This is a genomic window from Brevibacillus sp. FW301-21C12A, from assembly GCF_058788915.1.
Genome location: NZ_JBYTBG010000039.1, coordinates 1 through 46,830 on the forward strand (window position 1 = coordinate 1; position 46,830 = coordinate 46,830).

At 51.4% G+C, this 46,830-nt stretch carries 48 protein-coding genes, 1 tRNA gene, 1 other RNA gene and 1 pseudogene; 25 read left to right on the plus strand and 26 right to left on the minus strand.

Annotated elements, in window-relative coordinates; translation table 11 throughout:
* Window positions 1–90: 90 nt before the first annotated feature.
* Complete coding sequence (locus tag AC3WQH_RS19890) at window positions 91–1,293, minus strand: ankyrin repeat domain-containing protein (protein ID WP_238503880.1); 1,203 nt, start codon at window positions 1,291–1,293, stop codon at window positions 91–93.
* A gap of 399 nt (window positions 1,294–1,692) precedes the next feature.
* Between AC3WQH_RS19890 and AC3WQH_RS19895 the strand changes: the two genes are divergently transcribed.
* The 11 genes and pseudogenes from AC3WQH_RS19895 (at window position 1,693) to AC3WQH_RS19945 (ending at window position 9,682) form a co-directional block, all read left to right on the plus strand.
* Entirely contained in the window at window positions 1,693–2,055 is a 363-nt protein-coding gene (locus AC3WQH_RS19895) for a helix-turn-helix domain-containing protein (protein ID WP_005831678.1), read from the plus strand.
* Between the two features lie 304 nt (window positions 2,056–2,359).
* Window positions 2,360–2,808: pseudogene (locus tag AC3WQH_RS19900) on the plus strand (antirestriction protein ArdA).
* 181 nt (window positions 2,809–2,989) lie between these two features.
* Complete coding sequence (locus AC3WQH_RS19905; RefSeq protein ID WP_238503879.1) at window positions 2,990–3,232, plus strand: hypothetical protein; 243 nt, start codon at window positions 2,990–2,992, stop codon at window positions 3,230–3,232.
* Entirely contained in the window at window positions 3,201–3,428 is a 228-nt protein-coding gene (locus AC3WQH_RS19910) for a hypothetical protein (protein ID WP_238503877.1), read from the plus strand. Before AC3WQH_RS19905 ends, AC3WQH_RS19910 begins: the two co-directional genes overlap by 32 nt.
* Window positions 3,429–3,484: 56 nt before the next feature.
* On the plus strand, window positions 3,485–3,664 hold the full coding sequence (locus AC3WQH_RS19915) for a hypothetical protein (protein WP_238503876.1): 180 nt from the start codon (window positions 3,485–3,487) through the stop codon (window positions 3,662–3,664).
* Between the two features lie 115 nt (window positions 3,665–3,779).
* A complete protein-coding gene (gene radC / locus AC3WQH_RS19920) occupies window positions 3,780–4,394 on the plus strand; it encodes a RadC family protein (RefSeq protein ID WP_238503875.1) in 615 nt (204 codons plus the stop codon).
* Window positions 4,395–4,413: 19 nt separating this feature from the next.
* A complete protein-coding gene (locus AC3WQH_RS19925; protein ID WP_238503873.1) occupies window positions 4,414–5,022 on the plus strand; it encodes a JAB domain-containing protein in 609 nt (202 codons plus the stop codon).
* 141 nt (window positions 5,023–5,163) lie between these two features.
* A complete protein-coding gene (locus AC3WQH_RS19930; protein ID WP_024984597.1) occupies window positions 5,164–6,081 on the plus strand; it encodes a hypothetical protein in 918 nt (305 codons plus the stop codon).
* Window positions 6,078–6,932 carry a hypothetical protein gene (locus AC3WQH_RS19935; RefSeq protein ID WP_024984598.1) on the plus strand — a complete coding sequence of 285 codons (855 nt, stop codon included), beginning with the start codon at window positions 6,078–6,080 and terminating at the stop codon, window positions 6,930–6,932. Before AC3WQH_RS19930 ends, AC3WQH_RS19935 begins: the two co-directional genes overlap by 4 nt.
* Before the next feature lie 187 nt (window positions 6,933–7,119).
* Complete coding sequence (locus AC3WQH_RS19940) at window positions 7,120–7,971, plus strand: recombinase family protein (protein WP_238503867.1); 852 nt, start codon at window positions 7,120–7,122, stop codon at window positions 7,969–7,971.
* Between the two features lie 103 nt (window positions 7,972–8,074).
* The gene (locus tag AC3WQH_RS19945; RefSeq protein ID WP_238503865.1) at window positions 8,075–9,682 is read left to right on the plus strand and encodes a recombinase family protein; all 1,608 of its coding nucleotides are present in this window, start codon (window positions 8,075–8,077) and stop codon (window positions 9,680–9,682) included.
* Window positions 9,683–9,845: 163 nt separating this feature from the next.
* Here the strand turns inward: AC3WQH_RS19945 and ssrA are convergent.
* From ssrA to secG, 4 genes are all read right to left on the minus strand, one after another.
* Window positions 9,846–10,202, minus strand: a transfer-messenger RNA (tmRNA) gene (gene ssrA, locus AC3WQH_RS19950).
* A 168-nt stretch (window positions 10,203–10,370) separates the two neighbouring features.
* A complete protein-coding gene (smpB, locus tag AC3WQH_RS19955; protein WP_005826964.1) occupies window positions 10,371–10,844 on the minus strand; it encodes an SsrA-binding protein SmpB in 474 nt (157 codons plus the stop codon).
* A 205-nt stretch (window positions 10,845–11,049) separates the two neighbouring features.
* Window positions 11,050–13,554: a ribonuclease R gene (rnr, locus tag AC3WQH_RS19960; protein ID WP_025849014.1), complete on the minus strand. Its 2,505-nt coding sequence runs from the start codon at window positions 13,552–13,554 to the stop codon at window positions 11,050–11,052.
* Between the two features lie 143 nt (window positions 13,555–13,697).
* Complete coding sequence (secG, locus tag AC3WQH_RS19965; RefSeq protein ID WP_003843341.1) at window positions 13,698–13,940, minus strand: preprotein translocase subunit SecG; 243 nt, start codon at window positions 13,938–13,940, stop codon at window positions 13,698–13,700.
* A gap of 298 nt (window positions 13,941–14,238) precedes the next feature.
* On the opposite strand from secG, the gene AC3WQH_RS19970 reads away from it, so the two are divergent.
* The 5 genes from AC3WQH_RS19970 to AC3WQH_RS19990 all read left to right on the plus strand — a co-directional run bounded on the left by AC3WQH_RS19970 (window position 14,239) and on the right by AC3WQH_RS19990 (window position 18,100).
* Window positions 14,239–14,634: a YqzM family protein gene (locus AC3WQH_RS19970; RefSeq protein ID WP_005826958.1), complete on the plus strand. Its 396-nt coding sequence runs from the start codon at window positions 14,239–14,241 to the stop codon at window positions 14,632–14,634.
* A gap of 79 nt (window positions 14,635–14,713) precedes the next feature.
* Window positions 14,714–15,469 (plus strand): ABC transporter ATP-binding protein, encoded by a 756-nt coding sequence (locus AC3WQH_RS19975; protein ID WP_005826956.1) that lies wholly within the window; start codon window positions 14,714–14,716, stop codon window positions 15,467–15,469.
* Window positions 15,466–16,212 (plus strand): ABC transporter permease, encoded by a 747-nt coding sequence (locus tag AC3WQH_RS19980; protein WP_005826954.1) that lies wholly within the window; start codon window positions 15,466–15,468, stop codon window positions 16,210–16,212. The genes AC3WQH_RS19975 and AC3WQH_RS19980 overlap by 4 nt, the downstream gene beginning before the upstream one ends.
* A gap of 120 nt (window positions 16,213–16,332) precedes the next feature.
* Window positions 16,333–16,857: an RNA polymerase sigma factor gene (locus AC3WQH_RS19985; RefSeq protein ID WP_327944794.1), complete on the plus strand. Its 525-nt coding sequence runs from the start codon at window positions 16,333–16,335 to the stop codon at window positions 16,855–16,857.
* Window positions 16,847–18,100, plus strand: a complete 1,254-nt coding sequence (locus AC3WQH_RS19990; protein WP_327944795.1) for a YjgB family protein — start codon at window positions 16,847–16,849, stop codon at window positions 18,098–18,100. The genes AC3WQH_RS19985 and AC3WQH_RS19990 overlap by 11 nt, the downstream gene beginning before the upstream one ends.
* 77 nt (window positions 18,101–18,177) lie before the next feature.
* Here the strand turns inward: AC3WQH_RS19990 and AC3WQH_RS19995 are convergent, their stop codons facing one another.
* Window positions 18,178–19,191: an ABC transporter substrate-binding protein gene (locus tag AC3WQH_RS19995; protein WP_026558090.1), complete on the minus strand. Its 1,014-nt coding sequence runs from the start codon at window positions 19,189–19,191 to the stop codon at window positions 18,178–18,180.
* Window positions 19,192–19,400: 209 nt separating this feature from the next.
* Here AC3WQH_RS19995 and AC3WQH_RS20000 point away from each other — a divergent pair, with 209 nt between their 5' ends.
* The 4 genes from AC3WQH_RS20000 to AC3WQH_RS20015 all read left to right on the plus strand — a co-directional run bounded on the left by AC3WQH_RS20000 (window position 19,401) and on the right by AC3WQH_RS20015 (window position 23,088).
* Entirely contained in the window at window positions 19,401–20,411 is a 1,011-nt protein-coding gene (locus AC3WQH_RS20000; protein ID WP_492332226.1) for a FecCD family ABC transporter permease, read from the plus strand.
* A complete protein-coding gene (locus AC3WQH_RS20005; protein WP_025849001.1) occupies window positions 20,408–21,442 on the plus strand; it encodes a FecCD family ABC transporter permease in 1,035 nt (344 codons plus the stop codon). Before AC3WQH_RS20000 ends, AC3WQH_RS20005 begins: the two co-directional genes overlap by 4 nt.
* A 20-nt stretch (window positions 21,443–21,462) precedes the next feature.
* The gene (locus AC3WQH_RS20010) at window positions 21,463–22,296 is read left to right on the plus strand and encodes an ABC transporter ATP-binding protein (RefSeq protein WP_007782211.1); all 834 of its coding nucleotides are present in this window, start codon (window positions 21,463–21,465) and stop codon (window positions 22,294–22,296) included.
* A 150-nt stretch (window positions 22,297–22,446) separates the two neighbouring features.
* Entirely contained in the window at window positions 22,447–23,088 is a 642-nt protein-coding gene (locus AC3WQH_RS20015; RefSeq protein WP_155808715.1) for a hypothetical protein, read from the plus strand.
* Between the two features lie 152 nt (window positions 23,089–23,240).
* Here the strand turns inward: AC3WQH_RS20015 and eno are convergent, their stop codons facing one another.
* The 9 genes from eno to rpoN form a co-directional block, all read right to left on the minus strand.
* On the minus strand, window positions 23,241–24,527 hold the full coding sequence (eno, locus tag AC3WQH_RS20020) for a phosphopyruvate hydratase (RefSeq protein ID WP_492332227.1): 1,287 nt from the start codon (window positions 24,525–24,527) through the stop codon (window positions 23,241–23,243).
* A gap of 86 nt (window positions 24,528–24,613) precedes the next feature.
* Window positions 24,614–26,155, minus strand: a complete 1,542-nt coding sequence (gpmI, locus tag AC3WQH_RS20025; RefSeq protein ID WP_197187492.1) for a 2,3-bisphosphoglycerate-independent phosphoglycerate mutase — start codon at window positions 26,153–26,155, stop codon at window positions 24,614–24,616.
* 15 nt (window positions 26,156–26,170) lie between these two features.
* Complete coding sequence (tpiA, locus tag AC3WQH_RS20030) at window positions 26,171–26,929, minus strand: triose-phosphate isomerase (protein WP_005826937.1); 759 nt, start codon at window positions 26,927–26,929, stop codon at window positions 26,171–26,173.
* Window positions 26,930–26,950: 21 nt separating this feature from the next.
* Window positions 26,951–28,135 carry a phosphoglycerate kinase gene (locus tag AC3WQH_RS20035; RefSeq protein WP_005826935.1) on the minus strand — a complete coding sequence of 395 codons (1,185 nt, stop codon included), beginning with the start codon at window positions 28,133–28,135 and terminating at the stop codon, window positions 26,951–26,953.
* Between the two features lie 96 nt (window positions 28,136–28,231).
* Window positions 28,232–29,236, minus strand: coding sequence for a type I glyceraldehyde-3-phosphate dehydrogenase (gene gap, locus AC3WQH_RS20040; protein ID WP_005826932.1), 1,005 nt, complete (start codon window positions 29,234–29,236; stop codon window positions 28,232–28,234).
* Between the two features lie 20 nt (window positions 29,237–29,256).
* A complete protein-coding gene (locus AC3WQH_RS20045) occupies window positions 29,257–30,621 on the minus strand; it encodes a Na+/H+ antiporter NhaC family protein (protein WP_026558093.1) in 1,365 nt (454 codons plus the stop codon).
* Window positions 30,622–30,639: 18 nt separating this feature from the next.
* Window positions 30,640–31,665, minus strand: coding sequence for a sugar-binding transcriptional regulator (locus AC3WQH_RS20050; RefSeq protein WP_005826928.1), 1,026 nt, complete (start codon window positions 31,663–31,665; stop codon window positions 30,640–30,642).
* Between the two features lie 176 nt (window positions 31,666–31,841).
* Window positions 31,842–32,114: a glutaredoxin family protein gene (locus AC3WQH_RS20055; protein WP_005826926.1), complete on the minus strand. Its 273-nt coding sequence runs from the start codon at window positions 32,112–32,114 to the stop codon at window positions 31,842–31,844.
* 6 nt (window positions 32,115–32,120) lie between these two features.
* Window positions 32,121–33,494, minus strand: a complete 1,374-nt coding sequence (gene rpoN / locus AC3WQH_RS20060; RefSeq protein WP_007782190.1) for an RNA polymerase factor sigma-54 — start codon at window positions 33,492–33,494, stop codon at window positions 32,121–32,123.
* Between the two features lie 222 nt (window positions 33,495–33,716).
* Between rpoN and AC3WQH_RS20065 the strand changes: the two genes are divergently transcribed.
* A tRNA-Arg gene (locus AC3WQH_RS20065) sits at window positions 33,717–33,791 on the plus strand.
* A gap of 110 nt (window positions 33,792–33,901) precedes the next feature.
* Here AC3WQH_RS20065 and AC3WQH_RS20070 read toward each other — a convergent pair.
* A complete protein-coding gene (locus tag AC3WQH_RS20070) occupies window positions 33,902–34,054 on the minus strand; it encodes a hypothetical protein (RefSeq protein ID WP_005826922.1) in 153 nt (50 codons plus the stop codon).
* Between the two features lie 199 nt (window positions 34,055–34,253).
* On the opposite strand from AC3WQH_RS20070, the gene AC3WQH_RS20075 reads away from it, so the two are divergent.
* Together AC3WQH_RS20075 and AC3WQH_RS20080 are read left to right on the plus strand one after the other, a co-directional pair.
* Complete coding sequence (locus AC3WQH_RS20075; RefSeq protein WP_005826920.1) at window positions 34,254–36,128, plus strand: PAS domain-containing sensor histidine kinase; 1,875 nt, start codon at window positions 34,254–34,256, stop codon at window positions 36,126–36,128.
* A gap of 41 nt (window positions 36,129–36,169) precedes the next feature.
* Window positions 36,170–36,307 carry a DUF4023 domain-containing protein gene (locus AC3WQH_RS20080; protein WP_005826919.1) on the plus strand — a complete coding sequence of 46 codons (138 nt, stop codon included), beginning with the start codon at window positions 36,170–36,172 and terminating at the stop codon, window positions 36,305–36,307.
* A gap of 251 nt (window positions 36,308–36,558) precedes the next feature.
* Here the strand turns inward: AC3WQH_RS20080 and AC3WQH_RS20085 are convergent, their stop codons facing one another.
* Together AC3WQH_RS20085 and AC3WQH_RS20090 are read right to left on the minus strand one after the other, a co-directional pair.
* Window positions 36,559–37,773 carry a branched-chain amino acid ABC transporter substrate-binding protein gene (locus tag AC3WQH_RS20085; protein ID WP_007782179.1) on the minus strand — a complete coding sequence of 405 codons (1,215 nt, stop codon included), beginning with the start codon at window positions 37,771–37,773 and terminating at the stop codon, window positions 36,559–36,561.
* 393 nt (window positions 37,774–38,166) lie between these two features.
* Window positions 38,167–38,631, minus strand: coding sequence for a copper amine oxidase N-terminal domain-containing protein (locus tag AC3WQH_RS20090; protein ID WP_005826915.1), 465 nt, complete (start codon window positions 38,629–38,631; stop codon window positions 38,167–38,169).
* A gap of 220 nt (window positions 38,632–38,851) precedes the next feature.
* On the opposite strand from AC3WQH_RS20090, the gene AC3WQH_RS20095 reads away from it, so the two are divergent.
* Window positions 38,852–39,073 (plus strand): hypothetical protein, encoded by a 222-nt coding sequence (locus AC3WQH_RS20095; protein WP_005826913.1) that lies wholly within the window; start codon window positions 38,852–38,854, stop codon window positions 39,071–39,073.
* Between the two features lie 98 nt (window positions 39,074–39,171).
* Complete coding sequence (gene clpP, locus AC3WQH_RS20100; protein ID WP_255320479.1) at window positions 39,172–39,807, plus strand: ATP-dependent Clp endopeptidase proteolytic subunit ClpP; 636 nt, start codon at window positions 39,172–39,174, stop codon at window positions 39,805–39,807.
* 191 nt (window positions 39,808–39,998) lie between these two features.
* Here clpP and AC3WQH_RS20105 read toward each other — a convergent pair whose 3' ends face one another.
* The 8 genes from AC3WQH_RS20105 to AC3WQH_RS20140 all read right to left on the minus strand — a co-directional run bounded on the left by AC3WQH_RS20105 (window position 39,999) and on the right by AC3WQH_RS20140 (window position 46,657).
* Window positions 39,999–40,178, minus strand: a complete 180-nt coding sequence (locus tag AC3WQH_RS20105) for an H-type small acid-soluble spore protein (RefSeq protein ID WP_005826910.1) — start codon at window positions 40,176–40,178, stop codon at window positions 39,999–40,001.
* Window positions 40,179–40,191: 13 nt separating this feature from the next.
* Complete coding sequence (locus AC3WQH_RS20110; RefSeq protein WP_005826908.1) at window positions 40,192–40,386, minus strand: hypothetical protein; 195 nt, start codon at window positions 40,384–40,386, stop codon at window positions 40,192–40,194.
* A gap of 122 nt (window positions 40,387–40,508) precedes the next feature.
* Entirely contained in the window at window positions 40,509–40,766 is a 258-nt protein-coding gene (locus AC3WQH_RS20115) for an HPr family phosphocarrier protein (protein WP_005826907.1), read from the minus strand.
* Between the two features lie 50 nt (window positions 40,767–40,816).
* Window positions 40,817–41,764 carry a DNA-binding protein WhiA gene (gene whiA / locus AC3WQH_RS20120; protein ID WP_005826906.1) on the minus strand — a complete coding sequence of 316 codons (948 nt, stop codon included), beginning with the start codon at window positions 41,762–41,764 and terminating at the stop codon, window positions 40,817–40,819.
* A 9-nt stretch (window positions 41,765–41,773) separates the two neighbouring features.
* A complete protein-coding gene (locus tag AC3WQH_RS20125; protein WP_025848983.1) occupies window positions 41,774–42,784 on the minus strand; it encodes a gluconeogenesis factor YvcK family protein in 1,011 nt (336 codons plus the stop codon).
* A gap of 85 nt (window positions 42,785–42,869) precedes the next feature.
* Window positions 42,870–43,751, minus strand: coding sequence for an RNase adapter RapZ (gene rapZ / locus AC3WQH_RS20130; protein ID WP_007782163.1), 882 nt, complete (start codon window positions 43,749–43,751; stop codon window positions 42,870–42,872).
* Window positions 43,752–43,988: 237 nt separating this feature from the next.
* The gene (trxB, locus tag AC3WQH_RS20135) at window positions 43,989–44,972 is read right to left on the minus strand and encodes a thioredoxin-disulfide reductase (RefSeq protein ID WP_255344297.1); all 984 of its coding nucleotides are present in this window, start codon (window positions 44,970–44,972) and stop codon (window positions 43,989–43,991) included.
* Window positions 44,973–45,007: 35 nt separating this feature from the next.
* A complete protein-coding gene (locus tag AC3WQH_RS20140) occupies window positions 45,008–46,657 on the minus strand; it encodes a tetratricopeptide repeat protein (RefSeq protein ID WP_005826902.1) in 1,650 nt (549 codons plus the stop codon).
* Between the last annotated feature and the right edge of the window lie 173 nt (window positions 46,658–46,830).

Below are 46,830 nucleotides of genomic sequence, written 5' to 3' on the forward strand. Positions count from 1 at the left end.
CAAATCATTCCTAGCGTTTGTATATGTCGCGTCCATCTTTAAACTAACTCAATAATGAGTTTTCAGACACATCCTAGGTACTTTCATAATTTATTTTTTCAGAAGTAACTGTATGATCTCAGAATATCCGTGTTCTTCAGCATAATTAAGAGGCGTCTTGCCACTACTATCCTTAACATTTGGGTTTGCCCCATGTTCTAAAAGTACTTTAACAATCTCTGTATAGCCTGCATTAGACGCAAGACTGATAGGAGTATTATTGTAATCATCTGTTATATTAGGATCGGCCCCTGCTTCCAAGAGCATTTTCACAACATCTGAATAACCATTGTTTGATGCATCGATCAGTACAGTAGAACCTACATGCACACCGTTCACAACATGGTTTACATTTGCTCCTGCACTAATGAGAGACTTCACTATTTCGTTTATAGCAGTTACATCTTTGTTTAACTGAGGTTCATTATGGACAGCACTATCTAACGCCGTACTGCCGTATTCATCCTTAATATTGGGATTTGCCCCGTGTTGTAAAAGATATTTCACAACTTCAACATGTCCAAACAGGGACGCTTGGATAAGTGGAGTTATACCCGAATCTTCATCTTGAGAATTTGGATCACTCCTTTTCTCGACTAGTTCTTTTACCTTGTCTAAATCCCCCTCTTCTGCCGCTTCTATCATCTGATGTGAATTTGCTAACTTGGACTGGGGCTTTGCAGAATTTCCTGATGAAGATTGGTTTGCCGGTACTTGAACTTGAGCAACTTCTCCGCTGTTAATTACCGAGATAATTTGAGGTTCATGGTAAAACTGTGCAATCTGAATAAGCTGATCTTTGTTTGCCCCAGCATTCAAAAGTATCCTTATCACCTCTGTATTTCTGTTTTCAACTGCACGAACCAGAGTAAAATAATCATTTGGGTTAGCTCCTGCCTGTAACAGTGTGTTTAAGAATTCTAAATTATTTGATTGGTATGTAATGGCATCCTCAAGCGGCGCAAAATTAGCTTTGTCAATTACATCACCGATGGTTCCCTTTAGATTCGGATTCGCACCAGCCTGTATTAACCTTTTAACAATCTCAATATGGCCTTCTCTTACGGCGTAATTAAGAGGTGTTAGCTCACCATCGGAACCATTTGGATTAGCGCCAAGCCAGAGCATCAGGTTCACCTTGCTTAAATCACCACCGCGAACCGCAGATAAAAGAATTGTATTCTTTGGCAATATATAAAGTACTATGCTTATTAAAAAGAACGTCCCCAGAAGTATAGGAATTATTCTATTCATGATTATCACTCTACCTCGATTGATTAGATTATCTTTACATTCTGAGAATCTGATCCTGTAACCAACCACAAATGATGCTGACAATGGCGCTAACAACCAATAATATAAGACCACGCTTTCGCTTACCTTTGAAAAATAACATTATTAAGGATGACAAAAATACTAGTCCTGATATCCCCCCTACTACCTTGAGCACCAAGATTGTTCTAGCCAATGTTGCATAACCATCAGACATAATCAATACCACCCTATCTCTTCGAATTCTGTAGAACTTTAGAAAATATTGTCATATCATCAATGCTATTTGATCTATACATAAAATTCAACGAAAAATTTCTAATATACACTAGTGATAACCGTTATGTATCCTCTTCTACGCTAGTATTTGAGGTGGTAACGATGTCTGACTTTCTCAAGTTAATTGGTGAACGAATCAGGACAATTAGAAAAGAAAAAGGTTTAACACAAGAAGCCTTAGCCGATAAGTCAGGCATACACTACTCCTATATCGGAGGAATCGAGCATGGTGATAGAAACATTTCGCTTTCGACTTTGGAAAAAGTCATAGAAGCATTAGAAATTATGCCTGCTGAGCTTTTTCAGTTCTACAAATCAGATATCGAAAACGAGCTTTCGGACAAGCGTATGCTGATTGAGGCTCATAGAAGCTTGCTCATCGATCTGACAACGGATGAGGTTAAATTGATTCACCGAATCGCAAAGGACATTGCACTTTCTATCGGCTCTCAAAGAAAGTTATGACAAAGTCCTATAAAGAGTAAAAAATTGCATATATTTTTGGGGCGTTCATCGTTTGTAAATACAAGGGGATACCAGCCGTTTCATGCCCCACCCGGTTACACTTGGACTGAGATCTACTGTTCGTCAGTAGGTTGCAGTCCTTTTTTGTTTGGTCGTCTGATGAGCATGACAGCGAACAGGGAAGGTGAGAGGCTTCCAACATTGAAAGGAGGTGGTTCATTTGATCGACTATCCCAAATACAGAGTGCCAGTTGACATGACTTATCGTAGAAAAACAAAATCTTGCAAAATGGAGGGAACATGTATGAACGTAAAGCTCTATGTGGCCAAACTGGCAAAGTACAATGAAGGGAAACTGGTTGGTGAATGGCTAACACTGCCGATGAGTCCCGAAAAACTGGCGGAACAGCTACGATGCATTTTGGGGTGGATGAAGAATACGCGATCCACGATTACGAAGCACCTTTTTGCATTGGCGAGTATGATAACGTATACCAAATCAATAATATTGCCGCTGTGTTGTCCAAATATGACAGCAGGGTTGTCGTTGCGCTTTCTGAATGTCTGGACAACGTGGATGAGGTTGTGAGGCAGTTGGAAAACGGCGACTTCAGCGTGTATTTCGACGTGAACAGTTTATGCGATGTCGCGGCGAATATGGTAGATGAATGTTACTTTGGCCCGATTCCCCCATCCCTAGCCAGCTACATCGATTATGAACAAATTGCGAGAGATTTGAAGATGGACGGATAGTATATGCACCATGAACTAAGGATTGCAATTCGTCCTCACTCATAATCTCCTGAAGAAGAAGCTTTTCTCTTCTCCAATTAAATCTGATATATCGTGCCTGCTTGCGTCAAAGCGGGTTATTTGTGTTGCCATTAAACCGCTAAAGGGCGTATGCCAGCAATGGAAGGAGGTGAAGTCACTTATGAGAGAGTTGCTAATAAATCTGGAATTGAAACTTGCCGATCTGCTCATTCAGGAGAAGATGCTACGCAACTGTGACACCAATCATCCAATCAATGCTCGTAATCTTGAGCAGATACGTAGTCGCATCAAGTCTCTGAAGATCCAGATTGATATGATTGACGTTTTGCGGTCGGTCGAACACGAAGTTAGCAAGAAAGGAGTTGAGAGGCATGGAACAGAGCAAACAGAGCTTATCAGATGAGTTGGTAGTGCTTCTAAATCGTTTGGCCCTGAACGGTGACATTCACATTGCCGGGCACGTCCTGTACGCTTACGTCAGCCGCTTCTGGAGGCTTGAGAGGGATGTTGCCAAACAATACGTCATTCAGTATTTTCAGGAGAACCATCCCAAGCAGTTACAGTGGTATTTGAAAAACAGGAAGAAAATCAGATCATAGGCTCTTTTGCAGAACGATGCAGAAGGGCCATTTTTTATGCCCGAAAGGAGGTGAGGATGATGGAGAAGCATGTTGATTTGTGTGAGAAGAGAAAGTGGTTGCTGGCGGCGTTGAAGCGTTTGCGAAATATCAAGCAAATGCGTCCCGCTTGGGGGCGACTTTATGCCCGTACTCTCGTCAAGCTGGTGCTCGTCGAGATGCAGTTGGAACAGTTAGAAAAACAAAAAAGGATGTGAACCAAGATAGGAATCACACCCAATTAACTTTGCTGATTGTATTGTACAGGATATCGCTTTACCAGCACAAGGAGGGTTTACCGCCCTCCTTATTTTCATTTCACGGAGGTAATGTATGACAGATAAATGCACCGCTCAAACAACTCTGGCGACCGTTCTGGCACATCTCATTGACGAGAAGCCGGAAGGAAGAGTCATCCATAACTTGCTTGCCTGCTTCCCTACCCTGCAAGACCTGCTGAACGCAACAGAAGAAGAACTGACAGCCATTTCGGGCATAGGGCCAGTCAAGGCCTACAAACTCATATCATCTCTGGATTTGGCACGTACCATATGCTCAATAACGTCGCGTCCATCTGTTGTCCGGTCTGCAAGAGATGTTTTTAATCATCTCAAGGTAGAGATGCAGTATTTACCCAAGGAGTATTTTGTCGTGATCGGCTTGGATCACAAGATGCGCATTTTGTTTTCAGAAGTGGTCGCAGTCGGATCGCTGGATGCGGCCATCATCCATCCACGCGAGGCATTCCGCCCGGTATTGAAGAGAAATGCGGAAGCAGTGATCTTTGTCCACAATCATCCATCTGGCGATTCCTTTCCATCCCGAGAGGATATTGAAATAACCAAAAGACTGCAACAATCTGGAGAGATTCTAGGTATTCGGGTCGTCGACCACATAATTATAGGATTCGAGAGATATTTCTCCTTGGCCGAACAAGGCTATCTATAACGCACAGGGGGTAGACAATATGAGAAAGCATCCATTAACGAGAAAGGCGCTCCATCAACATATCCTCAAAGAAGCTCAGCTTGTTGATGCCTTGGATACACTGATGACGCAGGTTTCCCGTTCCCAACAGCTTACTACGCTTGCCGACGAGGATATCCAACGTATCGCAGGCAGTAACGCTACTGCGACGAAACAATTGCGGGCTACCCTGCAACTGGCTCATCTGCTTGCTGTTCCACAAAGACGACAGCATTTTACTGTTCGCCTCCCCAGAGATGTTGTCCAGTATTGCCGGGACAGCATTAGGAGTTATGGCGAGAGAAACACGTTTTTGATCGGGTTAAATACCAAGAACATGATCACGACAACAAAGTGTATTCCCGAAGAGACGATGCAGAGCCTTACCACCTATCAACGGGCCGTATTCCGTCATCTGATCATCCATAAGTGTGCATCGGGTATTTTGGTTCACAAACAAAGCGCCGGCAATGTCAATCCATCGCAGGAACAAATAAGATTATCCACGCAGATTACCGAAGCAGGAAACATAGTTGGGATATCCATATTAGACGTAATCGAAGTGACCGAAACAGATTATTTAAGCTACAAGGAACGCGGATTGCTTTAGAACCATCATATTATGGGAGTCAGCACTTCAATTGCTGGCTCCTTTCTTTTTAAGTCAGATTTCGAGAATCTTGTTATATCCAATAAACCGCTCTTGAATTAACATAGTCTTAGACAATTTTTTTCGTCATCTGGAGGCCCTATGAAATATACCAGAAAACTATCGAATCTGAATAAAACTATCGTACAGATGAACCTCACGCCAGGTAAGAACCACTTTGAGCTTTCAGCGCAAAACTTCTTTTTCCCGAGGAAAGTCATAAGCGATATTTACCCTGATTTCCCCGACCATCCCCAACTTGCGAACACTACATTCAAGGTCTATCTATACCTATGCATGTACTGCGATGGTCTTTCTGGAAAAGTATATTTTTCCAGCAAACAAAAGATCGCCGAGACATTAAAACTGCCTCCATACTCATCATATATCGAATGGTCTCTTGATTGGTTAGAAACTCATCACTTTATCCGAGATATTAGAGAAGATGATAAATTACGTTTCCAGGCACAGGTATTGTCTGCACCAGACTATCTGCCAGAGCTTGATACATTCTACAGCTGTAAAGAAATTAAACGAAATCCCGCTTCCTTGAAACAGCACAACTATGGCTATATCATGGTTCCTACATCGGCTATAACAGAGAAGATGTTAGATCAATCTGTAACAAGAACAGGATGGGATGAGAGAAAACTAAGAATCTTTCTTCTCATGCATCAATATAACTGGCTTCGGTATTATGGCGGCATCGATCCAGACATTATGCATATCACACAGAACGGGGAGTTAGAGCTTGATACACGTTTCTGCTACGACGTAAAAAGCACACCCTACAATACATTCCAGACAATTCAATCGTTCATCAATGCTGACCTATTCAGACCTGTAAGATGTATCTTTCAACAAAAAGATGGAGAGAAAGTCTTTCTTAGAGACGCTTTAGGCGGGGGTTCACTACAGAAAAATGAGTATGAAATCATTGTCCTCCGCCCTCATGTTCTAATTAAGCGTCACGTTGATGAGCTTGTTAAATTACTCGGCAAAGGAAGCGTCATCTTATGAAAATGCATGGTAGTCTCTATACGGACAAAGCAAAAGTGGTTAACGCTTTTCGGAAAGATGAGAAGGTACTCTTGTCCTTTGATTCAAGTTCTTACTTTTGCGTCCATGAGGAGCCGAGAGAGCTATCTCATGACACATATTATGAGCTTGATGATGGCACTAAAATTGAACGACAACAAAGCGTTGTTATGATGGCCTTTCAGGAAAAAGTGTCGATGCTACTTAGAGCCAAGTCAAAATCAGTAGGAATCCCTCTTCCATTGCCCAAAGGAGAATACCGAGTAGACATCACCGTTACTACCCAACGGCAAGCAGATGATGTACCTCCCTTACTCGTAATGAAGTCGGTGCTGGATGGCATCAACAAGGAGATCGTTGAGAACGACCGACAAATCTATGAATGTAACATCAGATACCATTACAAGAAACGGTATGCAAACGCCTCCCAATACAGATCAAATGAATCGTTGAAGATTGCACTCTTTGACTTGGGATCATCCGGGGGGCCGATTATTGAAGTGAGCGGCGACATTTATATCGTTCCAAAGCAATCACCGATTCTGAGGGATGGCGGCGACAGGCTCTTAACCGATGATGCCGACCGCCATCGTTATCTCGCGCGGCCCCTCAAACGTAAGATGAAGATAGCACCATGTAAGAGCTACTCAATCGAGATGTGCTTTACAGGCGATACCGACGACAAGGATATCGACAACATGGCCCTTATCTACTACCCGATACTCGGACACCTTGGTATCAATGAAGCACAGGTTCATTATCTGCATCTTGAAAAACGCAAGAGCACAACTTCTCCGAGTATAGAGACACAGATAAAATGCAAGACTCCGTAATCGCGCAATACCTTGGTATATCACTGTTTATACCGCTTATACGTGTTACAAGAAGCTAACATAATAGAGAGACCGTTCTATCAAGGGTTCATAGACTCTTAGTTTATCTTCGCTAATGCTAGAATCATCATCCACCGTACTGATATTCTTCGCAGTACGGTTATTTTTATTGAAAGGAGCATCCACAATGAATGTCGTCGCCTATCTGCGCGTATCATCCAAACAGCAAACCGAGCGTGAGCTATCCATCCCCGCTCAAAGAGAAGCCATCCAACGATACGCAGATCAGAAAGGATGGAGCATCGTCGAAGAGTTCGTCGATGAAAGCAAATCTGCAAAGACAGCAGATCGCCCCGCTTTCCAGCGTATGATCGCCAAAGCAAAGCAACCACAGAAGAACTTCCAAGCCATATTGGTTCATAAGTTCGACCGCTTTAGCCGCAGTCGTGAAGATCATATCATCTACAAAGCCCTGCTCAAAAAGCAGGGTATTTTTGTGTACTCAGTAACAGAACAAACAGAACCAGACACCCCGCACGGCGTTTTGCTGGAAGGGATGCTGGAGGTTATATCTGAATTTTACAACCTGAATCTGAGGAACGAGACATTGAAGGGAATGAAAGAAAACGCATCCCGGGGATTTCACTGCGGAGGACGCATTCCATACGGCTATCGCACCATCGTCGTCGATGGACATGTAACGCTAGTCCCCGGCGAACAACATGAAGTGGAAGCTGTGCAACTCATCTTCAAGTTGGCGGCGGAAGGAATGGGCGGCAAAAAAATTGCACGGATACTCAATGAATACAATCTGCAACATGCAATTGATCGTCGCTGGAGTCCATCGACCGTCCTCTCCATCCTCGACAATCAGGTGTATCTGGGACATCGCATCTGGAACAAGCGCACGAAAAGCGTGACGCAGTTCAAGGATGCAGATGAATGGATCGTCGTACCCAACAGCCATCCTCCCATCGTCAGCCAACAACAATGGGACGCCGCGCATACAGAATTGCAACAGCGCAAGAAAAATAAATAGACCATCATCAAATCGTTTTCAAGAGGCAGGTATCGCTCATCGGGCGTACCTGCCTTTTTCATTTTTCAAGTCATACACCATACCACAAAGGAGATGTATCCACATGAAAGTTGTCATCTACGCTCGCGTATCCTCAGATCATCAAGCGGAAAAAGAGTTGTCCATCCCCGCTCAAGTGAAGGCGATCCACAAGTTCTGCCAGGAGAAAGGATGGATGGTCGTCGGCGAATACCTCGAAAAAGGCAAATCAGCGAAGACAGATGAGCGCCCTGAGTTCCAGAAGATGATTGCGATGGCCAAACGTCCTAATCGTCATTTCGATGCCATCGTCGTCCACAAGTTTGATCGATTCTCGCGCAAACGCGAAGATCACATTATCTACAAAGCATTACTGCAAAAGCACGGCGTAAAGGTCATATCCGCAACAGAACAGACCGATCCAGAGACACCACACGGCATGTTGCTTGAAGGGATGTTAGAAGTCATCTCAGAGTTCTACAACGTCAATCTCGCCGCTGAAGTGAAAAAAGGCATGTCCCTGAACGCCAAGCAAGGCTACAGCAACGGTGGCAATGCCCCCTATGGCTATCGTACTGAACACATCGCACTCGGAGCCAACAAAACAAAATCTGTATGGGTACTAGGTCCTCGCGAGGAAGTAGATACCGTCAGATGGATTTTCAATCAGTACGCTCAGGAGGGACTGGGTTACAAGGCAATTGCCACCCTGCTCAACCAAAAAGGAGTGCCAACGCTGAAAGGCGGCAAATGGTCTGCAAGTACAATCCGCGCAATCATCTTCAATGAATCCTACATCGGACGCAGAGTATGGAACAAGCAGGACTACCAGACAAAGGGCAAAAAGTGGAAGGATCGCTCCGAATGGATTATCACTGAGAATGCCCATCCGTCGATCATCACCAAAGAACTGTTCGACAGATGCCAAGAGTTAGCGAAGAAACGCCACAATGGCGGCGGGCAGGCGCAAAATCCATTCAAAATCAAACCCCACTCCCCTTTCTGGTTGCGCGGCATCATGTACTGCGACAGATGCGGAAGCAAGATGGTCGGTAACTCCAATTCTTCACGACAAAAAGGAGGTGGACAACGATACTACACATGCGGAGGTTATCAACGGCACGGGAAGGAGTATTGCAGTTATGTCGGATGGAGAAAAGAGCGTGTCGAGGAGATTGTATCAGCCAAGCTGAGAAATGCTCTCCTCCGCCTGTCGCTTGAAGACAATCATCTGGAGGAGGAAATCAGACGATACCACGAAGATCAACACAAACATGTCTACATGCAGATATCCTCACTCGAAACAGAGATCAGCTTTTTGCAGAAGCGTATCGAGACGATGGAACAGGATATCCAATCTGGAAGAGGCAAGCCATACTACGCTGACATGATCAGTGAGATGAAACAGGAGCTAGCAGACAAACAGAATGAGTACACCGCTCTTTCCGGTTCTGTGCAGTCCTTCGCTCTCCCAGAGCAATACATCGACTCCGTAAAATACGATGTACAGACGCTGATCGCTCTGTTGGACAGCGAAGTATCCAATCCTGAGAGCATCCATCAACTGGTCGCGAAATACGTCAGCAGGGTTTTCATCCAGCGAGAAACCAAGGTGATTCACATCGTGATGCAGTTCAAATCAGGGGATGCCATACTGTATGAAAAGACCGTCGTAGCTGAATACACGTCGTAATCATCGCGGTAACCGACTCGAATAGAACACGAGGTTCCTCGCTATACATTGGCATGCCACTCATAAACACAGTCATATCAACGATGTTGAAACCGTCTTGTATAGCGAGGATACCTAAAATACAAAAAAACCACCCTCATCAGGTGGTATCCTCGCATATGTATGGTGGAGGCGGGGGGATTCGAACCCCCGTCCGAAAACAGCGATACATGAGCATCTCCGAGCGCAGTCACTCGTTTAGAGTTTCGGTGACAGATTCGCGGAGTGACGCGCTGACCTGGCACCTAGCCTGATTGGTCTTCTTCCTTTGGCTCCAGGCGGAAGCCTCCGGCGTAGCCCGTTAAAGTTGAGCCCTATCCACGGCACACGGGCCGATGCAGTGGGAGAGCCTCACTGGTTATTAAGCAGCGAGAGAAAGTTGTTTGTTGCCAGTTAATGGCGTTTGCGTTGGTGACGAGGTCCGCAACCCCCCGGCTCGCTTCTCATGCTCTACCATCCCCGTCGAATCCAGAACGCCCCCATGGTATAAGGTGAGAAAAAGCCTAGGTGAAGAGCCATTGATCCGCACCTAGACTGTTGTGTACAAAATGGTGTATTGCTTGCTGCCTATTTAATATAGCACAAGCGGCAGGCAAAACTCAACGTCGATTGCTGCCAGGCCTGCCAAAGCAAACCAGTTAGGCAGCGCTCAGGCCTTTTGGCGTTCGCGCAGGGCGCGCTCGACTTCGCGGGCAGCGTCCTTTTTCTTGAGGTCTTCGCGCTTGTCGTAGTTCTTTTTCCCTTTGACGAGTGCGAGCTCGACTTTGGCCCAGCCGCCTTTCAAATAAATGCTCAGCGGGACCAGCGAGTAGCCTCTTTCGCGAATCAGGCCGTTCAGCTTGAGGATTTCCAGCCGTCTCATCAACAGCTTGCGGGTACGCTCCGGCTCGTGGTTGAAACGGTTGCCCTGCTCGTACGGGCTGATGTGCACGTTGTACAGAAGCAGCTCGCCGTTTTGTACGCGAGCGAAGCTGTCCTTAAGCTGGACACGCGCGGCACGCACCGACTTGATCTCCGTACCGGTCAGGGCAATCCCTGCTTCGAATACTTGCTCGATGTGGTAATCGTGGCGCGCTTTTCGGTTTTGGGCGACTGTCTTGGTTCCGGCTTTATCTTTTGACATGGAGATCACCTCGCTTGTACGTACTGCGTTTCGTAACAGTTAGTCTAGCAAATTTTGCCCGCTGTGGCAAGACATTTGCCGGGTAACTGCCGTGTTTGCCGCGTCCCCCCGATCGCAAACAGGAAGTCTCCTCCCTGTTCAAGCTCGTCTCTGCCTGCTTGCCAGGGCCTCCCCTGTACGAAAAGCCCCTTACACAACCGTTTAATTAACGCCGCTTCCGTTTCGCCTGGCTGACTACATTCTTGCGGCTTTTCTTTTTGGAGCGGACAAAATCTTCCCAGAAGCCCTTCTGCTGCTCCCCTTGGGCCTCTTCTCCACCCTGCCCAATCGGCAGGACGTCTTTGTTTCCAGTTGCTGGACCGGAAGCTGGGCCGCGCGAAGCTTTGTTCCCTTCGCCTTTGCGGCGATCCTTGTACTTCTGGCGGATTTCCGCCGGGTGCTTTTTGGCCTTTTGGCGATCTGGCCGCTCGGGACGGCCACCGCGGGAGCGATCCTGCTTGCCGCGAGTCGGCTTGCGACCTGTGCCCCGGCCGTCGATGACGCGCGGCGTGCGCTCGCGGCTGCCGCGGAATCCGGCTGCCTTGGTCATGCCGACGATCTCGAAGTCGATGGTGCGCTCATCCACGTTGACGTTCGCCACGCGGACCTGCACTACATCCCCGATGCGGTACTGCTTGCCCGTCCGCTCGCCTACCAGCGCGTACATTTTTTCGTGGTAATGATAGTAGTCGTCGGTCAGGAAGCTGATGTGCACCAGGCCCTCGATCGTGTTGGGCAGCTCCACAAACAGCCCGAACGAGGTCACACTGGAAATGACGCCCTCGAACTCCTCTCCGACGCGCTCCTTCATGAACTCGGCTTTTTTCAGGTCGTCTGTCTCGCGCTCGGCATCTACCGCCAGCCGCTCGCGCTGGGAGGCGTGCTCGGCGATAATCGGCATCTGCTCGGCCCAGTACGCCAGGCGCTTTTCCGACAGGTTGTTGCCCTGCTCGATCCACTCGCGAATGCGGCGGTGGACGATGAGGTCGGGGTAGCGGCGAATCGGCGACGTAAAGTGCGTGTAAAACTCGGTGGACAAGCCGTAGTGACCCAGACTTTCCGCGTCGTAGCGCGCTTGCTTCATGGAACGTAGCATGACCGTGCTGATGATAATCTCTTCCGGCGTGCCTTTTACCTCTTCCAAAAGCTGCTGCAGGGCGCGCGGGTGGACGGAGTTGCCCTTGCCGCGGATCGAGTAGCCGAAGTTGGTGATGAACTCCATGAAGGCCATCAGCTTTTCGGCGTTCGGGTCTTCGTGAATCCGGTACATAAACGGCTGCTTCATCCAGTGGAAATGCTCGGCCACTGTTTCGTTGGCCGCCAGCATAAATTCCTCAATGATCTGCTCCGCGATGGAGCGCGTGCGGAACCCGATGTCTGTCGGGGTGCCCTCATCGTTGACGTAAATTTTCGCTTCGCGGAAATCGAAGTCGATTGCGCCGCGCTGCATCCGTTTGGAACGCAACTTCAACGCCAGCTTCTCCATCTCCTGGAACATCGGGACGAGCTCGCTGTACTTCTCGATCAAGGCTTCGTCCTTGTCTTCCAGGATGCTGCGCACATCGGCATACGTCATGCGTTCGTTCGTGCGAATCACGCTGAGAAAAATATCGTACTTCACGAGTTGCGCGTTTTGGTCCATCTCCATGTCGCAGGAGATCGTCAGTCGGTCTACCTTTGGATTCAGACTGCATATCCCGTTGGACAAACGGTGCGGCAGCATCGGGATGACGCGGTCGACCAGATAGACGCTCGTGCCCCGGCGATACGCTTCGTTATCCAGAGCCGATTTTTCGCGGACGTAATAGCTGACGTCGGCAATATGCACACCGAGCCTGACATTGCCGTTTTCCAGCACTTCGAGCGAAACGGCGTCGTCCAGGTCCTTGGCGTCTGCTCCGTCGATGGTGACCATCATCCGGTCGCGCAGGTCGCGGCGTCCCTTGATCTCCTCTTCCGAAATCTCGTCCGGCGCCGCTTCTGCCTCGGCCAGCACATCCTCCGGAAATGCTTCCGGCAGGTTGAACTTGCGGATAATGGACAAAATGTCCACACCCGGATCGTTTTTATGCCCCAGAATTTCTACGATCTCTCCCTCGGGATTGACCCGTCCTTCCGGGTAGCGGACGATGTTGGCGACGACCTTGTGGCCGTCTACCGCTCCGTTATATGCGTTTTTCGGGATAAAAATATCTTTGCCGATCCGTTTCTCATCCGGAATCACAAACGCGTAGTACGTCTCATCCTTGAACGTCCCCACAACCTGGGTCATGCCCCGTTCGACGACGCGAATAATTCGCCCTTCCAGGCGATTGCCGCCCGCTTCCTTCTCGACACGCACGAGCACGGTGTCGCCGTGAATCGCTCCATTCATGTCGTTGGCGTGGACGTATATATCTTCCATGTCAGGCGTTTCCGGAATAATAAATCCGAAGCCTTTTGGATGGCTTTGCAGACGCCCGCGCACCAGGTTCATTTTTTCCGGCACGCCGTATCGGTTCGCACGCGTGCGAATTACCTCGCCGCTCGCTTCCAGTGCGTTCAGCGTTTTCACCAGCTCCTTGAAGGAAGCCGAGTCCTTGAGCTCAAACGCTTCCTCCAGCTCCTTCACCGTCATAGGGTGATAAGCTTGCTCCCGCATGAACGCGAGTATCTTTTCTTGATCTGTCATTCACAAACCTCCTTTTTTCGCGTGGCTCTACCGCGCTCCTCCATTTATCCATTACTATGTAGTATTCACCGTTCATCTACATCGCAATCGGAATAGCGAAAAAGACAGCAAGTCGCACTCGCTGTCTTTCGGCTATTCGTCTATTACGCTCCTGTTTTCAAGAAATATCCGAGCAAAATCGCAAAAATCATGAAAGCAACCGCAAACACAACGGTCAGTTTCCCTAAAAGTGCGTCAATCCCACGGGCTTTTTGCTTGCCCATCAGTTGCTCTGCACCGCCACCAATCGCTCCCGAAAGGCCGGCACTTTTTCCAGATTGCAGCAACACGACGATAATTAAGCCAATACTTGCGATCACAAGTAAAATTTTCGCAGCCAATGCCATCTTCATTCACCTCAAAACGGATTTCCAAGGCGGTAAAAAACCAATATAAACACTTTATCATACTTGTCAGGTAACAGCAACCCGCTATCCCTTCCATTATATATAAACCAAACTACCATGAAATAATATTTGCCTGTTTTACGCACAATATAAGCGACAATACTAGAAAAGATTGTTTACACAAAATTGGCAAATTGTGTACTTTCTTTGTCTGTTTGGCCGTCGCCTTGCAACTGTCAAGATTTTGCCGTAAAATTGCAGTTGAACCTTTATTATTTGCTTCGGGAGGTCTTTGTCAATGGCTGGGTCCAACAAAAAAGACATGAATCAAAACGACGTAATTGATTCCGCGAAGGCCTTTTTCACTTCGTTTGGTATCTTGTTTCTAGTTTTTCTCATTGCACTCGTAGGATCGATTATTTTCCCACCAAAACATGGAGAAGAAGCGCAAGGTGGCGGTGCACCTACTGCCAACATTGATGCTGAAGCTATTTTCAAGCAAAACTGTGCTTCCTGTCATGGACAAAATCTGGAGGGGATCGCTGGTCCGAACCTGACTAAAGTCGGGGCAACTCTCAGCGCTGAAGACATCGCCAAAATTATCAAAGAAGGTAAAGGCGGCATGCCTCCAGGAATGCTGAAAAAACAACCGGAAATTCAAGCGGTTGCACAATGGCTGTCGGAGCATAAATAAGTACATAGATAGCCTGTATTGGAGAAACACCGGAGACTCGTCCTCTTCGGTGTTTTCCCGTTGATGGGAGGATTTTTGCATGAGTACCGTCATGGAGATTGAAGCTTTGGGCAAAAAAGTCCTCTCGCCCTCCGGCCACTGGCTTTTCCACGACCTGAACGCGATCATCCCGGAACCTGCCATTATCGGAATCCTTGGAAAATCGGGGCAGGGAAAAAGCACGCTGCTGCGCATTCTCGGTCGTCTTTTGCCGCCAGACAGCGGTACGGTCCGGCTCGCGCAAAAAGAAATGACCCAGTGGGAGAGCGGCGCCTGGCGCATGAAAGTGAGCTACGTCGCTCAGCAGGCGATCATGCTGCCGGGCACAGTGGAAGACAATTTGCGTACCGTAAGCGTGCTGCATCAGCGCTCATTCGATGAAAAGCTCGCTCGCGCCCTGTGCGAGCAGCTTCATTTGGAGCAGGTCGACTGGTCAAAGCCGGCCGACCAGCTTTCTGGCGGAGAAAAGCAACGGCTTGCCCTTATCCGCACCTTGCTACTGCAGCCGGACGTCCTTTTGCTGGACGAAGTGACGGCCTCGCTCGATACGGCCAGCAAACAGGCCACGGAGCAGTTGCTCGTCGATTTGCATGAGCAGTCAGGCACGACCATTCTCTGGGTCACGCATGATCTGGAGGAGGCCCGCAGCCGTTGTCAGCGCATCTGGTTTCTGGCGGAGCACCAACTACAGGCTGACCTGCCCAGCCACTCCTTTTTCCACGCGCCGCCCACGATACAAGCCCGCGACTTTTTGCAAAGCGCGCATGCGCACACAGCGAGAGAGGTGCACTCATGACCTATACATCCATCTGGATCGCCTTTGCCTTCGTATTGATCGCCCTCCTCCTCTCTCTATGGCAAAGGCTTGGGCTGGAAAAAGAAATCGCCATCGGCACGGTCCGTTCCACCTTGCAGTTGCTGGTCATCGGCTACGTGCTGCAGTTTGTTTTCCACGCGGACAGCCTGCTGTTCATCCTCTTGATTATCGCCATGATGATTGCGGTCGCCTCCTGGAACGCCGCCAGCAAAGGGAAAAAGCTGCGCGGCATTTTTTGGCGGATCGCGATTTCGCTTTCGATCACGGAGCTGGTCACCATGGGACTGCTGGTAACACTCGGACTGGTCACGCCTACGCCCCAGTACCTCATTCCCATGAGCGGCATGATTATCGGTAGCTCCATGATCGTTTGCAGCTTGTTCCTCTCCCATATGAACCGTGAAGTGGAAACTTCCCGTGGCGAGATCGAGACGCTGCTCTGCCTGGGTGCGACTCCCCGCCAGGCCGTTCAAGCGGTATTGAAGCGCGCCGTCAAAGCGAGCATGATCCCTACGTTTGACACGATGAAAACAATCGGGCTCGTTCAGCTTCCCGGAATGATGACCGGCATGATTATCGCTGGCGCAAGCCCGGTCGAAGCCGTCCGCTACCAAATTCTCATCATGCTCAGCTTCAGCTCCTCTGCCGCTGTCTCTGCTGTCCTCATCAGCATGCTGAGCTATCGGCTCTGGTTTACCCGCGACGCCATGCTTCACCACTAACTAAAAAAACGAATTTCCAGAAACTGTCGGTCATAATTCCGGCAGTTTTTTTCGTCTTTTGTAATGAAAGCGCACCTTGGTCGTCAAATTACAAGTAGAAAGCAAAAAGGTGGTTCAGCTATGGACAAAAACAACATCATTGAGCAATGGTTTCTGCGCTATAGCGACGACATCTACAAGTTTCTCGTCTACTATACCGGAAACAAAGACGTGGAAGATCTCGTCCAGGATGTATTCCTCAAGGCGCTGCGGTCACTGGATACGTTTGAAGGCAGATCGCAACCGAAGACATGGCTGCTCACCATCGCCAGGCATACGGCAATCGACTTCGCCAGAAAACAACGATTTCGCAACTGGCTGCCGGACAAATGGCTCGCCAAAGTTCAATCCGAAGAAAAGACGCCAGAGGAGATTTTGCATTTGCACGACGAACAGCAAGCGCTGTACCATGCGCTGCGGCAAATGAAGCCCACCTATCGCGAGGTACTGATCCTTCGCGGGATCAAGGGACTATCCTCCAAGGAAACCGCTGAAATATTGGATTGGTCGGAAAGCAAGGTCAACGTCACCATGCATCGGGCCATGAAGGCGGTAAAAGAGCAGCTTTTGCAGGAAAGAAAGGGGATGGTAGGCGATGCGATTTAAAACAGATGAACAACTTTTAGAAGAAATGAAAGGACTGCCTGACATGAAAATGACCGAAGGAAAAAAACAAGCGATTTTGTCTACGATTCGTTCCACCGACGCGCATTCGCGCACTCAATCCGAACCGGTTGTATCTGCCCGCCGCTTTTCCGGGCTGGGAAAAGGCTTGGCGATCTGCTCCGTGCTTGCCGCGACGATCTGGATGGGAGCAACCCTCATCAGCAACAATCAGCAGAGCGCACTGCCAGATCCGACCAACCAGACGCCCGGCTCGACATCTGCTTCGCCAGGGCCTGAAGCCGGCAAAGGAAATGCCGTAAACCCTGCACCTGTCACGCCACAATCCGAGCAGTTGCTGCCGCTGATCCGCACGGAAGCGGAAAAAGGCAAAGGGTTTACCGCACCGTACACCGTGGAAAACACCGTCTTCGACCAAGTCGAAAAAGACTGGGGCAAGCCAGACTATACCGATCAAGCCAACGGACTCACCTACTCCACCTATACGAAGCGCGGCGTCGTGTTCGGCTACAACAAAGGCATGCAGCTTGTCGACATCCGCACGACCGATCCCCGCTTGCATCAAATCCATTTGTCCGAAGTGGAAAAAGCGTGGGGCAAACCAAACCGCGTCAGCGAATTTGGCAATCAGACCATTTACACCTACGACGTGACGAGCAAATACCAGGTGAAGTTCATCTTCCAGGGCTTGAAGAGCGCAGGTGACACGAACCTCGTTCTCGTGAGATACAACGTCTACTACCCGCAAGGCAACAAAAACCTGATGCTGTACGGAAGCAACATCGACATGCTGCAAGACTTGCGCGAGCTGGCCAAAAACGGGCAGACGCTCGGCAGCGAGTATCGGGTAGAAAAAGACGTCTTTGACGAAATCGAAAAACAAATCGGCAAGCCTGATGTCGTCTCCTACGTCAACGGACTCACATACAATACGTACCAGAATCGCGGACTGGTCTTCGCCTTTAACAAAGGCATGCAAGTCGTCGATATTCGTTCCTACGACCCTCGCCTGCAAGCGATCACGCAAGCAGAGGTTTTGCAAGCATTGGGCAAGCCAAACAGCACCGCGACCGCAGCCGGGCAAACCATTTACACGTACAAGGTCACGCCGGACTACGAGTTGAAAATCGTCTTTTCCGGAACTGCGGGCAAACCGGAGAGTTTCTACATCGATCACGTGAACATTTACTACCCGCGCGGCACCGTCAACAACATGGCAGGGTAACCTCACAGACCGCAGCAGCGCATGCAAACAGGCAAAAAGACAGGAGCAACTCGCCCCTGTCTTTTTTGTCTCTGCGCTTATTTGCCGATGATGTAGCCTTCCAGCTCATCCAGCACTTTGTTTGCCGCGATGACACCGCCGGAAGTGTTCCAGATCGTGTCATCCACTTTGAACGCTTTGCCTGCTTTTACTACGTTCAGGTTTTTCCACAATGGATCGTTCGTCCATTCTTGCTCGATCTTGGACGCTTCGCCTTTTCCTGTCTCATACGTGAAGTAGAACATGATGTCGCCGTCCATCTCTGGAATGCGCTCTTTGGTTACTTCTGCTGCAAACTCTTCTTTGTCTTGGGAAGCTGGACGAGCCAGACCCAGGTCTTTGAAGATCGCGCCAGTGAAGGTGTCTTTATAGTAGATGCGAACTTTACCAGGCATGAAACGCACGACGGATACTTGCGTTTTCAGTTTGTCGCCCGCTTTTTCCTTGAACTCGGCTACGCGCTTGTTCCAGTCAGCGATGATTTTCTCGCCTTCCGCCTTTTTGTTGACAGCTTCTGCGTACAGGCTGAAGTTTGCTTTCCAGTCGCCGCGTGGCTCTTCTACGAACACGGTCGGAGCGATTGCGGACAGTTGTTGATAAATTTTTTCATGACGGAATTTCATACCGAGAATCAGATCAGGCTTCAGGGCAGCGATTGCTTCCAGGTTTGGCTGACCTTCTGTACCAACAGACTTGGTGCCTTCCAGGAAGGACTTGGTGAAATCGTAGAATTGAGTCGGATCATGAGCGGCACCAACAGCACCTACTGGCTTCACGCCAAGTGCCATCAAGGTTTCTGTCCCTTGGTTGGTCAGCATGACAACGCGCTGTGGTGTACCTTTAATGATGGTTTCGCCCATCGCGTGTTTGACTGTATAAGATTGCTCGGAACCTGCGGAATTGCCTGTAGCTTGTTCAGCAGGTTGTTGTTGTTCTGCAGGTTTTTGCTCAGTCGCCTGTTGATTGCCGCAACCAGTGACAATCAGCAAAAGCGCCATCAGCACGGCGAAGAACACTTTACCGCCTGCCGTACGGTATGTACGAGAAAACATGGTGCAAGGACCCCCTTACCTATTTGGCTAATTGAGAATGTAAATCAATAACACTGACTATCCTACCTTCATGCGAGGGTGATCGTCAAGTATAAATTGATAATGACTCTCAAAATCATTGACACATAGTCAGGCTGGCTCTACACTTACTATAGGGCAGGGTACGAAATGCCTACAGAACAACATGCATAGATAAGGATGTAGCCCTCATGAATGCTTTACTAGCAAGCCGTTTTCGCAAAATTCTAGGAGTGGCTATCGCCATTCTGCTGCTGGTTTACCTCAGCTATGCCAGTCTTGTGTTTGGCGTGATTGATACGAGCTGGCAAACAGCCATTGACGCCTATACCCATTTTAACGGAACAAACGAACATATTGTCATTAAAGAAGTTCGGGTGCCGCGCGTGCTGAATGCGCTGACGGTCGGCTTTTGTCTCGGCCTTGCAGGTACCCTGCTGCAATCGCTGACGAGAAACCCTGTTGCAGATGTTGAGCTGTTTGGACTGAACGCAGGCGCTTCTCTCTTTGTCGTTTTTGCCGTTACGTTTGTCGGGATCAACTCGCTCACGGAGTTTACGTGGATCTCCTTTTTCGGAGCTGCCGTTGCCGGGTTCATCGTCTACCTGCTCGGCTCGTTCGGCAGGGATGGCCTCACTCCCGTCAAGCTGGTGCTTGCCGGTGCGGCGATTACCGCCTTGGCCGCTTCCATCCGCCACGCCATGATGGTGCTCAACGAAAAAGCGGCTGACGAGGTGCTTTTCTGGCTCGCTGGCTCTGTCGGCGGAAGAAAGCTGGAGTATTTGGCTACCGTCTTTCCTTATATGGCCTTCGCCTGGATCGCCGCTTTCCTGCTCGCCCGCCCTATTCAGACGCTGCTCATGGGCGACGATGTGGCAAAAGGGCTCGGCCAGCGCACTTTGCTCGTCAAGCTCTCTACCGGTGTCGTGATTGTCCTGCTCTCCGGCTGCGCCGTAGCTGTCGCTGGCCCAATCGGCTTCGTCGGACTGGTCACGCCGCACCTCGCCCGCTATCTGGTCGGAATCGAAACGCATTGGGTGCTTTTGTACAGCGGACTGCTCGGCTCGATCCTCCTGCTTGTGGCCGATATCGGCGCCCGATTCATCGCCATGCCTGCGGAAGTGCCTATTGGTGTGATGACCGCCCTGATTGGTGTTCCGTTCTTCATCTATGTCGCACGAAAGGGGCTGGAAAAGGAATGAAGCCACACCTGCCTCTGCGCTTTGGCAAACGTTTTTCTTTTCAGCTACACAAAAAGACGCTGCTGTATTCGACCATCGCTCTGCTGATTGCCCTGGCTGTGACTGTCGTCAGTCTGGGGATGGGCGAAATGAAAATTGCGCCGCTGGATGTCGTCAAAGTCTTTCTCGGTACCGGTTCTGAAGGAGATGCGTTGATCGTTCAGCAATTCCGCCTTCCGCGCATTCTGATTGCCATTCTCGTGGGAGCAGCCTTGGCTGCGGCGGGCGCCATCATGCAAGGAATTATTCGCAATCCGCTCGCTTCGCCGGATGTCCTCGGGGTAGCCGGAGGCGCTTCCGTTGCGGCCGTTGGCTTTTTGCTCGTATTTGAAACAGCCAGCATCAAATGGTTGCCTCCTACTGCTTTTTTGGGAGCGATGCTGACGACGTTTCTGCTTTATGCCCTGTCGTGGAAAAAAGGCGTCACGCCGCTGCGGCTCGTCATGATCGGTGTCGGAATCAAGATCGCGGCGGGTGCGCTCGTCACCATTCTGATTATGTTCAGCCCGTTTTTGCTGCAAAACAAAGCTCTGCTCTGGCTGACGGGCAGCATTTACGGCGTCGACTGGAACGATGTGTTCATGATTTTGCCGTGGGTTGTCATCCTGATCGCAGTCGCTGCCGTACTCGCCCGCAGAGTCAACATCCAGCAGCTCGGTGACGACGTGGCGACGAGCCTGGGAAGCGCACTGCAATGGGATCGTTTCCTGCTGCTCATGATCTGCGCCGCTTTGACCGGAACAGCCGTGTCCGTCGGGGGAGACATCAGCTTCGTCGCCTTGCTCGCCCCGCATATCGCCAAACAGCTAATCGGCCCGTCCTTTGGCGGTGCGCTCCCGCTGTCGGCGTTTCTCGGCGCCATCATCGTGCTTGCTGCCGACTTGATCGCGCGAACGGCCTTTTCTCCAATCGAAGTGCCCGTCGGGGTGTTCACCTCTGCGATTGGCGCTCCGTTTTTCATCTATTTGCTGTACAAAAACCGAAATCGCTAGCGAAAGGAGTTTCTGCCCTCATGCAAGCTTTGGAAACCCGCAACCTCACCTTGTCCTACGGGGAACGCAACATCATCGAAGCACTCAACCTGAATATCCCGCGTGGAAAAATCACGGTTTTCATCGGCAGCAACGGCAGCGGCAAATCGACACTGCTGCGCTCGCTGGCTCGCCTGCTGAAGCCGAAGGAAGGAGCCATTTTGCTAGAGGGTGAATCAATCGCCAAGCGGTCTACGAAGGAAGTAGCAAAACGTCTGGCTATCCTCCCGCAAGGCCCGACCGCCCCGGAAGGCTTGACGATTCAGCAACTGGTCAAGCAGGGACGCTACCCTTATCAAAACTGGCTGCAGCAATGGTCAGAGGAAGACGAGCAAATGGTCGCAAAAGCACTGGCCGCTACCCAGCTTACCGAGCTGGCCAACCGCTCTGTCGACAGCCTCTCCGGAGGTCAGCGCCAGCGGGCCTGGATCGCCATGACACTGGCGCAAGGGACCGAAACGATTCTGCTCGACGAACCGACGACGTATCTGGACATGTCGCACCAGATTGAAATATTGGACCTGTTGTATGAGCTGAATGAAATGGAACAACGCACCATCGTCATGGTCCTCCACGACTTGAATCTCGCTTGCCGCTACGCGCACCATATCGTCGCCGTGCACAACCAGACAGTCGTGGCCGAGGGCGCGCCGGAAGAAATCCTGACGACCGACCTCGTGCGCACCGTGTTTGATATGGACTGCCAGATCACCCTGGACCCGCTGTACGGCACGCCGATGTGCATTCCTTACAGCAAGTGCCGGATTGGCTCTGGCAGCGTGAAGACAAAAGAAAAAGCAGTCGCGATGTCGTAAAGCGGCAGCCGCTCCACAAGGACTGAACCTCTCGCACAGGCTCAGTCCTTTTTTATGTCAAAAGCAAAACATCCGCAGATGCCTATTGCCCGCATCGCCCATAGTATGTAGAAATGACACGCATTGCCATGCGGAAGGGAGAGAGCCAGCTTGCCATATACGATACGCGAACAGTACATTCACCTGCCAAAACTGTACGATTGGGTGTTCGTCACGAGCTATTGCCGCGCCCGGCTCCCTGTCCCCGCGCCTTTGCGCTCATCCCTGCACGACAGACTGCGTGCCGGGCTGCCGCTATCTGTACAATGTCTGCCTCCTGACCACCCTTGTTCCTGCTTGCCTGTCTCCTGCCGCCTGCTGCCTCCCGTCCGGCAAGCTGTTCACATGGCAGGCAGCCAGCGCGTGCCGATCGCGATTGCCCGCTTCATTGTCGAGGCAACGCTCAGCGTGCTTTTTTTCGTCGATGGCGATTTGCTGTTCGAGCTTCCCGCGCCGCTCTGCCTGGAGGAAGAAGTAGCGCTCAGCCTGCCACAGCCGTTGGACCACGAAAACATCACATGCCGGCTCGCCGCTGCGGAATGCCGTCCGAATCCTGCGCTGTTGCAGCAGACGGGTGCAGTTGAGCTGGATGTCTTCCTCTGCCTGGAGATTCTCGTCGAGGCGCCTGTCGTCTTAGAGGTCATAGGCCGGATGTGTGCGCCGCGCCCCGCTTCCATCCCCGTTCCCCCTCGCAAGCTCGCTTTGGACTGCACCCCTTTTCGCCTGCCGCCAAACTGTCCCAGGCTACAGTAGCGATCTCTCTGCGCATGAGAAAACTTGGCTGCGTCGAGCCTTTGGCGCAGCCTTAGTTGCACTTATACTGGATAAGAATCTTATCTCTATGAAAAAAGCGGCCCTTACGCATCGTCTGCGCAGGTACCGCTTCTTTTTGCTGGCCGATGGCCTTATTTTTTCAGGTTGTAAAATGCAGCACGTCCGCCAAAACGGGAAGTGTCAGCCAGTTCGTCCTCGATGCGCAGCAATTGGTTGTACTTCGCTACGCGGTCGGTACGGGAAGGCGCACCTGTCTTGATTTGTCCCGCATTGGTAGCTACCGCGATATCGGAGATGGTGGAGTCTTCGGTTTCGCCGGAGCGGTGGGAAATAACCGCTGTGTAGCCTGCGCGCTTCGCCATTTCGATCGCTTCAAACGTCTCTGTCAGGGTACCGATCTGGTTTACTTTTACCAGGATGGAGTTGCCTGTGGAAGACTCGATACCGCGCACCAGACGCTCGGTGTTGGTCACGAACAGGTCGTCGCCCACGAGCTGTACTTTGCTGCCCAGCTTGTCAGTCAGCGCTTTCCAGCCATCCCAGTCGTCTTCGGACAAGCCGTCTTCGATGGAGATGATCGGGTATTTGCTTACCAGGTCTTCGTAGAACGCGATCATTTCTTCGGTTGTTTTCACAACGCCTTCGCCTTCGAAGTGGTATTTGCCGTCTTTGAACATTTCGGTCGCTGCTACGTCTAACGCGAGGAACACGTCTTTGCCCGGCTCGTAGCCAGCAGCCTTGATCGCATCCAGAATGGTCGTGATCGCTTCTTCGTTGGACTTCAGGTTTGGAGCGAAGCCGCCCTCATCGCCTACTGCTGTGCTCAGACCTTTGTCATGCAGCACTTTTTTCAGGGAGTGGAAAATTTCCGCGCCCATGCGCAGCGCTTCCTTGAAAGACTCTGCGCCTACTGGCATAACCATAAATTCCTGGATGTCTACTGTGTTGTCTGCGTGCTTGCCGCCGTTTAAGATGTTCATCATCGGAACTGGCAATGTTCTTGCGTTGAAGCCGCCCAAGTAGTTGTAGAGAGGCACTCCGAGGGAGTCAGCAGCAGCGCGTGCTACCGCCATGGAGACGCCGAGGATCGCGTTTGCGCCCAGCTTGCCTTTGTTGTGCGTGCCGTCGAGCTGGATCATCGCCATGTCGATGCCTACCTGATCCAGAGCATCCATGCCGATCAGCTCAGGCGCGATGATTTCGTTGACGTTTTCTACGGCTTTCAGAACACCTTTGCCCAGGTAGCGGGCTTTGTCGCCGTCGCGAAGCTCTACTGCCTCATAAGCACCTGTAGACGCCCCGGATGGAACGGCTGCGCGGCCCATCGAACCGTCTTCGAGATATACTTCCACTTCCACGGTCGGATTGCCGCGGGAATCCATGATTTCGCGTGCATAAACGTCAGTAATGATTGCCATTTCTCGATCCATCTCCTTTTGGTATGCGAGGTGCCCCGCAAGTATTTGATAGCATCTGGTCATCTATCAGTGTGTCCCAGAGTGGGCTATTTTGCAAGTAACGATTTGCCTGTCATTTCCACTGGCTGCTCGGCTCCCAGCAGGTCAAGCAAGGTCGGAGCCAGATCGGCCAAAATACCGTCTTCCCGCAGCTTCACTCCTGCTTTGGTCACAATCACAGGAACAGGATACGTGCTGTGCGAGGTGATCGGACGTCCTTCCTCATCCAGCATCAGATCGGCGTTGCCGTGGTCGGCTGTAATGACAGCCACGCCTCCTTTGGCGAGAATCGCGTCAACTACGCGGCCCAGGCATGCGTCAACGGTTTCGACGGCCTTGATCGTCGGCTCCATTTTCCCGGAGTGGCCGACCATGTCGCAGTTGGCGAAGTTGAGAATGATCGCGTCGAAGTTCTCCGCTTCAATCTCTGCGACAACCGCATCGGTCAGCTCGGGAGCGCTCATTTCCGGCTGAAGGTCGTAGGTTGCCACTTTTGGCGAAGGAATCAGGATGCGCGTCTCGCCTGGGAACTCCTGCTCGCGCCCGCCGCTAAAGAAGAAAGTCACGTGCGGATATTTCTCCGTCTCGGCGATGCGCAGTTGCTTCAATCCGTGCTGCGAAAGCACTTCTCCCAATGTGTTGTCCAGATTGGAAGGCTTGTAGGCCACGTATCCGTTCACCGTCTCGGAAAAATGGGTCAGGCAGACAAAGTGCAGATCGCGCGGGCGTCCCTCGCCGCGATCAAAGCCGCGGAAGTCCTCGTTCGTAAATGCTTGCGAAATTTGGATCGCCCGGTCAGGACGGAAGTTGTAAAAGATGATCGAGTCGCCGCTTTCGATCTTCGCCACCGGCTTGTCGTCGTCGCCGACAATCACTGTCGGCATGACAAATTCGTCCATGATCGACTTTTCGTAGGACTCTTTGACCGCCTGGATCGGATCGCGGTAAGCGGGAGCATCCGCATACACCATGGCGCGATACGCTTTTTCGATGCGCTCCCAGCGTTTGTCCCGGTCCATCGCGTAGTAGCGGCCCTGCACCGTTGCGATTTTGCCTACGCCGATTTCCGCAATCTTCGCTTGCAGTTGCTCAATGTAGCCAACGGCGCTGTCCGGCGATACGTCGCGGCCGTCGAGAAAGCCGTGAATGTAGACGCGGTCAAAATCTTGCCGCTTGGCCAGCTCCAAAATCGCGTACAAATGCTCGATATGGCTGTGCACGCCGCCGTCGGACAATAGCCCGAACAGGTGGAGCTGCTTGTTGTTTTGCTTCGCGTGCTCGAAGGCAGCTACCAATGTTTCGTTTTCAAAAAAGGCGCCTTCGCGAATCGACTTGGTGATGCGGGTCAAATCTTGATAGACGACACGGCCTGCACCGATGTTCAGATGTCCTACCTCGGAGTTCCCCATTTGCCCTTCCGGCAATCCGACAGCCAGTCCACTCGCTTCCAGCGTCGCATGGGGGTATTCGTTCCAGAAACGGTCAAAGTTCGGTTTGTTCGCTTGCGCTACCGCGTTGCCGTACGTTTCGCTGCGCAAGGCAAAGCCATCCAGAATCAACAGCGCTACCGGCTTTGGTCTTTGTGCCATCTGTTTCTCCTCCTCCTATCGCTTGGCCGCACCTGCCACAAGCTGCAAGTAGCTGTCCGCAGCCAGGCTCGCTCCGCCGACCAGCGCACCGTCGATATCCGGCTGCGCCATGTAGCTGGCGATGTTTTCCGGCTTGACGCTGCCGCCGTACTGAATACGCACGGCTTCCGCTGTCGCCTGGCCGAAGCGCTCCGCGACCACGCTGCGGATCAACGAAATCGTCTCGTTGGCATCCTCGGCAGTCGAGGACTTGCCTGTGCCAATCGCCCAGATCGGTTCGTAGGCGATGATGCTTTTTCCCACCTGCTCGGCTGTCAGGCCCGCAAACGCCCCTTCCGTCTGCGTGCGCACAACTTGAGCAGTTTCGCCTGCTTCCCGCTGCTCCAGGCTTTCGCCGACACACACGATCGGCACCAGACCTGCCGCAAGCGCAGCTACGACTTTTTGATTCACGCTCTCATCTGTTTCATTGAAGTATTGGCGACGCTCGGAATGGCCGAGAATCACGTACTCCACGCCGATTTCCTTCAGCATCGCCGCGCTGATTTCCCCGGTGTATGCACCCTGCTCGGCAAAATGCATGTTTTGCGCGCCAACGGCAATATCTGTGCCGGCAAACGCCTCTTTCAAGGCAGCCAAAGCTGTAAATGGCGCGCAAATGACTTTTTGTACCCCGGAAGTGCTGTTGCCAGCCTTGGCTTCTTCCGCAAACGCCTTCGCCTCGGCAATCGTCTTGAACATCTTCCAGTTCCCCGCGATAATTGGTGTCCGCATGCAAACTCCCCCGCTTCGCTCTTATTCGTGATCTGCCAGCACAGCTACGCCTGGCAGCTCCTTGCCTTCCATAAATTCCAGCGACGCCCCGCCACCTGTAGAAATGTGGGTCATCTGCTCGGCTACGCCCGCTTTTTCCACCGCAGCCACGGAGTCTCCGCCGCCGATGATGGTCGTACCCGCGCACGCTTCCATCGCTTTGGCGACGCCGATTGTGCCTTCTGCAAAAGCGTCCATTTCAAACACGCCCATCGGTCCGTTCCAAACGACCGTTTTGGACTCGACAATCACGCTACGGTATTGTTCCACTGTTTTTGGCCCGATATCGAGCGCCATCCAGCCATCCGGAATCGCATCGATGGAAACGACTTTTTTCTCCGCGTCAGCCGCAAAGCGGTCTGCCACAACGACGTCGACTGGCATCAAAAGCTCGACGCCGCGCTCTTTTGCCTGCTCCATCAAGCTACGAGCCAGATCGAGCTTGTCATCCTCGCACAGCGATGCGCCGATGCCATAGCCTTGTGCCTTGAGGAATGTATTTGCCATGCCGCCGCCGATAATCAAGTGGTCAACCTTGGTCAACAAGTTCTCAATCACAGCAATTTTATCTTTTACTTTTGCGCCGCCGACGATTGCCGTAAATGGACGCTCTGGCTTGGACAAGGCTCCGCCCAGGAAGCGAATTTCCTTTTCCATCAACAGCCCCGCTACAGCCGGTATGTATTGGGCAATTCCCGCTGTGGAAGCGTGTGCCCGGTGTGCTGCCCCAAAAGCGTCATTGACAAACAGATCGGCCAGCGCCGCAAAGCTTTTTGCCAGTTCCGGATCGTTCTTTTCTTCTCCCGCATGGAAGCGCACGTTTTCGAGCAGGATCACGTCTCCGTTTTCCATGCGCCCGACTGCCGCTTCTACGTCTGCCCCTATGGAATCATCCAGCTTGCGCACTTCCTTGTCCAAAAGCGAAGACAGGTGGGAAGCGACAGGAGTAAGACGCATCTCTTCCACTACTTGCCCCTTCGGACGGCCAAAATGGCTTGCCAGAATTACTTTGGCCCCTTTTTCCATCAGGAAACGGATAGTTGGCACAGCAGCGCGAATGCGAGTATCATCGGTAATTTTCCCGTCCTGCATCGGCACGTTAAAGTCGACACGGCAAAATACGCGCTTGCCTGCCAGCTCAACATCGCGGATAGATTTCTTGTTCATGAACGATCCTCCCAAATCATTGGCTTTTTATTCGGAAAAAACATATGGGAAAAGGGAGATTGCTCTCCCTTTTTCACAACAGTTCTATTTTACGTGTTACAAGCCGCGCTGTGCAACAAAATGACACAAGTCTACGACACGATTGGAATAACCCCACTCGTTATCGTACCAGGAAACGACTTTCACCATGTTTCCTTCCAGGACCATCGTGGACAGCGCATCGATTGTGGAGGACGCCGGGTTGCCGTTGTAGTCGGAAGAGACGAGCGGAGCTTCGGAGTAGCCCAGGATGTTTTTCATCGGACCCTCTGCCGCTTCCTTCAGCGCGTTGTTGATCTCTTCTACCGTAACATCGGTTTTCAGCTCGGCTACCAGGTCGACAACCGACACGTTTGGAGTCGGTACGCGCATCGCGAAGCCGTTCAGCTTGCCTTTCAGCTCAGGCAGCACGAGTGCCACTGCTTTTGCTGCCCCTGTGGAGGTAGGGATAATGTTTTCCGCAGCAGCGCGGGCACGGCGCAAGTCTTTGTGCGGCAGGTCGAGAATTTGCTGGTCGTTGGTGTAGGAATGCACGGTGGTCATCAGACCGCGCACGATTCCGAACTTGTCGTTCAGCACTTTGGCAAACGGCGCCAGGCAGTTGGTTGTGCAGGACGCGTTGGAGATGACGGTGTGCTTCGCCGGATCGTATTTGTCCTCGTTTACGCCCATGACGATCGTAATGTCTTCATTCGTAGCAGGAGCAGAAATGATGACTTTTTTCGCTCCGCCCTCCAGGTGCTTCGCCGCATCTTCGCGCTTGGTGAATCGGCCTGTAGACTCAACGACGATCTCTACTCCGTAGTCGGCCCATTTCAGTTGGGCAGGATCGCGTTCAGCGAGAACCTTGATTTCTTTTCCGCCCACGATCAGCGTGTTTTCGCCCGCTTCTACAGGCAGGTCCAGCACACCGTGCACGGAATCGTATTTGAGCAGATGAGCGAGCGTTTGCGCGTCAGTCAAATCGTTTACGGCTACGATTTCTACATTCGGATTGCTGAGTGCTGCGCGGAACACGTTGCGACCAATTCGTCCAAAACCGTTAATCCCTACTTTTACCATGAGAAAAAACCTCCTGCTCGTTAGCTAGCTTTATTCTTTGTGGCTATAAACCCACCTTCCGGCGAAAAGCCTCGGGTGGAGAGAATCGTGACAATCGGCAATACAATGCTGAAAAACACGAAGGGCAACGTCTGTACAGTAGGAACGCCGAGCGTCAAAGCCATCACCATCGACAGGCCGTTCCACGGGATCAGCACAGGCATGACAACCGTGGAGTCCAGCATCGTTTTGCCCAGCAGCTCGCGTCCGCCGGTCCATTGCGAGAACCGCTCGAGAAGCGTCGAGCCAAGCACCAGAATCGGAATGGTCTGGTTGCAACTGATAATGACGACCAAAAGTGACAACGCTGCCGCTTTTGCTACCAGTACGGTCGGATTTTTCGTATTGCCCATCAATTTGTCGACAATCGGAGTAAGTATGTTGGCCTGGTTCAAAATGCCGTTCAAAAAGCCTGCCAGGACAATCAGCAGCAGAACGTTCAAAATGGCAACCATCCCGCCGCCGTGCACAAGCTGATCGAGCGGTGTGCCCGAGTGCAGCTCGTATCCGTACAGCATGGCGGAAAAAAACGTCTTGGCGTCAAGCTGTCCGTGAATGCCCACCATGACGGCGCTGACCACGATTCCGTACAAAAGCGCGGTCACGGCCTTTACTCGCAGGGCGAAAGACCCGATCAGGACAATCAGCGGCAGCATGAGCAACCCATTTAGCGAAAAGTGGCTGGACAACAGCCCTTGATACAACGAAATCATCTCGCCGGAACCGGTCTGTGTGCGAAACAGATCCATGAGGAGAAACAGCACGGCGCATATGCCTGTCGCGAGCATGGCAGGACGCCTGGTTCGCCTGTCCTGTTCTTCTGTCATTCCGACATTGGACAGGACGAGCAGCCGGCTGCTGGAAATCGGCGAAAACCGCTCTCCCACCATCGCTCCGGAGATCAACGCGCCACCGACAATCGCTGGCGAAATGCCTGCCGCATGGGCAATCCCCATCAGCGACAGGCCGATGGTACTCAAGGTGCCAACAGAGGTCCCCAGCAGATAACTGACCGCTCCTGTCAGCAAAAAGGAGAGAACAAACAAATAGTCGACGTTGACGATGGACAACCCGTAGTAAATGATCGCGGGTATGGTTCCTCCCATCATCAAAAGCGGAATCAACACGCCCACCAAGAAGAGGATCATGAGAACCGGCTTCGTCTTCTTGACGCCTTCCCAGCCAAACGAGAATTGCTGCTTCAAGGAATAGCCCAGTTTGCTCACACTAACCAGTGTGACCAGGATCGCAAAAACAATCCCCAGCGCAATCGGAAAACCGAGTGACAAACTGAGCACAATTCCTGCAATCATCGCCAGGATGGGCATAACCTGCGCCATAGACATACGATCAGCTTCCTTCCGTTACAATCGTGCGGACAACAAGGCTCTTGCAGCCCCTTCATCCGTAATGAGTACATTCTGACACGATTGTTTGGCAAAGGAAAGAATCGCTTTTGCCTTGCTTTCGCCCCCCGCTATGGAGAGTACCGTTTCAGCTTTGTGCACTTCCTCCAGTTGCAGCCCGATCGTCGGCATCCGGTGGACGATTTCGCCCGCTTCATTAAAGTAGTAGCCGAAGGACTCAGACACCGCCCCGGCTTCTGCCAAATCAGCGAGCTCCTCTTCCGAATAATTGCGGCGGCGAGCCATTGCGAGGGCGTCGCCGATGCCGTGCAGCACGATGCGCGTATCCCGCAAAAGCGAGAGCACATCTTGCACCTGCGGCTCCTTGAGCAGCGTCTGCAAGGCTTCCGGATGCAGGCGATCCGGCACGTGAAGCAGCCGGTAAGTAGCGCCAGTCTTTGCAGCCATGGCAGCGGCAAGCGAGTTGGCTTGCAGCTCCACTCTCTCGCCCAGGCCGCCGCGTGCGGGCACAAACTGCACATTTTTGAACGAAGCGGAAGGCGTCAAGTGGTTGGCTACGCTTGCGATGGAGGTGCCGCCTGTCACGGCGACAATATCTCCCTCCTGAACGACCTGCTTCAGCACTCTCGCTCCTACGCGCCCCAGCTCATCCTTGACCCACGGCGACTGGTCTGCGTCGCCCTGCACCACGATCACTTCCGGGATGCCGAGCTTCTTTTGCAGACCTTCTGCCAAGTCTGTAAGGCCAAACAGTTCGCCTACGAGCGGCTCCATGTCATCCAGCACCTGCTGCCCCTCTCCGCTCAGGTGCATCCCTGCGGCGGTAACCGTCAACAGCCCTGTCTCCTTCAACAGCTCGACTTCCGCCCGCAAAATACGCTCTGTCGTATTCATCGCTTGCGCAAGCCCTCTGCGTCCGATCGGCTGCAAGTGGTAGATCGACCGGAGCAGCATATACCTCTCGCGCAAGACCTGAGTCAGATCAGGCAGCAGCTTTTGCTGCAGTTCCAGTAATCGTCGCATGTGCTTACATCCTTGGCTGTAAAATTGATCGGGACGTTTTTTGTCCCTGTATATACATTTTTTGTCCCGATTGGTGCAAAAAAAAGATCACTTGCTACACCTTGAATGTAGCATATCGGCGAAAAACATGCAAGCTCCCCCTAGCCCAATCTTGGCAGGGGGAGCTTTTCTTCCATTCAACTGGTCAACTGGCGCTTCCGAAACTCAGCCCGCAGCTCCTCGATCGTCACTACATGCGTAATCGAACGGAACACTACTTCTCCGTCGATCGCCACTACCGGAATCACCAGCATCATTTCTTCGTGAAGCTGTGCGTCGCTCTCAATGTCCACGATGTGCAGTTGCAACGGAAACTCCTCCGCCAGACTGCGGATGGCAAGCTCCACATCGTCGCACAAATGGCATTTTTTCCGTCCGTACAGGACGACCTCAAGCTGCTTGTTGTTCATTGTCGTTTAAAACCTCTTTCGTTTTGCAGAGGACGGGATCAGCATTTCTTCGCGGTACTTGGCGACCGTGCGGCGAGAAATTTCGATTCCTTCCGCAAGCAGCATTTCCCCCAGCTTCTGGTCAGACAGCGGCGCCTTGCGATCCTCCTGCTCAATCAACGCCTTGATTCTGCGTTTGACGCTCTCCGAGGATGTCGCAGACCCGCTGGAAGTGGTGAGCGCGGAAGTAAAGAAGTATTTCAGCTCAAAAATGCCCCGCGGAGTCTGCACGTATTTGTTGCTGGTCGCACGGCTGATCGTCGATTCGTGCAAGCCGACCCGCTCGGCGATCTCCTTTTGCGTCATCGGCTTCAAGTAATGGATGCCGCGGTCGAAAAAGTCGCGCTGCATGTCCACGATCGCCTGGGTGACGCGCATCAGCGTCAGACGGCGCTGTTCCAGGCTTTTCGCCAGCCACATCGCAGCGTTAAGCTTGTCGTGGATAAACTGCTTCGCCTCTTCCTGGCTTTTTTGCTGACTAAGCATTTTCTCATAAAAGCTGTTGATTTTCAAACGCGGCGCCGCCACATCGTTGACGAGCACGACGTACTCGCTCCCGACCTTTTCCACCGTCACGTCCGGGATGACGTATCTCGTCTCCGCCTGGGAAAACTGGGCGCCGGGCCTTGGATTCAGCGTGCGGACCAAATCCGCCATCGTCTGCACTTCCTGCGGCGTGCAGCCCACTTTGTCGGCAATGCGCTGGTAGCGGTTGTCGGCGAGGTCTTGCAGATGGTTGCGCACGACCAGGACGATCTTTTCGTCGTCGAGGGCCAGGTGCTCCAACTGCAAGAGCAAACATTCCTCCAGACTACGCGCCGCCACGCCTACCGGATCAAAATGCTGCAACACCGACAGCACATCCTCAATCTCCGGCACGTCTACCCCGAGATTGCGGCTCGCTTCCTCCAGCGTAATTTCCAGATAGCCTTTTTCGTCCAAATTTCCGATCAAAAACAGTGCGATTCGCTTTTGCAGAGGCGAGAAGCCTTTTACATAGCCAAGCTGCCGCTCCAGATGCTCATACAAGTTTTCGTTGCCTTGCTGCACGTAATCCAGCGGGTTGTAAGTGCTTTCATTTTTTGCCGGAGAATAATCGCCTGTCGCGCGGTTTCCGACGATTTCCTTCCAGTCGATTTCCGGCGCCGGCTTTTCTGCTTTTGCCGTAGCCACTTCCGCTGCCACTTCCAGGTCAAATACAGGATTTTCGTTGGCCTGATCCTGCAAATAGGAGATCAGATCAACAGCAGAGTATTGCAATATAGTAATGGCCTGACGCAACTCCGGCGTCATCACAAGTTTCAGCGTCTGTTCCTGATACAAACCCAATCCCATGTTCATGAAGCTCGCCCCCTTCCCACTGCTTCTTGCGAATGTCTCTTTAATTTTCATTATATTCGTTCTCTCTTGCAATTTTCCTGCCAATTTTTGAAGAGCGTACACAAAAAATTGAGATTGCTTCCTGTTCACACTCATGAAAAAAAATCACACAAAATCTCGTTTTTCGTTTGCATTTTTCCCCGTGGATGACTTATAATTAATTAGTGTCACCCATTATATTGCACGCCTGTAGCTCAGTGGATAGAGCAATGGTCTCCGGAACCATGTGCGGGGGTTCGATTCCCTTCAGGCGTACCATACGAAAAAGACTGGATGCATTCCAGTCTTTTTTCTGTTTACAGCCCTGTTTTTCGCGCCAAAAAAGCCTGCGCAGCGCCATCCTCGCCGCAGGCTTGATTTTTTCCGCTCTACTGATCCAGCTCTTTGCTCGCCGCGTCTTTCCCCGGCAGCGGATCAATCTGCTCCGGTTTCCGGGAATAAGCTTTATTCGTAACCAAAATCGTGGCCCCGATGATAAGAACAAACGTCAGGACAAGAACGATGATAAACCCCGTGCTCATGCATACACCCCCGCCAGTTTTTGCTCCCTACATTATAGCCTATTTTTTCGGCGCTTTTGAACCTTCAACCGTTTACCAACGATAAAGTACCAGCCAATCCCACTATATTCTAATTTTGGCGATAGGAAAACACCGTCAACAACACGAATACTATCTCGACACGACTATCCAAATAATTGAACCGCAAGGCAGGATATTTATGACAGATCAGCTAAAGCCCACGTTTACGTGGAAAAAGAAGCATGTTCCGCGCCAGATGACGAGTCTCCTCTTTCCCGACCAGATTTTGAAAGCGTTTTTTCACTATACGACAGATGCCATCTCCATCAGCAACATGGACAACCGCATCGTGCTGGTCAATCAAGCGTTTGAGCAATATTACGGGTGGTCGCTGGAGGAGCTTGACGCTTCTCCGTACTGTTTTATCCCGGACGAGCTCGTCAACGAAACGAGACAACTGTTTGACGCCGTCAGGAGCATGGGCGTTCATTTGACCAACTACGAGACGGTGCGAAAGCGCAAAGACGGGACACTCGTAGAAGTTACGCTGTCCGCAACCCCCATCCGGGACGAAAATGGCACCATTATCGCGGCCTCCTGCGTCACGCGCGATATCTCCGACCGCAAGCGGATCGAAAAAGCGCTGCGCCAGACCGAAACCAAGTATCGGCTGTTGATTGACCATACCCAGGACCTTGTGACGATTTTCGACGAGACGCTGCAGCGGATATACGTCTCTCCATCCATCGAGCAGCAGCTCGGCTACTCGCCTGCCGAGCTCGTCTCTCCGGGCAGCCTGGAAATCACTCATCCCGAAGACTTCCCTCTGCTCCTGGCCAAACAGCGGGAAATTTTCCAAACCAAACAGCCCGTCTTCCTCGAGCTTCGTTCCCGGCATAAAAACGGCGCGTGGATCTCCTTCGAGACGCGCGGCATTCCCATGGTCCAGGAAGACGGGACCGTCAAAAACATCATGTTTGTGTCCCGCAACGTCACGGAACGCAAAGTTTCCGAGGCGGCTTTGTCCCGCATCAAAAAGGAAAGCAAAATCATTGCCGAGCATACCGACGATTTGATTTTGATTACCGACAAGCATGGCGAGATCGTGCACCTCTCGCCTTCCTATGAGCGGGTCACAGGGACGAGCCAGCACGCCGGGCCAATGTGCTTCCAATGCGTTCACCCGGAAGACGTCGAGCGTGTCCGCGAGCAATTTCACGATCTGGTCCGGACGCTGGAGCCTCGCACCTGCGAATTTCGCTACCGGAGCGCGCATGGCGACTGGATCGTTCTGGAGGCAAAAGGCGCGCCGATTTTGACCGACTGCGGCGAGTGCGACGGCTTTATCATCGTGTCCCGCGACATTACCGAGCGCCGCAACAACGAGCTGCTGCTCCGCCAGGCCGAGAAGCTCTCGGTGATCGGCGAGCTGGCCGCGGGCATCGCGCACGAGATTCGCAATCCGCTCACTTCGCTGAAAGGCTTTATCCAGCTTTTGAAGCCGACGCTGAGCGAGCAACAAATGTACGCGGACATCATGCTCTCGGAGCTGGACCGGATCAACTTCATCGTCAGCGAGCTGCTCGTGCTTTCCAAGCCGCACAACGTCCAGATCAAGTCGCTTTCCCTTGTCTCCTTGCTGGAAAACGTCTTGACCTTGCTGGCATCGGAATCGAACCTGAAAAACATTCCGATTCACACGTCTTTTGAGTATGCCCCCGTTATTTCCGGCGAAGAAAACCAGTTGAAGCAAGTGTTTATCAACATCGTCAAAAATGCGCTCGAAGCGATTGACGGACACGGCGAGATCATGCTTGCCACCAGCGCAAAGGCCGATCAGGAGGTACTGATTACGATCGCGGACAACGGCTGCGGAATACCGGAAGAGCTGATTCCGAAGCTGGGCGATCCTTTTTTCACTACAAAGGAAAACGGAACCGGCCTGGGCCTGATGATTAGCAGCAAAATCATCAAAGACCACGGAGGCCACCTGGAAATCGCCAGCAAACGCAATGAGGGCACGACTGTAAAAATTACGCTCCCGATTGCGCACGAGCAAAAAGGGCCATCCTAAAAAGGCGTCAAGCCAAACAGCGTGGAAGATGGAGGTGCCCTATGGACTTTACCAAAATGAGCACGAGCGAGTTCGTCGCCAAAATTCGCGAATCGCAGGCGAAAAATCTGAGAAGCCGCAAGCACCAAGGCTACGGCCACCCGGAAAAACGGCTGCCGAGCAAGCAAGGAATCTGGTAAGATCGCAAAAGCCCACCCAGGAGCGTCAAGCTCGCTTGGGTGGGCTTTTTGCTTTTCGCTTATTGCGGGTCTTGCTTGTTCAGGTTGCGATCTCGTTCGGACTTTTGCTTCTGGGTATCCTGGGTCTTGCTGCTGTGCCCTTGATTGCCGCCGTTTTTCGTATTGCGATTGTTTGACATGCGAATGCCTCCTTCTAGCTGGTCTTCGTGCCAAACGTAGTATGTCCCAAACGGCTCGTTCCTACCGACCGATTACTTCGCTTCGCCGATGTAAACTTTTTTCCCGTCTTCGTATTTGTACACGTAGACGGACGCGAACTCGTTGTCGCCTTTTTCGTTGAAGGTCACGTTTACGAATTTGCCTTTGTAGTCTTTTGTTTTGTGCACGGCTTCCAGCACTTGCTCACGGGTTGGCTTTTTGCCGCCGTTCGCTTTGATCGCTTCTTCCAGACCGTTGAGCATTACGCCCATGGAATCATAACCGAAAGATGTGAAGATCCCCACTTTGTTGCCAGTCGATTTTTCGAAGTCTTCGATCCATTTCTTGCCTTCTTCTGTAGCGCCTACGTCACCGACAGTCGAGGTGAAGACGACGTTGTTCGCATTTTCAGCGCCGGCGATTTTCACCAGGTCAGCGGAGTCGTAGCCGTCTCCACCCATGAAGATGCCTTTGAAGCCTTTTTCGCGCGCCTGCTTGACGATGATACCAGCATCGGAGTAGTAGCCGCCGAAGTAGATCATTTCCGGATTTTTCGACACGATCTGGTTGATGACCGCGCTGTAATCTTTCTCGCCTGCGGTTACGCCTTCGAAGCCGACGATTTGCACGCCGTCTGCTTCAAACTGCTTTTTCACTTCTTCCGCAAGACCTTGGCCGTAAGCAGCCTTGTCGTGCATGATGAACGCCGATTTTACACCGAGCTGGTTTTTCGCGTAGATGGCTGCCTTGGAGCCTTGCTGGTCATCACGCGCACAGATGCGGTGTACGATCTTTTTGCCTTGCTCAGTCAGGTCAGAACCTGTTGCGGATGGAGATACCATCACGAGCTTTTCTTGATCGTATTGGGCAGCGGCAGTAATCGAGGCACCAGTTGTTGCGTGGCCGACGACACCTACCACATCAGGGTTGGAAATCAACATTTGGGCGACGGCTACCCCTTGTTTCGGGTCAGCCTGGTCGTCTTGTGCGGAAAGCTGTACGTCAAAGCCGAGCGCCTTGAACGCCTCCTGCTTTTCCTTCAGGGCGTATTCCGCACCTGCTTTGGCTGTGCTTCCATAATCGGAATATTGGCCGGACATCGGACCGACTACGGCGATAACCAGCTTCTCCCCTGCTCCGCCGCCACTGGTGCTTCCGCCTCCGCTGTTCGATTGTGGGGCGCTGGATTGACCGCCGCCGCAACCTGCAAGCAATGTCCCCAGTGCTACCGTAGCAGCCAGAATTGACAGTGATTTCTGTTTTTTCATAGCAAAACATCCCCCTCTTTATTTACGAACAAACTATGATGCACTCTTTCATTGTAGGATATTTTAGAAAATTTGCAATAGAAATGATAATATTTCTCCTGTTTTATTGCCTTGGTTTATATTTCCGTGCAGTATATTTTCAGAAAATTAAATAAAAACAACCACATCCCGCAAGAGTGGTCGTTTTTATGGAAAAATATTATTACTCTTTGTATTTTTGGGAATACGCTTTGCACGTAACGTATATGGCCAATACTACAAAGCCAACCAGCATCGCTACACTGGCAAACGTGGTTCCTTGCATGAGTGTAAGTCCCCTCTCGATTGCGCCTGCTTTTTCTCTATTATACGAGAAGCGCGAAGGCAATCACAACGGAGGAATCATCCAAAAGGTTACGAATTGATCTCGGTTGTCAGCTTGTAGGTGAGTGTTTTCGCATCGTAAGTCACTTTGGCACCCAGCTCTTGTGCGATGTACACCAATGGTACCAGCACAGCTCCGGTAGTTGCACGCGGCGGGTTCGGCACGCGGATTTCCTTGCCGTTTTTGTAAGCAAACGTGCTGTTTTCATACATGCGCAGGCCGTACTTGTTATCTTTGGAAACCAGAAGCGATTTGGTCATGGTATCCCATGCTGCTGCGCCTCCGAGTGCCAATGCCAACGTACTTGCGTTTACATAAGCCACTCCGTTTTCAGTTACGATGTCTTGAGGAAACGGCAGCTCTTTGCCATTCAGCTCAACTTTGATTTTCAGTTGTTGCTGTGCAGGTGCCTGTTGGGCAAAAGCAGCAGTCGCTGCAACACTTCCTGTCAGCAAAGCGGCTGTAAGCATCAATGTGGAAAACTTGCGAAGCATACTAAACACCCCTCGATTTTTATGAAATGAATTCCAATTTTATCATTTTCGACACATATCTGCTTTTTCCTCTTTTTCATTCCATACTTTTCCTATGTTAACGAGACGCCAAATATGCCAAAACTATGGAAATCAGGCGTGCTATCCCGCGAACAAATGTTTTTGTGCACAACCTGTTGATAAAACTGTGGATAACTTTGTTTGAACGGAGGAAGCTCTCATGGCGAGCGATCGTTTTTTTCTGATTTACCAGGAAGCCAGCGATGAAGAATGTTTGCTGACCATCCAGCCGTACAAAAATCAGCAGGAGCTGGCAGAGGCCATCAATCAGCTTTCGGCCAAGCAGGTGGAGGAATATACGATCATCAAGGGGAAAAAGATGAAGGCGACGCTCAAGCTGGCTGTCGACCTGACGGAAGCAGACGACGCGGAAGAAGAATGAATGCTTTCCTTTTGCCATAGGTTTAGGGAGAGGCAAAATGGCAAACATGGTAGTGAGGGCGTGCACTTATGTGTTTGACCTTCATTGACCTTTTGTGTATGATAATCTTACAAAGAGAGGAGGAAGACGAGATGCACATGAATTTGATTCCAACTGTCATTGAACAGACCAACCGCGGTGAACGTGCTTACGATATTTATTCGCGCCTGCTCAAAGACCGCATCATCTTTCTGGGAACCCCCATCAATGACACGGTAGCCAACATTGTGGTGGCCCAACTGTTGTTCCTTCAGGCGGAAGATCCGGAGAAAGACATTCATCTGTACATAAACAGTCCTGGCGGTTCCATCACTGCCGGAATGGCGATTTACGATACGATGCACTTCATCAAGCCAGACGTCTCCACCATTTGTATCGGAATGGCCGCTTCGATGGGCGCTTTCCTGCTCGCTGCCGGAACAAAAGGCAAACGCTATGCGCTGCCAAACAGCGAAGTGATGATTCACCAGCCATTGGGCGGTGCACAAGGTCAGGCAAGCGATATCGAAATCGCGGCGAAACGCATTTTGAAAATGCGCGACCACCTGAACACCATCCTGGCTGAGCGTACAGGACAGCCGCTGGAGCGCATCCAGAAGGATACGGATCGCGACAACTTCCTCTCTGCCCAAGAAGCAGTAGAGTACGGATTGATCGACAAAGTCATTACTTCCGAGCCTTCTTCGAAAAAGTAACGTCTGCGTCAAAAAACACTCGTGCCCATCGAATTGTTGGCACGAGTGTTTTTTTATAGGGCGCTGTATGTGCCTCGGTGGTCCCCTGTCGGCACGCCCTTATCATTCGCTGGCAAAGCAGCCGTGAAAACGCCAGGACGTCCCGCGCTCGGCTTGCCAGCTACGCTTTTGTTTCGTTTGCGAGGGTAGACTTAGACTTCTTCCAACTGACTGACGTACACAGTCAAGCTGTTGCCGGGGTTTCTTTCCTGATGAATGCGCGCGGTAGACGTCTTCTCGTCGACTGCATCGATCCACACCGACTCGCCTTGGTATTCTACCTTGATTTTTTCAGGAGAATAAAGAATAGCCTGCGCTCTTGTCAGATCCATAGGTTCTTCCCTCTTATCGCTCGTCGTCTAAGGCTTGCTGCGCGGAGCTTGCCCCTGTCATCGTATCCACGCTCGTTTCCTCGATCAAGCCGTTCTGATCGGAAACGATTCCGCCGCCAAGTCCTTCATTTATCATCCGGTCGATGTCCATGTCGTATGCATCCCGACCTTCGTTGCAGCTATCCCGACACGTGTCACGATTGCTCATGAGTCATTCCTCCTTTATTGCGCTCTACATTGTTTAGCAATACCCTGCGCCACGCAAAATGATGCATGGACGCAAAAAAAGACACCCCCGATTAAGGGACAGTGTCTTTCGTCCATCGTTTTCTACTCTTCTTTGCTTACCAGATTGGAAAGGCTCGAAACTGCCTGGGAGGCATCCGGCCCTTCTGCCAAGATGGTAATCTCCGTTCCCGAGCTGATGGCGAGGCTCATGATACCCATGATGCTTTTCGCGTTGACCTTTTTGTTGCCTTTTTCTACGAATACTTCCGATACAAAACGGTTGGCCTCTTGTACGAAAAAGGCAGCCGGACGAGCCTGCAAACCGGTCTTCAACTGAACCACAACCTGCTGTTGAACCATGAATGGACCTCCTAACCTTGTAGACTATTATCCTTTAGTATATCATGCATCTACAACGAAAGATTTTGTTTTTCACGTATTTTGTCAGCGATTTCGTTAATTTTTCGCAAGCGGTGATTAATTCCCGATTTGCTGACAACTCCGCTTGGGACCATTTCCCCCAGTTCTTTCAAATTGATGTCGGGGTGTGCCACACGAAGTTCGGCTACCTCACGCAGACGTCTGGGCAAGTTCTCCAGCCCGATTTCCTGGTCGATGAGCTGAATGTTTTCCATTTGTCTTGTGGCAGCGTTTACCGTTTTGTTGATGTTGGCAATCTCGCAATTGTGCAAACGGTTCACAGAGTTGCGCATGTCCTTTACGATCCGGACGTCCTCAAAATACAACAGAGCCTGGTGTGCTCCGATCAGGCTCAAAAACTCCGTGATTTTCTCGCCTTCTTTAATGTAGAGGACGTACCCCTTTTTCCGCTCGATGCACTTGGCATTTAGTTTATACCGATTGGCGATCTTGGTCAATGCTTCGCAAAAATCCTGATAGGAGGTGAATATCTCCAGATGATAGCTGGATGCCTCCGGATGGTTGACCGAACCGCCTGCCAGAAAAGCACCGCGCAGGTAGGCAGCCCGGCAGCACGACTTTTTCACAATCTCGGGAGCGATCCCGGGTACGAACGACAGGCTGCTGTCCATGATCGCCAGGTCTTGCAAAATTTCATTGGCCTGGTTAGGTATTCGCACGATGTAGACGTTGTTCTTTTTCAGCCGCATCTTTTTGCGAACGAGCAGCTCGCAGTGCGTCTGAAACAGCTTTTTAATCAAGGTGTAAATCCTTCTGGCAATCGCCGCATTTTCCGTCGTCACATCCAGCACCAGGCGTCCTGCTCCGAACTGCAAGCTCCCGTTCATACGGATCAAGGCAGACAATTCGGCCTTGCTACAGCAGTCGGCGCCCTCCATCATGGTCAGTTCTTTTTTGGTATGCGCGGCGAATGACATCGAACCTCACTACTCCTTCTCTATCTTCAGCACCCTCCGTCTGCGCTTGACGAGTGAAACGACTTGCTTGCTCACGGCATGCGCATCGTGACGCAGGTAACCATCCTCAAATGTAACCAACGGCTTTGCGACAATATGCAAGCCGAGCTGACGCAGCTTTTTCAGGTCACAGGGGACAGGAGCCGCTCCTTTCTCCGCGTATTTTTCCAACACGTGGTTCGGCAGCTCGGCTGAATTGACAATGATCGTATCCAGAAATGATTCTTTTACATGATCGTACATGACCTGCACATGCTTCGAGGCGGTGAAACCGTCCGTCTCTCCTGGCTGTGTCATTACGTTGCAAATATAAATCTTCGGGGCCGTTGAGCGCTTGATCGCAGCAAACAGACCGCGCACCAGCAAATTGGGCAGTATGCTCGTGTACAAACTGCCCGGTCCAATCAAAATGGCATCCGCCTCAGCAATGGCCAAAAGCGCCTCGCTCAGCGGCACAGCGTCTGCCGGATCAAGGAAAACCCGTCTGATTTCCTTGCCTGTCAGCGGTATTTGGGATTCTCCGATCACGATTGAGCCATCCGTCATTTCGGCTTTCAGACGAATGGATTGCGTGGACGCAGGCAGCACATCTCCACGCACCGCCAAAACTCCGCTCAATGTTTTGACTGCGGTGACAAAATCTCCCGTGATTTCGTTCATTGCGGCAAGTAATAGATTTCCCAAATTATGCCCTGCTAATCCCGTGCCTGAGGAAAAACGGTACTGCATGACTTTTTCCATCAACGGCTCCGTATCGGCCAAAGCAGTCAGCACATTGCGAATATCTCCGGGCGGCAGCATATCCATTTCCTCGCGCAGACGTCCCGAGCTTCCCCCATCGTCTGCTACGGTTACAATCGCTGTAATATGCACCGGCTCATGCTTCAAACCGCGCAAAAGGACGGACAGACCCGTTCCTCCGCCAATGACGACAATTCGTAATGGCCTTGACTGCAGCCTCCCCATTCCCTTAGTAGGCATATGTCACCTCATTATTTCTGATACAAATAAACAGGTGGCGTTCTCTTGCGGATGACCTAACGTTTTTCTTCCTGCCATCCTATGCTCACTTGTTCTTTTCCATGTCTCGATGACTGACGCGGATAGTAAAATCTTTTCCGAAGGTCTGGCCCAGATGCTCTGCAATCGCGACCGAGCGGTGTTTTCCGCCCGTACAGCCGATTCCGATCACAAGCTGGCTTTTGCCTTCGCGCTGGTAATGAGGCAAGGTGTACGCCAAAAAGTCCGTCAGCTTCTCGATGAACTCTTTGGTTTCCTTGTGCTTCATCACGTAATCAGCCACCTCTGGATCGCATCCGGTCTTGGGCCGCAACTCGTCTACATAATGCGGATTCGGCAAAAACCGGACATCAAACATCAAGTCCGCGTCAATCGGCGTACCGTATTTAAAGCCAAACGACAATACATTGATCGTAAGGGGTGATCCTTGTTGTGCGTATTGGTTGATGATTTTTTCCCGAAGCTGCGCTGGCTTCATTTGACTCGTATCGATAATCTGATGCGCCCAGCCCTTCATTTCCTGCAACAGACGGCGCTCAGCATGAATTCCTTCCAGAGGGGAACCGTTCGGTGAAAGCGGATGTCTGCGACGAGTTTCCTTGTAACGGGAAACCAGCGTTTGGTCGTTCGCATCGAGGTAGAGGATGTGATACGACAACCCCTCCATCTGATCCAGGCTCTCGATCGTCACGGAGAGACTTTCGAAAAACTCCCGTCCACGCAAGTCGATCACCAAAGCGACACGCTCAATACTCCCGCCAGACTGTTTGACCAACTCGGCAAATTTGGGAATCAGTACTGGGGGCAGGTTGTCAACGCAAAAATAACCCAGGTCCTCCAAGCTTTGTACAGCAACTGTTTTTCCCGCACCTGACATTCCGGTAATAATCAGGAGATTAATGGCCTTGTCGTTTCCCAATTCCGTCACGCAACTCGCCTCCTACGATTCTGACAATAGCATACCATACTCGCGCCCCTATTCGCACCTTTTTGGGCGCTTCCCCACTTTTCCCAGCTTTCGTTTCCGCTCGCGAACAAGCTGTTTTTGGACAAAAAAAGATGCGCGACTGAAATGCCAGCCACGCAACAATGTTTATATAGATAAGGGGGTCAATTCATTGTCTTTATCTTACCCTTGAATTATTTCACTCATGTTACAAGCACGTTAAGAGATTGTGACATTTTGTTCCTTTAGCTTTTCGTTCAGCTCTTCCACGTAGTGTTGAGCCGATTGGGCCGCAATGGAACCGTCTCCGGTTGCTGTCACGACCTGGCGCAGCATTTTTTCCCGAACGTCACCGGCTGCGAACACGCCTTTTACTTTGGTGTGCATTTTTTCGTCGGTGAGGATGTACCCTGCGTCATTGGTAATGCCCAACGAACGCACGCTTTCGGTCAACGGGTCCATACCTACGTAGATGAACACGCCGTCTGTCGCAAACTCTCGCTGCTCGCCAGTCTTGGTGTTTTCCAGGAGGACGGACTGCACTTTGCCTTCTCCGCGAATTTCTTTTACAGCGGAATCCCAGATCACTTCGATCTTTTCGTTTTCAAAAGCGCGTTTTTGCAAGATTTTTTGCGCGCGGAACTGATCGCGACGGTGGACGATCGTCACTTTGGAAGCGAAGCGGGTAAGGAAAACGGCTTCCTCTACCGCGGAGTCGCCGCCGCCTACGACAACCAGCTCTTTGTTGCGGAAGAAAGCGCCATCGCACACAGCGCAGTAGGAAACGCCGCGGCCGGACAGCTCTTTTTCCCCTGGCACTCCGAGCAAGCGATGCTCGGCACCTGTTGCAACGATTACCGCTTTGGCCAAGTATTCCTTGTCCCCAGTGATTACGCGTTTGTACGGTTCTTCATCGCGAATTTCCTTGATCTCGCCGTAGGCGTACTCTGCACCGAACTGCTGCGCATGCTCGAACATTTTGGTGGAGAGGTCAGGACCGAGAATGGAAGTGAAGCCTGGATAGTTTTCGATTTCCTCCGTATTGGCCATCTGGCCGCCAGGAATACCTCTCTCCAGCATCAGAGTGCTCATGTTGGCGCGGGAAGTATATACAGCAGCCGTCATACCAGCAGGGCCGGCTCCGGCGATGATAACGTCATAAACTTTTTGCTCGCTCATATCTGTTGCCTCCTCGTCTGACACGCTTCTTTTATTTAAAATTATTATAATGTAATAATCTATTTAAAATCAAGTGTCGACAATACTTTGACGCATTTTGCTACGGTTGCCGTGGAGATCCCGTATTTCTCGGCCAGATACGCTTGCGATTTTTTGTTGTTCCCTATTGTTCCGTATACATATTCTAATGCAGCGATCCATGCAACTGCTTTCCGCACTTGTACTTGGCTTTGTGCGTATTTCTGATGCTTTTCCCAGACGCGCAGGCACCATTCTCCGGCCTCTTGCTGTCCTTCTGCGAGCAGGTAGCGGTGAATCCCTTCTTCTACGCTCATCTCAGCCTGAACGGCACTGCTTTGGTGCCCTTTTACAGCCGATTTGGGCGCATCCTCGGGCATGGCCGCTCCCATGTCTGCCAGCGCCAGCAGAGCCAGCTTTTGCAGTTGGGGATTGTCGGTCTGGTAGTAAAATTGGCGAACAGCGTGCTCAGCCTCATCATCGCCAATCAACGACAACGTTTGCAGAACGGCAAATTTGACTTCGTCGCGTCCATGCTGCAAGGCCCACAAAAGCGATGCGCGAATCATCGGATCGTTTTTGAAGTCCTCTACTCCGGTAAACGGCGCCTTTTCCCAGGACACGTCGCGTTGCGGCGGGTTGTACTGGTACGGAATCGGCTTTATAGTTTCCCCTTCTTGCTCGTTTTTTACCATCTGGATGTACTGGTCGGCAATTCCGGATTCCGGGTCCATCTGCTTGGCTTTTTGCCACCAGCGCAAAGCCTGGTCTTTTCGCCCGCTCAAGTACGCGGAGATCGCCGCATAGTGGTAGGTGCAGGCTTCGTGCGGACGGCCCGCCCGCAGCATCCGCTGGTAGTGGAAGTACGCCTCGTCATGCTGTCCAAGCACTCCCATGGTCGTTGCCAGCTTGTACGTGTTTTCCGGGTGAAACGGAACGACCTTTTTTAGCATGTCCATCAACGCCAGCAGTTCTACTGTATGGTTGTGATGGGAGAGCAAAACGGCGAGGTTGCACAGCGCATGCAAGTTGCCGTGCTCCTTCTCCAGCGTCTTGTCGATCGTCTCCATCGCTTTTTGGAAATCGCCCACATAGTAATAGGCGAGCGACAAGTTGTTCCAGGCCGGCAAAAAGTCGGGGTCGGCTTCCACGATTTCTTTCAATATATCCAGCGCCTCCAGGAAGCGGCCTTCCTCCAGACTGCGGCGTGCACGCTCATGCTTGCTGTACACATCCTCGTTTTCACTCGGCTGGAAGTGGCGCGGCGGCAAGTCCAGCTCGAAGTAAATGTAATCGAGCAGTTCTTCCGCTTCCTCGCGGTAATGCCCGTTGCCCGCCTCTTGCAGATAACGGACGGCCATTTCTTCTGCCATCTGGTAGTCTTCCAGATTGGCGTAGTTGTTCGCCATGTAGAAGTACACTTCTACCATGGACGGGTCCCATTTTTCTATAATCTCGTACAGGACTTCATTCGATGCTTCAAACTGTCCGGTTTCGGCGAGGGCACTGGCCAGGTGGCAATGGCATTCCACATTGGCAGGCTCCATCTCAACGGCGCGCCGAAACGACCGCAGTGCTTTTTCATAGTCGTACCGGTTCAAAAAGCGCATTCCCCGGTCGACAAAAAAAGCGGCATCTTGCTTGAAGTCGACGACAGTTGTTTTTTTCAAAATACTTTTGTTATGTTTCATAAAACCTCCAACATCATAGGAGCAGCACTTCAAGTATCGTACCAGAAGCGGTGCCAGCCTACAAGCTGACTCGTCTTTTAAAGTGTGTATTTTACAGTTGAGACTCCCACGGCTAAAGCCGCAAGCCTTCCACCTTGCGGTGTACGGGTGGGATTCTTGAATGACTAAGCGTT

Bases quoted from the DNA above. Each gene is read 5' to 3' on its own strand.
- AC3WQH_RS19975 (WP_005826956.1), top strand. From the start codon at position 14,714: ATGAGTACCGTCATGGAGATTGAAGCTTTGGGCAAAAAAGTCCTCTCG.
- AC3WQH_RS19945 (WP_238503865.1), top strand. From the start codon at position 8,075: ATGAAAGTTGTCATCTACGCTCGCGTATCCTCAGATCATCAAGCGGAA.
- AC3WQH_RS19935 (WP_024984598.1), top strand. From the start codon at position 6,078: ATGAAAATGCATGGTAGTCTCTATACGGACAAAGCAAAAGTGGTTAAC.
- AC3WQH_RS19940 (WP_238503867.1), top strand. From the start codon at position 7,120: ATGAATGTCGTCGCCTATCTGCGCGTATCATCCAAACAGCAAACCGAG.
- AC3WQH_RS19925 (WP_238503873.1), top strand. From the start codon at position 4,414: ATGAGAAAGCATCCATTAACGAGAAAGGCGCTCCATCAACATATCCTC.
- AC3WQH_RS19895 (WP_005831678.1), top strand. From the start codon at position 1,693: ATGTCTGACTTTCTCAAGTTAATTGGTGAACGAATCAGGACAATTAGA.
- AC3WQH_RS19915 (WP_238503876.1), top strand. From the start codon at position 3,485: ATGATGGAGAAGCATGTTGATTTGTGTGAGAAGAGAAAGTGGTTGCTG.
- AC3WQH_RS20035 (WP_005826935.1), bottom strand. From the start codon at position 28,135: ATGAACAAGAAATCTATCCGCGATGTTGAGCTGGCAGGCAAGCGCGTA.
- AC3WQH_RS19910 (WP_238503877.1), top strand. From the start codon at position 3,201: ATGGAACAGAGCAAACAGAGCTTATCAGATGAGTTGGTAGTGCTTCTA.
- AC3WQH_RS20010 (WP_007782211.1), top strand. From the start codon at position 21,463: ATGCAAGCTTTGGAAACCCGCAACCTCACCTTGTCCTACGGGGAACGC.
- rnr (WP_025849014.1), bottom strand. From the start codon at position 13,554: ATGACAGATCAAGAAAAGATACTCGCGTTCATGCGGGAGCAAGCTTAT.
- AC3WQH_RS20085 (WP_007782179.1), bottom strand. From the start codon at position 37,773: ATGAAAAAACAGAAATCACTGTCAATTCTGGCTGCTACGGTAGCACTG.
- gpmI (WP_197187492.1), bottom strand. From the start codon at position 26,155: ATGGCACAAAGACCAAAGCCGGTAGCGCTGTTGATTCTGGATGGCTTT.
- secG (WP_003843341.1), bottom strand. From the start codon at position 13,940: ATGGCATTGGCTGCGAAAATTTTACTTGTGATCGCAAGTATTGGCTTA.
- AC3WQH_RS20075 (WP_005826920.1), top strand. From the start codon at position 34,254: ATGACAGATCAGCTAAAGCCCACGTTTACGTGGAAAAAGAAGCATGTT.
- AC3WQH_RS20110 (WP_005826908.1), bottom strand. From the start codon at position 40,386: ATGAGCAATCGTGACACGTGTCGGGATAGCTGCAACGAAGGTCGGGAT.
- clpP (WP_255320479.1), top strand. From the start codon at position 39,172: ATGATAATCTTACAAAGAGAGGAGGAAGACGAGATGCACATGAATTTG.
- AC3WQH_RS20050 (WP_005826928.1), bottom strand. From the start codon at position 31,665: ATGCGACGATTACTGGAACTGCAGCAAAAGCTGCTGCCTGATCTGACT.
- tpiA (WP_005826937.1), bottom strand. From the start codon at position 26,929: ATGCGGACACCAATTATCGCGGGGAACTGGAAGATGTTCAAGACGATT.
- AC3WQH_RS20115 (WP_005826907.1), bottom strand. From the start codon at position 40,766: ATGGTTCAACAGCAGGTTGTGGTTCAGTTGAAGACCGGTTTGCAGGCT.
- AC3WQH_RS20095 (WP_005826913.1), top strand. From the start codon at position 38,852: ATGGCGAGCGATCGTTTTTTTCTGATTTACCAGGAAGCCAGCGATGAA.
- AC3WQH_RS19995 (WP_026558090.1), bottom strand. From the start codon at position 19,191: ATGTTTTCTCGTACATACCGTACGGCAGGCGGTAAAGTGTTCTTCGCC.
- smpB (WP_005826964.1), bottom strand. From the start codon at position 10,844: ATGTCAAAAGATAAAGCCGGAACCAAGACAGTCGCCCAAAACCGAAAA.
- rpoN (WP_007782190.1), bottom strand. From the start codon at position 33,494: ATGAACATGGGATTGGGTTTGTATCAGGAACAGACGCTGAAACTTGTG.
- AC3WQH_RS19980 (WP_005826954.1), top strand. From the start codon at position 15,466: ATGACCTATACATCCATCTGGATCGCCTTTGCCTTCGTATTGATCGCC.
- AC3WQH_RS19970 (WP_005826958.1), top strand. From the start codon at position 14,239: ATGGCTGGGTCCAACAAAAAAGACATGAATCAAAACGACGTAATTGAT.
- AC3WQH_RS19890 (WP_238503880.1), bottom strand. From the start codon at position 1,293: ATGAATAGAATAATTCCTATACTTCTGGGGACGTTCTTTTTAATAAGC.
- AC3WQH_RS20000 (WP_492332226.1), top strand. From the start codon at position 19,401: ATGAATGCTTTACTAGCAAGCCGTTTTCGCAAAATTCTAGGAGTGGCT.
- AC3WQH_RS20105 (WP_005826910.1), bottom strand. From the start codon at position 40,178: ATGGATCTGACAAGAGCGCAGGCTATTCTTTATTCTCCTGAAAAAATC.
- AC3WQH_RS20070 (WP_005826922.1), bottom strand. From the start codon at position 34,054: ATGAGCACGGGGTTTATCATCGTTCTTGTCCTGACGTTTGTTCTTATC.
- whiA (WP_005826906.1), bottom strand. From the start codon at position 41,764: ATGTCATTCGCCGCGCATACCAAAAAAGAACTGACCATGATGGAGGGC.
- AC3WQH_RS20080 (WP_005826919.1), top strand. From the start codon at position 36,170: ATGGACTTTACCAAAATGAGCACGAGCGAGTTCGTCGCCAAAATTCGC.
- AC3WQH_RS19930 (WP_024984597.1), top strand. From the start codon at position 5,164: ATGAAATATACCAGAAAACTATCGAATCTGAATAAAACTATCGTACAG.
- AC3WQH_RS20125 (WP_025848983.1), bottom strand. From the start codon at position 42,784: ATGCCTACTAAGGGAATGGGGAGGCTGCAGTCAAGGCCATTACGAATT.
- AC3WQH_RS20045 (WP_026558093.1), bottom strand. From the start codon at position 30,621: ATGTCTATGGCGCAGGTTATGCCCATCCTGGCGATGATTGCAGGAATT.
- AC3WQH_RS19905 (WP_238503879.1), top strand. From the start codon at position 2,990: ATGAGAGAGTTGCTAATAAATCTGGAATTGAAACTTGCCGATCTGCTC.
- AC3WQH_RS20140 (WP_005826902.1), bottom strand. From the start codon at position 46,657: ATGAAACATAACAAAAGTATTTTGAAAAAAACAACTGTCGTCGACTTC.
- AC3WQH_RS20055 (WP_005826926.1), bottom strand. From the start codon at position 32,114: ATGAACAACAAGCAGCTTGAGGTCGTCCTGTACGGACGGAAAAAATGC.
- AC3WQH_RS20005 (WP_025849001.1), top strand. From the start codon at position 20,408: ATGAAGCCACACCTGCCTCTGCGCTTTGGCAAACGTTTTTCTTTTCAG.
- radC (WP_238503875.1), top strand. From the start codon at position 3,780: ATGACAGATAAATGCACCGCTCAAACAACTCTGGCGACCGTTCTGGCA.
- AC3WQH_RS19990 (WP_327944795.1), top strand. From the start codon at position 16,847: ATGCGATTTAAAACAGATGAACAACTTTTAGAAGAAATGAAAGGACTG.
- AC3WQH_RS20090 (WP_005826915.1), bottom strand. From the start codon at position 38,631: ATGCTTCGCAAGTTTTCCACATTGATGCTTACAGCCGCTTTGCTGACA.
- eno (WP_492332227.1), bottom strand. From the start codon at position 24,527: ATGGCAATCATTACTGACGTTTATGCACGCGAAATCATGGATTCCCGC.
- gap (WP_005826932.1), bottom strand. From the start codon at position 29,236: ATGGTAAAAGTAGGGATTAACGGTTTTGGACGAATTGGTCGCAACGTG.
- AC3WQH_RS19985 (WP_327944794.1), top strand. From the start codon at position 16,333: ATGGACAAAAACAACATCATTGAGCAATGGTTTCTGCGCTATAGCGAC.